The 57,671-nt window shown below is 37.9% G+C and carries 61 protein-coding genes and 3 tRNA genes (2 of these 64 running past the window's edge); 30 read left to right on the plus strand and 34 right to left on the minus strand.

The window, feature by feature from the left end; translation table 11 throughout:
- From AC1M9N_RS02335 to AC1M9N_RS02365, 7 genes are all read left to right on the plus strand, one after another.
- Positions 1–209: the final stretch of a bile acid:sodium symporter family protein gene (locus AC1M9N_RS02335; protein WP_481951686.1), read on the plus strand. 691 nt of this gene lie to the left of the window's left edge; the window shows 209 of its 900 coding nt (coding positions 692–900); its start codon lies off the left edge, out of view; its stop codon occupies positions 207–209.
- A 135-nt stretch (positions 210–344) separates the two neighbouring features.
- Positions 345–1,244 (plus strand): 50S ribosomal protein L11 methyltransferase, encoded by a 900-nt coding sequence (prmA, locus tag AC1M9N_RS02340; protein ID WP_035267660.1) that lies wholly within the window; start codon positions 345–347, stop codon positions 1,242–1,244.
- 19 nt (positions 1,245–1,263) lie between these two features.
- Positions 1,264–2,118: a DUF3426 domain-containing protein gene (locus tag AC1M9N_RS02345; RefSeq protein ID WP_481608381.1), complete on the plus strand. Its 855-nt coding sequence runs from the start codon at positions 1,264–1,266 to the stop codon at positions 2,116–2,118.
- Positions 2,119–2,493: 375 nt separating this feature from the next.
- The gene (fis, locus tag AC1M9N_RS02350) at positions 2,494–2,763 is read left to right on the plus strand and encodes a DNA-binding transcriptional regulator Fis (protein WP_001086304.1); all 270 of its coding nucleotides are present in this window, start codon (positions 2,494–2,496) and stop codon (positions 2,761–2,763) included.
- A gap of 88 nt (positions 2,764–2,851) precedes the next feature.
- Entirely contained in the window at positions 2,852–4,426 is a 1,575-nt protein-coding gene (gene purH, locus AC1M9N_RS02355; protein ID WP_481954202.1) for a bifunctional phosphoribosylaminoimidazolecarboxamide formyltransferase/IMP cyclohydrolase, read from the plus strand.
- A gap of 136 nt (positions 4,427–4,562) precedes the next feature.
- Complete coding sequence (gene purD, locus AC1M9N_RS02360; protein WP_481954203.1) at positions 4,563–5,846, plus strand: phosphoribosylamine--glycine ligase; 1,284 nt, start codon at positions 4,563–4,565, stop codon at positions 5,844–5,846.
- Positions 5,847–5,929: 83 nt separating this feature from the next.
- A complete protein-coding gene (locus AC1M9N_RS02365) occupies positions 5,930–7,267 on the plus strand; it encodes an anti-phage deoxyguanosine triphosphatase (protein ID WP_481954204.1) in 1,338 nt (445 codons plus the stop codon).
- Positions 7,268–7,525: 258 nt separating this feature from the next.
- On the opposite strand, the gene AC1M9N_RS02370 is transcribed toward AC1M9N_RS02365, so the two are convergent.
- Positions 7,526–8,941 carry a cytochrome P450 gene (locus tag AC1M9N_RS02370; protein WP_481954205.1) on the minus strand — a complete coding sequence of 472 codons (1,416 nt, stop codon included), beginning with the start codon at positions 8,939–8,941 and terminating at the stop codon, positions 7,526–7,528.
- Positions 8,942–9,160: 219 nt separating this feature from the next.
- Between AC1M9N_RS02370 and AC1M9N_RS02375 the strand changes: the two genes are divergently transcribed.
- The 4 genes from AC1M9N_RS02375 (at position 9,161) to AC1M9N_RS02390 (ending at position 13,265) form a co-directional block, all read left to right on the plus strand.
- Positions 9,161–10,243 carry an AraC family transcriptional regulator gene (locus AC1M9N_RS02375; RefSeq protein WP_481954206.1) on the plus strand — a complete coding sequence of 361 codons (1,083 nt, stop codon included), beginning with the start codon at positions 9,161–9,163 and terminating at the stop codon, positions 10,241–10,243.
- Positions 10,244–10,606: 363 nt separating this feature from the next.
- Positions 10,607–11,476 carry a MetQ/NlpA family ABC transporter substrate-binding protein gene (locus AC1M9N_RS02380; protein ID WP_481954207.1) on the plus strand — a complete coding sequence of 290 codons (870 nt, stop codon included), beginning with the start codon at positions 10,607–10,609 and terminating at the stop codon, positions 11,474–11,476.
- Positions 11,477–11,547: 71 nt separating this feature from the next.
- On the plus strand, positions 11,548–12,573 hold the full coding sequence (locus AC1M9N_RS02385; protein ID WP_481954208.1) for a methionine ABC transporter ATP-binding protein: 1,026 nt from the start codon (positions 11,548–11,550) through the stop codon (positions 12,571–12,573).
- Complete coding sequence (locus tag AC1M9N_RS02390) at positions 12,570–13,265, plus strand: methionine ABC transporter permease (RefSeq protein WP_035267644.1); 696 nt, start codon at positions 12,570–12,572, stop codon at positions 13,263–13,265. The genes AC1M9N_RS02385 and AC1M9N_RS02390 overlap by 4 nt, the downstream gene beginning before the upstream one ends.
- 39 nt (positions 13,266–13,304) lie before the next feature.
- Here AC1M9N_RS02390 and AC1M9N_RS02395 read toward each other — a convergent pair whose 3' ends face one another.
- Positions 13,305–13,691: a DUF4951 domain-containing protein gene (locus tag AC1M9N_RS02395; protein ID WP_481595486.1), complete on the minus strand. Its 387-nt coding sequence runs from the start codon at positions 13,689–13,691 to the stop codon at positions 13,305–13,307.
- Between the two features lie 225 nt (positions 13,692–13,916).
- Between AC1M9N_RS02395 and gloB the strand changes: the two genes are divergently transcribed.
- Positions 13,917–14,648 (plus strand): hydroxyacylglutathione hydrolase, encoded by a 732-nt coding sequence (gene gloB, locus AC1M9N_RS02400; RefSeq protein WP_481954209.1) that lies wholly within the window; start codon positions 13,917–13,919, stop codon positions 14,646–14,648.
- A gap of 252 nt (positions 14,649–14,900) precedes the next feature.
- The gene (locus AC1M9N_RS02405; RefSeq protein WP_035267651.1) at positions 14,901–15,104 is read left to right on the plus strand and encodes a hypothetical protein; all 204 of its coding nucleotides are present in this window, start codon (positions 14,901–14,903) and stop codon (positions 15,102–15,104) included.
- Positions 15,105–15,265: 161 nt separating this feature from the next.
- On the opposite strand, the gene AC1M9N_RS02410 is transcribed toward AC1M9N_RS02405, so the two are convergent.
- The 5 genes from AC1M9N_RS02410 to AC1M9N_RS02430 form a co-directional block, all read right to left on the minus strand.
- Positions 15,266–15,350, minus strand: a tRNA-Leu gene (locus AC1M9N_RS02410).
- A gap of 38 nt (positions 15,351–15,388) precedes the next feature.
- A tRNA-Trp gene (locus AC1M9N_RS02415) sits at positions 15,389–15,462 on the minus strand.
- Between the two features lie 38 nt (positions 15,463–15,500).
- Positions 15,501–15,585, minus strand: a tRNA-Leu gene (locus AC1M9N_RS02420).
- A 108-nt stretch (positions 15,586–15,693) separates the two neighbouring features.
- The gene (locus tag AC1M9N_RS02425) at positions 15,694–16,551 is read right to left on the minus strand and encodes a protein kinase domain-containing protein (RefSeq protein WP_481954210.1); all 858 of its coding nucleotides are present in this window, start codon (positions 16,549–16,551) and stop codon (positions 15,694–15,696) included.
- Positions 16,487–18,031: a DUF3336 domain-containing protein gene (locus AC1M9N_RS02430; protein ID WP_481954211.1), complete on the minus strand. Its 1,545-nt coding sequence runs from the start codon at positions 18,029–18,031 to the stop codon at positions 16,487–16,489. The genes AC1M9N_RS02425 and AC1M9N_RS02430 overlap by 65 nt, the downstream gene beginning before the upstream one ends.
- A gap of 205 nt (positions 18,032–18,236) precedes the next feature.
- Here AC1M9N_RS02430 and AC1M9N_RS02435 point away from each other — a divergent pair, with 205 nt between their 5' ends.
- Positions 18,237–19,109: an ATP-binding protein gene (locus tag AC1M9N_RS02435; RefSeq protein ID WP_481591202.1), complete on the plus strand. Its 873-nt coding sequence runs from the start codon at positions 18,237–18,239 to the stop codon at positions 19,107–19,109.
- Between the two features lie 388 nt (positions 19,110–19,497).
- Entirely contained in the window at positions 19,498–20,262 is a 765-nt protein-coding gene (locus AC1M9N_RS02440) for a hypothetical protein (protein WP_481954212.1), read from the plus strand.
- On the opposite strand, the gene AC1M9N_RS02445 is transcribed toward AC1M9N_RS02440, so the two are convergent.
- The gene (locus AC1M9N_RS02445; RefSeq protein WP_481954213.1) at positions 20,191–21,069 is read right to left on the minus strand and encodes a LysO family transporter; all 879 of its coding nucleotides are present in this window, start codon (positions 21,067–21,069) and stop codon (positions 20,191–20,193) included. The two genes, AC1M9N_RS02440 and AC1M9N_RS02445, sit on opposite strands and share 72 nt — an antisense overlap.
- Positions 21,070–21,397: 328 nt before the next feature.
- Here AC1M9N_RS02445 and AC1M9N_RS02450 point away from each other — a divergent pair, with 328 nt between their 5' ends.
- The 3 genes from AC1M9N_RS02450 to AC1M9N_RS02460 all read left to right on the plus strand — a co-directional run bounded on the left by AC1M9N_RS02450 (position 21,398) and on the right by AC1M9N_RS02460 (position 23,733).
- Positions 21,398–21,952, plus strand: a complete 555-nt coding sequence (locus AC1M9N_RS02450) for a DUF4385 domain-containing protein (protein ID WP_481954214.1) — start codon at positions 21,398–21,400, stop codon at positions 21,950–21,952.
- A 152-nt stretch (positions 21,953–22,104) separates the two neighbouring features.
- Entirely contained in the window at positions 22,105–22,632 is a 528-nt protein-coding gene (locus AC1M9N_RS02455; protein WP_092766154.1) for an Ail/Lom family outer membrane beta-barrel protein, read from the plus strand.
- A gap of 153 nt (positions 22,633–22,785) precedes the next feature.
- On the plus strand, positions 22,786–23,733 hold the full coding sequence (locus tag AC1M9N_RS02460; protein ID WP_481954215.1) for an aldo/keto reductase: 948 nt from the start codon (positions 22,786–22,788) through the stop codon (positions 23,731–23,733).
- Positions 23,734–23,779: 46 nt separating this feature from the next.
- On the opposite strand, the gene tsaD is transcribed toward AC1M9N_RS02460, so the two are convergent.
- The gene (gene tsaD, locus AC1M9N_RS02465; RefSeq protein WP_481607016.1) at positions 23,780–24,796 is read right to left on the minus strand and encodes a tRNA (adenosine(37)-N6)-threonylcarbamoyltransferase complex transferase subunit TsaD; all 1,017 of its coding nucleotides are present in this window, start codon (positions 24,794–24,796) and stop codon (positions 23,780–23,782) included.
- Positions 24,797–24,940: 144 nt separating this feature from the next.
- On the opposite strand from tsaD, the gene rpsU reads away from it, so the two are divergent.
- Positions 24,941–25,156 carry a 30S ribosomal protein S21 gene (rpsU, locus tag AC1M9N_RS02470; RefSeq protein ID WP_001136722.1) on the plus strand — a complete coding sequence of 72 codons (216 nt, stop codon included), beginning with the start codon at positions 24,941–24,943 and terminating at the stop codon, positions 25,154–25,156.
- Between the two features lie 33 nt (positions 25,157–25,189).
- A complete protein-coding gene (locus AC1M9N_RS02475; protein WP_035268744.1) occupies positions 25,190–25,636 on the plus strand; it encodes a GatB/YqeY domain-containing protein in 447 nt (148 codons plus the stop codon).
- Between the two features lie 113 nt (positions 25,637–25,749).
- Here the strand turns inward: AC1M9N_RS02475 and AC1M9N_RS02480 are convergent, their stop codons facing one another.
- The 5 genes from AC1M9N_RS02480 to AC1M9N_RS02500 all read right to left on the minus strand — a co-directional run bounded on the left by AC1M9N_RS02480 (position 25,750) and on the right by AC1M9N_RS02500 (position 29,810).
- Positions 25,750–26,112: a hypothetical protein gene (locus AC1M9N_RS02480; protein WP_481954216.1), complete on the minus strand. Its 363-nt coding sequence runs from the start codon at positions 26,110–26,112 to the stop codon at positions 25,750–25,752.
- Between the two features lie 63 nt (positions 26,113–26,175).
- Positions 26,176–26,547 (minus strand): GFA family protein, encoded by a 372-nt coding sequence (locus AC1M9N_RS02485; RefSeq protein WP_180027612.1) that lies wholly within the window; start codon positions 26,545–26,547, stop codon positions 26,176–26,178.
- A 9-nt stretch (positions 26,548–26,556) separates the two neighbouring features.
- Positions 26,557–27,996: a M48 family metalloprotease gene (locus tag AC1M9N_RS02490; RefSeq protein ID WP_481954217.1), complete on the minus strand. Its 1,440-nt coding sequence runs from the start codon at positions 27,994–27,996 to the stop codon at positions 26,557–26,559.
- 96 nt (positions 27,997–28,092) lie between these two features.
- A complete protein-coding gene (locus tag AC1M9N_RS02495; protein WP_481595496.1) occupies positions 28,093–29,052 on the minus strand; it encodes a 2-hydroxyacid dehydrogenase in 960 nt (319 codons plus the stop codon).
- A 29-nt stretch (positions 29,053–29,081) separates the two neighbouring features.
- Entirely contained in the window at positions 29,082–29,810 is a 729-nt protein-coding gene (locus AC1M9N_RS02500) for a hypothetical protein (protein ID WP_481954218.1), read from the minus strand.
- Between the two features lie 187 nt (positions 29,811–29,997).
- Here AC1M9N_RS02500 and AC1M9N_RS02505 point away from each other — a divergent pair, with 187 nt between their 5' ends.
- Positions 29,998–30,393: a transposase family protein gene (locus AC1M9N_RS02505; protein WP_481954219.1), complete on the plus strand. Its 396-nt coding sequence runs from the start codon at positions 29,998–30,000 to the stop codon at positions 30,391–30,393.
- Positions 30,341–30,811, plus strand: a complete 471-nt coding sequence (locus AC1M9N_RS02510) for a transposase (protein WP_481954220.1) — start codon at positions 30,341–30,343, stop codon at positions 30,809–30,811. Before AC1M9N_RS02505 ends, AC1M9N_RS02510 begins: the two co-directional genes overlap by 53 nt.
- A 24-nt stretch (positions 30,812–30,835) precedes the next feature.
- Here AC1M9N_RS02510 and AC1M9N_RS02515 read toward each other — a convergent pair whose 3' ends face one another.
- The 9 genes from AC1M9N_RS02515 to AC1M9N_RS02555 form a co-directional block, all read right to left on the minus strand.
- On the minus strand, positions 30,836–32,725 hold the full coding sequence (locus AC1M9N_RS02515; RefSeq protein WP_481954221.1) for a M48 family metalloprotease: 1,890 nt from the start codon (positions 32,723–32,725) through the stop codon (positions 30,836–30,838).
- A gap of 84 nt (positions 32,726–32,809) precedes the next feature.
- Positions 32,810–34,348: an amidophosphoribosyltransferase gene (purF, locus tag AC1M9N_RS02520; protein ID WP_481954222.1), complete on the minus strand. Its 1,539-nt coding sequence runs from the start codon at positions 34,346–34,348 to the stop codon at positions 32,810–32,812.
- A gap of 24 nt (positions 34,349–34,372) precedes the next feature.
- Positions 34,373–34,957, minus strand: a complete 585-nt coding sequence (locus AC1M9N_RS02525) for a CvpA family protein (protein ID WP_179998321.1) — start codon at positions 34,955–34,957, stop codon at positions 34,373–34,375.
- A 3-nt stretch (positions 34,958–34,960) separates the two neighbouring features.
- Entirely contained in the window at positions 34,961–35,965 is a 1,005-nt protein-coding gene (locus AC1M9N_RS02530; RefSeq protein ID WP_092766145.1) for a quinone-dependent dihydroorotate dehydrogenase, read from the minus strand.
- An 88-nt stretch (positions 35,966–36,053) separates the two neighbouring features.
- On the minus strand, positions 36,054–36,533 hold the full coding sequence (gene gspM, locus AC1M9N_RS02535; RefSeq protein ID WP_481954223.1) for a type II secretion system protein GspM: 480 nt from the start codon (positions 36,531–36,533) through the stop codon (positions 36,054–36,056).
- Positions 36,533–37,675, minus strand: a complete 1,143-nt coding sequence (gene gspL / locus AC1M9N_RS02540; protein WP_481954224.1) for a type II secretion system protein GspL — start codon at positions 37,673–37,675, stop codon at positions 36,533–36,535. The genes gspM and gspL overlap by 1 nt, the downstream gene beginning before the upstream one ends.
- A gap of 42 nt (positions 37,676–37,717) precedes the next feature.
- On the minus strand, positions 37,718–38,173 hold the full coding sequence (locus AC1M9N_RS02545) for a phosphoglycerate mutase family protein (protein ID WP_035268776.1): 456 nt from the start codon (positions 38,171–38,173) through the stop codon (positions 37,718–37,720).
- A gap of 73 nt (positions 38,174–38,246) precedes the next feature.
- A complete protein-coding gene (locus AC1M9N_RS02550) occupies positions 38,247–39,320 on the minus strand; it encodes an NAD(P)H-dependent glycerol-3-phosphate dehydrogenase (protein ID WP_092766141.1) in 1,074 nt (357 codons plus the stop codon).
- A gap of 53 nt (positions 39,321–39,373) precedes the next feature.
- Positions 39,374–39,949 (minus strand): nitroreductase family protein, encoded by a 576-nt coding sequence (locus AC1M9N_RS02555; RefSeq protein ID WP_481954225.1) that lies wholly within the window; start codon positions 39,947–39,949, stop codon positions 39,374–39,376.
- Positions 39,950–40,177: 228 nt separating this feature from the next.
- Between AC1M9N_RS02555 and AC1M9N_RS02560 the strand changes: the two genes are divergently transcribed.
- Complete coding sequence (locus AC1M9N_RS02560) at positions 40,178–40,561, plus strand: hypothetical protein (protein ID WP_481954226.1); 384 nt, start codon at positions 40,178–40,180, stop codon at positions 40,559–40,561.
- Between the two features lie 50 nt (positions 40,562–40,611).
- Here the strand turns inward: AC1M9N_RS02560 and rhlB are convergent, their stop codons facing one another.
- Positions 40,612–41,763: an ATP-dependent RNA helicase RhlB gene (gene rhlB, locus AC1M9N_RS02565; protein WP_035265921.1), complete on the minus strand. Its 1,152-nt coding sequence runs from the start codon at positions 41,761–41,763 to the stop codon at positions 40,612–40,614.
- Positions 41,764–41,869: 106 nt separating this feature from the next.
- Entirely contained in the window at positions 41,870–42,082 is a 213-nt protein-coding gene (locus AC1M9N_RS02570; protein ID WP_004824348.1) for a cold-shock protein, read from the minus strand.
- A gap of 387 nt (positions 42,083–42,469) precedes the next feature.
- Here AC1M9N_RS02570 and AC1M9N_RS02575 point away from each other — a divergent pair, with 387 nt between their 5' ends.
- From AC1M9N_RS02575 to AC1M9N_RS02595, 5 genes are all read left to right on the plus strand, one after another.
- Positions 42,470–42,691: a sulfurtransferase TusA family protein gene (locus AC1M9N_RS02575; protein ID WP_035265917.1), complete on the plus strand. Its 222-nt coding sequence runs from the start codon at positions 42,470–42,472 to the stop codon at positions 42,689–42,691.
- Between the two features lie 141 nt (positions 42,692–42,832).
- Positions 42,833–43,702 carry an RNA polymerase sigma factor RpoH gene (gene rpoH, locus AC1M9N_RS02580; RefSeq protein ID WP_035265916.1) on the plus strand — a complete coding sequence of 290 codons (870 nt, stop codon included), beginning with the start codon at positions 42,833–42,835 and terminating at the stop codon, positions 43,700–43,702.
- Between the two features lie 117 nt (positions 43,703–43,819).
- Positions 43,820–44,185 (plus strand): DUF423 domain-containing protein, encoded by a 366-nt coding sequence (locus tag AC1M9N_RS02585; RefSeq protein ID WP_035265913.1) that lies wholly within the window; start codon positions 43,820–43,822, stop codon positions 44,183–44,185.
- Between the two features lie 15 nt (positions 44,186–44,200).
- The gene (gene thiS / locus AC1M9N_RS02590; RefSeq protein ID WP_035265912.1) at positions 44,201–44,398 is read left to right on the plus strand and encodes a sulfur carrier protein ThiS; all 198 of its coding nucleotides are present in this window, start codon (positions 44,201–44,203) and stop codon (positions 44,396–44,398) included.
- A 12-nt stretch (positions 44,399–44,410) separates the two neighbouring features.
- On the plus strand, positions 44,411–45,196 hold the full coding sequence (locus tag AC1M9N_RS02595) for a thiazole synthase (protein WP_092766137.1): 786 nt from the start codon (positions 44,411–44,413) through the stop codon (positions 45,194–45,196).
- A gap of 31 nt (positions 45,197–45,227) precedes the next feature.
- On the opposite strand, the gene AC1M9N_RS02600 is transcribed toward AC1M9N_RS02595, so the two are convergent.
- Both AC1M9N_RS02600 and AC1M9N_RS02605 read right to left on the minus strand, forming a co-directional pair.
- The gene (locus AC1M9N_RS02600; protein ID WP_035265910.1) at positions 45,228–45,887 is read right to left on the minus strand and encodes a glutathione S-transferase family protein; all 660 of its coding nucleotides are present in this window, start codon (positions 45,885–45,887) and stop codon (positions 45,228–45,230) included.
- A gap of 264 nt (positions 45,888–46,151) precedes the next feature.
- On the minus strand, positions 46,152–46,763 hold the full coding sequence (locus AC1M9N_RS02605; RefSeq protein WP_481954227.1) for a glutathione binding-like protein: 612 nt from the start codon (positions 46,761–46,763) through the stop codon (positions 46,152–46,154).
- A gap of 209 nt (positions 46,764–46,972) precedes the next feature.
- Here AC1M9N_RS02605 and AC1M9N_RS02610 point away from each other — a divergent pair, with 209 nt between their 5' ends.
- Positions 46,973–48,418 (plus strand): SulP family inorganic anion transporter, encoded by a 1,446-nt coding sequence (locus AC1M9N_RS02610; protein ID WP_481954228.1) that lies wholly within the window; start codon positions 46,973–46,975, stop codon positions 48,416–48,418.
- A gap of 40 nt (positions 48,419–48,458) precedes the next feature.
- On the opposite strand, the gene AC1M9N_RS02615 is transcribed toward AC1M9N_RS02610, so the two are convergent.
- The gene (locus AC1M9N_RS02615; RefSeq protein ID WP_481954229.1) at positions 48,459–50,921 is read right to left on the minus strand and encodes an ExeM/NucH family extracellular endonuclease; all 2,463 of its coding nucleotides are present in this window, start codon (positions 50,919–50,921) and stop codon (positions 48,459–48,461) included.
- Between the two features lie 210 nt (positions 50,922–51,131).
- Here AC1M9N_RS02615 and trmB point away from each other — a divergent pair, with 210 nt between their 5' ends.
- Positions 51,132–51,848, plus strand: coding sequence for a tRNA (guanosine(46)-N7)-methyltransferase TrmB (trmB, locus tag AC1M9N_RS02620; RefSeq protein ID WP_481954230.1), 717 nt, complete (start codon positions 51,132–51,134; stop codon positions 51,846–51,848).
- A gap of 29 nt (positions 51,849–51,877) precedes the next feature.
- Here trmB and AC1M9N_RS02625 read toward each other — a convergent pair whose 3' ends face one another.
- The 6 genes from AC1M9N_RS02625 to AC1M9N_RS02650 all read right to left on the minus strand — a co-directional run.
- Entirely contained in the window at positions 51,878–52,654 is a 777-nt protein-coding gene (locus AC1M9N_RS02625) for a Rossmann-like and DUF2520 domain-containing protein (RefSeq protein ID WP_092766132.1), read from the minus strand.
- Between the two features lie 85 nt (positions 52,655–52,739).
- Positions 52,740–53,765 carry a lysozyme inhibitor LprI family protein gene (locus AC1M9N_RS02630; RefSeq protein WP_481954231.1) on the minus strand — a complete coding sequence of 342 codons (1,026 nt, stop codon included), beginning with the start codon at positions 53,763–53,765 and terminating at the stop codon, positions 52,740–52,742.
- Between the two features lie 128 nt (positions 53,766–53,893).
- Positions 53,894–54,793, minus strand: coding sequence for a lysozyme inhibitor LprI family protein (locus AC1M9N_RS02635; RefSeq protein WP_481954232.1), 900 nt, complete (start codon positions 54,791–54,793; stop codon positions 53,894–53,896).
- 191 nt (positions 54,794–54,984) lie between these two features.
- Complete coding sequence (locus AC1M9N_RS02640; protein ID WP_481586674.1) at positions 54,985–56,220, minus strand: dihydroorotase; 1,236 nt, start codon at positions 56,218–56,220, stop codon at positions 54,985–54,987.
- Positions 56,221–56,230: 10 nt separating this feature from the next.
- Positions 56,231–57,247: an aspartate carbamoyltransferase catalytic subunit gene (locus AC1M9N_RS02645; protein ID WP_092766128.1), complete on the minus strand. Its 1,017-nt coding sequence runs from the start codon at positions 57,245–57,247 to the stop codon at positions 56,231–56,233.
- A gap of 307 nt (positions 57,248–57,554) precedes the next feature.
- Positions 57,555–57,671: the 3' portion of a LysE family translocator gene (locus tag AC1M9N_RS02650; RefSeq protein WP_481612475.1), read on the minus strand. The gene runs 501 nt beyond the window's last position; only the last 117 of its 618 coding nucleotides appear in the window; the start codon falls outside the window, past its right edge; the stop codon is at positions 57,555–57,557.

The following is a 57,671-nucleotide window of genomic DNA, read 5'->3' on the forward strand; positions in this document are numbered from 1 at the left end:
CGTGTGCTTTTGAAATTGGTATCCATAACAGTACTTTGGCCATGGCGATTGCAATCACGATAATGAATAGCAGCGAAATTGCGATGCCAGCAGCTGTTTATTCAATCTTTATGTATATCTTCGCTGCTATTTTCGGCATGTTGCTGAATCGTTTTGCACCATTAGACCATCCGGCTGAGTTAACTCGAAACCACTCACAAATTAACTGATATTAATTGAGTTAACCAACTCATCTTAAAGGCACTGTAATCGTGCCTTTATTTATGCTTCAGGTTTTATCTGCATTCTTAAAGCGAATACAGTACAATGCTAACTCTCGTATTGCATATTTAGGTTTTTTTACTGTGAAGTGGTTACAAATCCATATTACTGTCGATCAAGCACAAGTTGATTTTACTGAAACATTATTATTATCTCTTGGTGCAGTCAGTGTGACGCTAGATGATGCAGAAGATCAAGCGTTATTAGAACCACTTCCAGGTGAGACTCCGCTTTGGAACAAAGTCATCGTAACGGGTATTTACGCTCAAGAAGATGATGAAGAAATCGATGTCGTCGCACTAGAAACTTTCATTAAAGACCAGATGCCTGAAGCGCCTTTACGTTATGAGTTTATCGAAGATCAAGAGTGGGAACGCACTTGGATGGATGCATATGAGCCAATTCAAATTGGTGAAAAATATTGGATCGTGCCTGAGTGGATGGAAGCACCTGAAGCGGATGCGGTCAATATTAAATTAGATCCAGGCCTAGCTTTTGGTACAGGTAATCATGCTTCAACATTCCTCTGCCTACAATGGTTAGGTAAAACCGATGTAAAAGACAAAATCGTCATCGATTACGGCTGCGGTTCTGGCATTCTAGGTGTTGCTGCCCTATTGCTGGGTGCAAAAAAAGTATATGCAACAGATATTGATCCTCAAGCTGTACTCGCTACACAACAAAATGCTGAATTAAATGGCGTTCTCGAAAATTTATATGTCGGCTTACCTGAAGAATTTAATCAAGCACTCGGTGAGCAAAAGGCAGATGTATTTGTCGCAAATATTCTTGCTGGCCCACTGATGGCACTTGCTGAGGAGTTTTCAACACTCATTCAACCTGAGGGTGAATTCGCACTAGCTGGTATTATTGAAGAGCAAGTTGATGATGTTTCTCGTGTTTATGCTGAATTTTTTGATATATTAGACAAAGAAAAGCGTGATGAAAATTGGTACCGTCTTTCTGGGAAACGCCATAAATAAGTAGAGCTTAATTTAAGATATGAGTGATAAACAAACCCGCTGCCCAAATTGCTCCACAATTTACAAGGTATCAGTCACCCAGTTAACTGTTGCCGAGGGTATGGTTTGTTGTCCTAAATGTTCTGCTGAGTTTAATGCGCTTCTACATCTATTCAATCCTCAACCGAAAGTGGTTGAGCCTTTAATCAAAGAAGTCCAAGACAGTACAGCACCATCTGAAGATGTGATCGAACCCAAACAAGAACAACACCTATTGGATATTTTCGATCGTAAAGTTGCACATTCAAATATTACCTTGCGTACGTATTTAAATAACTTAAATACGTTCAATCATGATCCGATTACCAACTACCCTTCTTTAAATCTTTCATCATCAATCCATGCCAATAGCCAATCGAAACCAAGAACTAGGATTTATATTGCGATATGGGCGATCGTAAATACAATTTTAGCGTTATTACTGGTTTTTCAATTTTTATGGTTTAACCCAAATGTACTGCAACGCTCACCTGCGCTAAATCAGGCATTTATATCAGCATGTAATTTATTTAATTGTGACACGCTCGATAAACGCTATACCCATATAAAAGTACAAGACCTCAATATTGAGTCAACATCAGCGATATCTACTGTTTTTTCAGGTCACTTGGTGAACCAATATAGCAAAGGTTTAAAACTGCCTCTGTTGAAAATAAGCATTTATCAACAAGGGAAGCTGATTTCATCTTCTATTAAAGCACCCAATGAATATTTAGTAGAAAGTTTGCATGGAATTACACGAATTCCTCAAGACAGTCCATTTGGTTTCAAATTTAGTATAAATTTTTCTCAATCTGAGTTTGACAATTATAAATTGGAAGTTATACGACCATAAGATCAAAAAAAACGATAAAAAAATTAAAAAAAATGTAGTTTTCTTGCTCACTTTTTCATAGACAATGGTATGATACGCGCCACGAAAGCTTTGTACCGCAAACTCCTCGCAATTTCTCAAAATAAATACAGTTCTGTTCATGTGCTTAATTTTTTTATTCAGCGCATCAGGGATGTTTTTTGTTTTATGTGGAACCGTAACAAATATTAAACTATTGTTACGCTTATTTTTCACTCAATTGCTCTAGTTGTGGCAAGCTAATTGTTCTTGTTTTAGAGTCGACCGTTTTAGGACCTAAAACGGAGCTCGTTTTTTTTATTTTGACCACAAAATCACTTTTACCCTAAGTGATTATTGATTCTCGGATTAACTCGCATGAATAGCAAATCTCCTATTTTTACTGCACAATCTGATGTCGCTCTTCGTATTCACGTAGATCGCGCAGTTCGCCATTATTTTGCACAATTGCAAGGCGAGCAACCATCTCAAGTTTATGACATGGTTTTAGCAGAAATGGAGAAACCTCTTTTATCTGTAGTGTTAGAATATACACGTGGCAACCAGACTCGCGCTGCTGAGATTCTAGGCCTTAACCGTGGTACTTTACGTAAAAAGTTGAAAGCTCACGGTTTAATGAGTGAATAAATGATAAAATGCTTGCGGCTTCCGCGGGCATTTTTTTTACCTGCTATTTAGCTTTTTTGTTTTAATTCTTGATAACTGTGACTAAATCATGACTATTAAACGCGCATTAATCTCTGTTTCTGATAAAACAGGCATTGTTGAATTTGCCCAAGACCTTGTTGCTCTAGGGGTAGAAATTTTATCTACTGGCGGTACTTATAAGTTGTTACGTGACAACAATATTGCTGTAGTCGAAGTTTCAGAGCACACTGGTTTCCCAGAGATGATGGACGGACGTGTAAAAACACTTCATCCGAAAATCCACGGTGGTATCTTGGCTCGTCGTGGTCTAGATGAAGCTGTGATGGCTGAACACAACATCGATGCGATCGATTTAGTTGTGGTAAACCTTTATCCATTTGCTGCAACTGTTGCAAAACCTAACTGCTCACTTGCTGATGCGATTGAAAATATCGACATCGGTGGTCCAACGATGGTTCGTGCTGCTGCGAAAAACCATGCGTCTGTAGGTATCGTTGTAAATGCATCTGACTATGCGACTGTAGTTGCTGAGCTTAAAGCTGAAGGCTCACTTTCTTATGCAACTCGTTTTGACTTAGCAGTTAAAGCATTTGAACATACTGCTCAGTACGACGGTATGATCGCATCTTACTTAGGCGCTCGCGTTGGTAAAGAAGAAGGTCAAGCTGATCAATTTGCACGTACATTCAATACGCAATTAAATAAAGCTCAAGATTTACGTTACGGTGAAAACCCACATCAATCTGCTGCATTCTATGTTGACCCTGCTGCAACTGAAGCTTCTGTTTCTACTGCTAAACAGTTGCAAGGTAAAGAATTATCTTATAACAACATTGCCGATACTGATGCAGCACTTGAATGTGTTAAATCATTTGCAAAACCTGCATGTGTAATCGTAAAACACGCAAACCCATGTGGCGTTGCAGTCTCTTTAGACGGCATTAAAGCTGCATATGATTTAGCTTATGCAACTGACCCAGAATCTGCATTCGGTGGCATCATTGCATTCAACCGTGAATTAGACGTTGCAACTGCACAAGCTATTGTTGATCGTCAATTTGTTGAAGTGATCATTGCACCAAGCGTTGCTGAAGGCGTATTAGAAGTGACTGGTGCGAAGAAAAACGTACGTGTACTTGTATGTGGCGAATTACCAGCAATTGACGAACGTGCTCCACAAATGGACTACAAACGTGTAAACGGTGGTTTACTTGTTCAAGATCAAGACTTAGGTATGATTACTAAAGATGATCTTAAAGTTGTGACGAAACGTGCCCCAACTGAACAAGAAATTGATGACATGATCTTTGCTTGGAAAGTTGCGAAATACGTTAAATCAAACGCGATTGTGTATGCTAAAAACCGTCAAACGATTGGTGTGGGTGCAGGTCAAATGAGCCGCGTAAACTCTGCTCGTATTGCTGCGATCAAAGCTGAACATGCAGGCTTAGTCGTTGAAGGTGCAGTAATGGCATCTGACGCATTCTTCCCATTCCGTGATGGTATTGATAACGCCGCTAAAGCAGGTATCAAATGTATCATCCAACCGGGTGGTTCAATGCGTGATGAAGAAACGATTGCTGCTGCTGACGAAGTAGGTATTGCAATGGTGTTCACTGGCATGCGTCATTTCCGTCATTAATTAATGGTTCGTGTCATGATGACTTCTCATAAGTCACCTATAACACTGATAAGAGATTTTTAATCTTGCCTAAAGTCCTCTTCTATTCATTTAGTTGAGGACTTTATGTCATTTTCGATTCATGGAGTATGAACCGATGAATATTTTAGTTTTGGGTAATGGCGGTCGTGAACATGCGTTAGCATGGAAAATCGCTCAAGATGAAAAAGTAGCTAAAGTTTTTGTTGCACCGGGTAATGCGGGCACAGCAACTGAACCAAAATGTGAAAATGTAGCACTTAACATTTTAGATAACCCTGCCATTATCGACTTTGCAAAAAATAATGCCGTGGACCTGATTGTTGTCGGTCCTGAAGCACCGCTTGTAAATGGTGTAGTCGATGCTTGTCGCGCTGCAGGTGTGAAAATTTGGGGTCCTACCCAATTTGCAGCGCAATTAGAAGGCTCTAAAGCATTTGCGAAGCACTTCCTGAAACGTCACAACATCCCAACGGCTTTCTATGACGTGTTCACAGAAGTCGGTGCTGCTAAGGCATTTGTTGAGAAAAATGGTGCGCCGATCGTAATCAAGGCTGATGGTCTTGCTGCTGGTAAAGGCGTGATCGTTGCGATGACCAATCAAGAAGCATTCGATGCAATTGATGACATGCTTGCAGGCAACAAATTTGGTGATGCAGGTTCACGCGTTGTCATCGAAGAGTTCTTGGCAGGTGAAGAAGCATCTTTCATTTGTATGATTGATGGCGACAACATTTTACCTATGGCTACGTCACAAGATCATAAACGTATCTTTGAAGGTGACCAAGGTCCTAACACGGGCGGTATGGGTGCTTACTCTCCTGCTCCTGTGGTAACGGCTGAAGTTTTTGAAAAAACCATGAATGAAGTGATGCGTCCTACCGTTGAAGGTATGAAAAAAGACGGGCACGTTTATACAGGTTTCTTATACGCAGGTTTGATGATTGATGAACAAGGTCAGCCTAAAGTAATCGAGTTCAACTGTCGTTTTGGTGACCCTGAAACTCAACCGATCATGATGCGTTTAAAATCATCTTTAGTTGATTTAGTTGAAGCAGGTATTGAAGGTAAACTTCCTGCAGAAGCTGAATGGGATGAGCGTAAAACGGTTGGTATCGTACTTGCGTCACGTGGATACCCTGAAACGTCTAGCAATGGCGACGTGATTTCTGGTTTAGATACTGAAATGGCAGATGCGAAAGTGTTCCATGCAGGTACGAAAGCCAATGAGAATGGTGACATCGTAACTGCTGGTGGTCGTGTACTTTGCGTGACTGCGCTTGGTAATACGATTGGTGAAGCACAAGCAAAAGCGTTAGAGCTTTGCCAAAAAGTAACTTTTGATGGCGTGCAGTATCGTAAAGATATTGGTTACCGCGCGATTGCCCGTGAAAATGCTTAATATTAATTTAGATTAATAAAAACCCCGCTAAGTGCGGGGTTTTTTGTGTAAAATAAAAACATAAAAATTAAAAGGTTATAGATATGGAACAAAAACATTGGGAAGAAAGAATTCTTAAACAGGATAGTAAATCAAATGATTCACGTTATGAATATGAGCGTGATTTTTCACGTTTAATTCATTCATCAGCTTTTCGTAGACTTCAGGCTAAAACACAAGTTTTGGGTCTTGGAGAGAGTGATTTTTACCGCACACGTTTAACGCATTCAATGGAAGTTGCACAAATAGGTGTAGGCATTAAACGTCATTTGAAAAAAGGAGAGTATGCTGAAAAACCTAATCCAGAAACTTTGGAAAAAATACTTCCAAGTTCTGCATTAATGAATGCAATATGCTTAGCACATGATTTAGGTCATCCCCCTTTTGGTCATGGGGGTGAAGTTGCTTTAAATATATGTATGCGCGAATCTGGTGGTTTTGAAGGGAATGGTCAAACACTCAGAATTCTTACTAAATTAGAAAAATATACTGAACAAAATGGAATGAACCCTACTCGCAGATTACTGTTAGGGGTCTTAAAATATCCAATTTCCTATAGTGCAGCATGCAATAGCGACTTCTACGGAACGCTGCCAGAAAAAATTTGGTTGGCAAAAGCAGATGATCAAAAACCACCTAAATGCTATTTAGATTCTGAAAAAGATATAGTTGAAAAATTTATTTTAGATAAATTAAGTAAAAAAGATAAAGACCATTTTGTTGAACTCGAATTCAATAATAAAAAACATCATAAACCTAAGTTTCACAGTTTAGATGCAAGTATTATGGAACTCGCTGACGATATTTCATATAGTTTGCATGATTTTGAAGATGCATTATCACTTAAATTAATTACATTTGATGATTGGGAAGAACATAATAAGAAGAAAGAATATCTCTTTGCAAATTGCGAGCTTAGTTCAGATAATGTCGGTAAACAGCTTTTTTCAAAAGACAGCTACCAACGAAAACAACAAATTGGCAATTTAGTGCATAAATTCATTACTAATATTTATCTTCAAGAAAATGAAATATTTGAAGAACCATTATTGCGTTGGAATGCACACATGGCTCAACCTTGGGATGAACTCAAAGATCATATTTTTGATTTAGTTAAATCAAAAGTGATCAAAAGTACAAATGTTCAGCTATTGGAATTCAAAGGACAGAAGATTGTTATAGAACTGTTTGAGGCATTAAGTTCTGATCCAAAAAGATTACTTCCAAAATCCACATATGATAAATATGCTCAAGGAAAAGATAACAATGAAAAAATGCGTGTAATTTGTGATTACGTATCAGGAATGACAGATGAATACGCAACACGACTATATGAAAAAATTTATGCTCCACATAAAGGATCTATATTCGATCATCTATAATTCACTTTAACAAGTTAGAACTTTAAAAAAACTCTGAGTAATCGAATAAGATATTTATACTATTCGATTACTCCCCTCTTAAATCTAACAATGTTATCTATAGTCATTCCTCGCCTCATCCTCTGCCAATAGCAAGATTACGACATTTCCCCATTTACCCAAATGTGTGTAGATGCTTGAGTTATAATTTATGATCAAATCCAACCTCTTTTTCACGATACATAAAAACATCCCTCATCTAGTATGAGGGATTTTGGACTATTTAGATTCTGACTTTGGATGCAGTCTCACCATCATCTTAGAATATCCACGAACAAAATTAGACTGAACAATCTCAGGTTCTTCCAAGACTTCAATTCTGTTATAACGTTTGAGAATCTCCTCCCAAAGAATAGTCAATTGCATCTCAGCCAAACGACTCCCCATACAACGATGAATTCCATAACCAAATGATAGATGTTTTTTCACATTTTCACGATCAATACGAAATTCATCCGCATTTTCAAACACAGTTTCATCACGGTTAGCAGACGCATACCACATAACAACTTTGTCACCTTTACGGATATACTGACCTTTATAAATTAGATCTTGAGTCGCTACACGGCGCATATACGCCAATGGTGTCTGCCAACGAATAATCTCACTAACCATATTAGGCAACAGATCAGGATTATTCTTCAGCTTGTCTAATTCCTGAGGGAACAAATGCATTGCATAAACCCCGCCCGACATCGAGTTACGAGTCGTATCATTCCCGCCTACGATTAGTAATGCCAAATTCCCCAGAAACTCTAATGGTCGCTGAATCAGATCCTTTGTCTCATCACTCCGAATAAGCATACTCATCAAGTCAAAGCTTGAAGCCTCACCTGCTTCTATACGTGCAGCCTTATCATGCCAAAGTTGTGACAAATCTCTCACCATCTCTTTTAGACCATCAAAAGTATTTTCAATGGTCATCGTACCGCCTGTGGTACCTGGCGATGAGGATGCAATTTCAGACCAATAGACCAATTTACGTCGTTCTTCGTAAGGAAAATCTAACAATGTCGCCAACATTCTTGAAGTCAATTCAATTGATACTCGATCTACAAAGTCGAAAGCTTCATTTAAAGGCAAGTGATCAAGTACGTCTTGGGTCCGTGTCCGAATCAAACTTTCCATGTCTTTCAAGTTTTTTGGTACGAAAACCCCCTGCACAGCTTTACGCTGAATATCATGTTTCGGTGGATCCATCGCAATAAACATTTCAAGCTCTAAACCTTGCGGTTGCTCACCCAACATAATGATCGGTTCTGAAGAGAAGAGCTGATGATTTTTATCAACGTACATGACATCTTCGTACTGTGTCATCGACCAAAAAGGACCAAATAAACTGTTTGATTGATAATGTATCGGCGCATCTTTCCGTAATCGCTTAAAAGTATCCTTCCATACACCTTGCTTGTATAAAAAAGGGCTACTGACATCAAGCTCTTGTAAGGGGCAAACATTTGGATCTGGAAGTTGAATTTCTTCAATTTGATCAAAATCAGGATTCTTAAATAGGCTACTTTTTAATTTATGGTATACATGGGCAGCTTTGATGTGATTTTCTAAGGGAATATAGCGAGCGCTAAAATTCACCAAATCTACTCGAACAGCATTCATTTTTTTGACTAAATTATTCATGACAATGTGTCCTATGTGATCTCATCTTTAAATTTATATTCAGCCTTTATTCCATTAAGCTGATGATCTGTGTTTGAGCATAGAATTTAAAAAATACAGAATCAGGTCATTTTTTGACATTAATAAGTCATTTTTTGACATTCTTTTAATTCAAATTAGCAGCTCTAATGAGGCTAGATTTAAGAAAGATCAATATCACGCTATCTGGACTTGAGTATGATGTCTAAAGGAATAGAACATAGCAATCAGGACAATAATGCAATTCGGGCATTGATTCCCTGCGCCTATGTCAGAATTATTGCGCAACAATTGGGAGGTAGGCTGCGTGTATTCCCAACTTTATTGAATGGCACATCACTGACTGCTGAATTTATTCAACAAGAAGATTCTCGGATTTCAGCATCTGATTTTATTCGTATATTTGAAAATGCATTGAACATGACAGATGTTCCCGATTTCGGTTTAGAACTTGGGCATCGCCTTAAACCCACGACTCATGGCGCAATGGGCTTTTTGATGCACAGTTGCCCGAACCTTTATGCTGCACTTGATGCGATTCAACATTATCTACCTACTCGAATAGGATTTGCAGAGGTCATTCTCGAAAAACGTGATCAGCAGATGAATTGTAAAATTCACTTTAATATCGATTGCTCCACCCTTGTATATCAAAGCATGATCGAGTCTTGCATGGTGGTATTTAAAGAGTGTGCTGAATTTATTTTAGGTAAGCCATTAACTGAGGCGAAGTTGCTTTTTAGCTATCCTAAACCTGCTTACCATGCTGCTTATACAGAAATTTTTCAATGTGATTTCGCATTTTCACAATCTTTTGATGGCATTCAGATACCTTTATCTGTGTGTAAAATCCCGAATGCTTCAGCAAGTCAGGAGAACTATCTGATTGCAAAAAAACAATGTGAAAATGTACTTAAGGATCTTCTTACACCCCAAAATACTTATCAATTTCGTGTCAAAAAAATACTGATTGAGCATTTATCAGATCCCAAAAATGAATCCGAGATTGCCGCTTCATTATTCATGAGCAAACGAACCTTAGCTCGTCATTTAGAAAAAGAAGGTTTAACCTTTAAAGAGGTCAAAGATCAGGTACTTGCACAACAAAGTGCTTATTTTCTTGAGCATACGCAACTCACGATTGAAACAATTGGTATGCTTCTTAATTATCACGATGCCTCAAATTTCAGACGAGCATTCAAGCGTTGGTTTGGTATGACCCCTAGCCAATATCGGCAGAAATACAATAATGATCTTACCAAGCAAATTTCTAAATTAAATTAAATCCATATTTTTCATATTGATATATTAAATCATTATAAGGTGTTCGACTGGTAACAGATCTTGCTAATTTTAAACACTCAAATTATAAGTATGATATTTAAAGTTTATTTATACATTCTCATAAATTGTATATGACGCTTTATGCTAAGCTAGTTCATTAACATCACTATATTGAATAAAAAAAAATTGTTATCATCAACCAACTTTTTTGTTATCAATGCTTAAATAATTGATAGCTAAATACCGAATTATCTCTAACAGATGAATAGGTTGAAATGCTCTTTAAACAAGGACAGTTCATTTCACTATTCACCTCACTGCATATGTAAGTTGAAGATTGTTTCAACATACTCAGGAAATATCATGAAGAAAACTCTTGGTTTAGTTTTGGGCCTATCAGTGGGTATCGCTGGATGCTCAAAACAAGATGCTCCAGAAACCGCTGCAAACAACACGAATAAAGATTCAGTTCAAACCATTACAATCGCTTCTACAGGTTCAGATGCAGATATCTGGAAGTTCATTGCAAAATTGCCAGAAACTGAAGCTGCAGGTTTAAAGTTAGATGTTAAAAACTTTACTGATTATGTTTCAATGAACACTGCGGTAGCCAATAAAGAGATTGATATCAATGCCTTCCAATCATATGCATATATGGTTGCATACAATGATGCTAATACTCAAAAAATTGCGCCATTATCTACGACTTATCTTGAGCCAATGGGGATTTACTCAAGCAAAGTTAAAAATCTAAATGATTTCAAAACAGGTTCGACCATTGCAATTCCAAACGATGGTGCTAATGAATCACGTGCCCTTTTATTATTGCAATCTGCTGGTTTAGTAAAGTTAAAACCTCAATTTGACAATGTCAAAGGCACAACTTCTGATGTAACTGAGAATCCTAAACAGATCACCATCAAACCGATTCAAATGGCAACTGCGGTACGTGTGAAAGATGAAGTGGATGCCATTGTATTAGGCAACACCTTAGCAATGGAAGGTGGTTTGAACGTATTAAAAGATGCGATCTACTACGAGCCAATCGATCAAAGTACAAAAATGAATGTGAATGTACTGGCTGTAGCTGAAGGCCGTCAGAATGATCCTGTATTGCAAAAGGTAGGTCAGCTATATCATACAGATGCGGTTAAGCAATATGTGAAAGAGAACTTTGGTGGCACTAAAGTTAATGTTGATAAACCAACGACATATCTCACAGAAGCTCAATAATTCTAGACTTCTGTATTTTTAACAGGCAAATTTAATTTGCCTGTTTTTCATTTTTAATAGTTCTTGACGTTATGATTGAATTTAAAAATATTAGTAAACATTATCAGCTTAAAGGCCAAACTATTCACGCCTTAGACAATATTAATCTGACGATTCCAGATGGAAGTATCTTCGGAATTATAGGCTATAGTGGTGCAGGTAAAAGTACACTGATCCGTTTGATCAATTTACTAGAAAGACCCAATCAAGGTCAAATGATCATCCACGGTCAAGATTTCACTGCTTTGAGCGCTTCAAAATTACGTCAAGAACGCGCCAATATTGGTATGATTTTCCAGCATTTCAATTTACTACAAACCAAAACCGTTGCAGCCAATATTGAAATGCCAATGAAACTCCTTGGCTGGAGTAAAGCTGAGCGTCTAAAACGCTTAGATGAGCTACTTGAGTTTATCGATTTAAAACATAAACGCGATGCTTTTCCAGATGAGCTTTCTGGTGGTCAAAAACAGCGTGTAGGTATCGCTCGGGCACTTGCCAATCATCCAAAAATTCTACTCTGTGACGAAGCAACATCAGCGCTTGATCCTCAAACGACAAAGTCTGTACTTGCCCTTTTGAAAAAAATTAATCAAGAGCAAGGAATCACCATTGTTATGGTTACGCATGAAATGGATGTTATTGAGTCGATTTGCGACTTTGTTGCAGTTATGGAGCAAGGCAAAGTGATTGAACACGGCAGTACTCTCGATATCTTTAGTCAACCTCACCACCCGACGACCAAAACATTTATTCAAACTGTTTTACAGCAGCAATTACCTATCAATATTTTAAATAACTTAGAAAATCAAAATCACCACAGTATTTATAGCTTGCAGTTCTTAGGTACTTCGGCCCAAGAAACGGTTGTGCAAGCTGCCATTAAACGATTTGATATTAGTCTCAATATTTTATTTGCCAACATGACCGAAATTAATGGCGCTGTGATTGGGCAAATGTTTGTGCAATTACTGGGTGATCCAGACATTATTCAAGAAACCATCAGCTTTTTCCAACAACATGGCGTTAAAGTTGAGCAATCAGGAGTACGTGCATGAGAGATATGATTGTTCAATGGCTAACAGAAATTACTGAACCTTTTTGGAAAAGCTCGCTTTCAATTGATCAATTTGTGACAGCCCTACAAGAAACCTTTCATATGGTTTTTTTTGCAATGCTATTCGGTACGATTTGGGGTTTAATTCAAGGGATAACTCTACTTGTTACACGACCAAACGGGATTTTAGCCAATCGTGTGATTTACTATGGATTAAACCCTATTGTGAATGCATTACGTTCCCTCCCGTTTATTATCCTCCTGATCGCGGTTATTCCACTGACAAAAATGATTGTGGGTACTTCTATTGGGACATGGGCAGCTATTGTTCCTTTAACCATTTATGTAGGACCTTATATTGGTCGTCTGGTTGAAACTTCACTCCTTGAAGTCAACGAAGGTATCGTGGAGTCAGCGCAAGCTATGGGCGCAACACCCCTGCAAATTATTTTCAAGTTTATTCTGCCTGAGGCGCGTAGCTCCCTCATTCTCAATTTAACTACAGCTGCAATCAGCTTAATTGGTGCAACAGCCATGGCTGGTGCGGTCGGTGCAGGCGGCATTGGTGATCTTGCGATCTCCTATGGTTATCAACGCTTTGATACCAGTGTCGTTATACTCACCGTCATTGTGCTTTTAGTATTAGTTCAATTGGTGCAAATGACAGGTGAAAAACTCGCCAAAATGCGATAGTAAATTTAAAAAAGATCTCAAATGAGATCTTTTTTAATATCAATCCATCCAAAGTGAAGCGATTTTTTCCATTAATTGCGCACGTAACGGCGCAGTCCGATTGCATGGATTACGCTTTGCTTCATGCGTATAAAACGCTTGCCATTCGCGTATCATTTCCAAACTAACACCTTGTGCTTTAAACTGATGGATGTCTTGCTTAGATACACTTTCTAAACGTGCTTGAGCACCTTCTGGACCTGTTGCCCAACCGATAACCCCTTGCCCAAAACTCGGAAGGCTCATTTGGTTGGGTGTTTGAGGAACCGCTTTACGTTCGATTGTCTCATTGACCTTACAGCTGCTTGGACGCTCGTATAATTGAGACTTTTGCAGTTGACCAACTTGAGAGTTTTGCATACAACCAACAAGAACAATCGAACTCATCACTGCGCTGATGCAAGCACTCAATCTCACTTTTATCATCATTTACTTTTTACTCGAAATTAGTTCATCAGATCAGATAATCTTAAGCTAACAACAATGCACCTCATCAAATTCGAAATCAATATTTACAATACATCGCTGTTTAAAATTTGGGTGAATTTTACAATTTGATAAGCTTGATCTAGGATGAGATCAAATAAGTCACATGCTTTAGGATCGTTTAGGATGCGTTATCAAGTTCGCGTAATTGATGTTAACAATGCGCTACAAAACTATATATGGATTATTGAAGATACTGAAACCCAAGAAATTGCAGTGGTAGACCCTACAGAAGCCAATTTGGTGGTCAACTATTGTGACTCGAATGGTTTAACACTTAAGCAAATATGGCTTACCCACTGGCATAAAGACCATATTGGTGGTGTGCCAGAGTTAATCGCGGAAAAAAATATTGAAGTTTATGGTCCACGTGAAGAATTATCTAAAATTCCATTTATCAGTTGTCCACTCAATCATGATGATGAATTTTATTTTAATGACTTAAAACTTGACGTCATCGCTGTTCCTGGCCACACCTTAGGTCATATCGCAATATTTGCAGATGAAATTGACAGTTTATTCTGTGGAGATACCTTATTTGCAATGGGATGCGGACGCCTTTTTGAAGGAACGGCTGAACAAATGTATCAATCACTTAACCAACTGTCAGCGCTCCCTCCAAGAACTCAAGTCTACTGTACCCATGAATACACGCTCTCAAATGCACAATTCGCTTTGCAAGTAGAACCTGAGAATAAGGCACTGCAAGAACGATTTGAGCAAGTTCAGAAACTTCGAGATCAAAATCAAATAACCTTACCTTCCACCATTGAAATTGAACTTGAGACCAATCCTTTCTTGCGCGTCAACAGTGCTGAAGAATTTAAACGTATTCGGGAAATGAAAGATAATTTCTAAATTTAGCATTATCTGTTCAAATTACAGGTGTTCATTACTGAGCGATATTCGCTCAGTTTTTAAACCCTTCAGACAATACATTCTCTTCTTTATCTTAAAGCTTTAACAACATGATCAAATTCTTTCTTTTAATTGCATGAAATATATACATTTTTATAGAATTAAAATATATTTACATTAATTTAGGTTAAAGCCCTTTAAAAACAACATCATTAACCTTATTAATATTTCATTAGTCAAAGGAGTTGTCTCATGAAGAAAGTGGTCAAAGCAAAAAATTTAATTGCATTCAGAATTTGGTTAGAAAAATTAGGTTATTCCGTTCGAAATTTAAAGGATAACCAAGGCTTCACTTTCAGTTTTAAAAAAGAATATGGTTTAGTGACATGTGACTTATCTGGAAATACTCTGGCAATGCAATTAGGTGAAGAATTCGAGGATCACTTAAAAGCTTAATCTCACCTTAATTCAACGGAATGAATACTAAATAGATCATCTAAATATTAACATCGCCTCTTTGTAGGCGATTTTTTATATTTATATATTTCAGTTTTCAGTCTGTTTTTATATAAAAATATAGGCAATAAAAAAGCAAGGTATCAAACCTTGCCTTAATATGGTGGGGACGGAGAGACTCGAACTCTCACACCTTGCGGCGCTGGAACCTAAATCCAGTGCGTCTACCAATTTCGCCACGTCCCCTTTGAATACTCAATCATATTACTGAGCTTCATAAAACTTGGCAGAGGATCAAGGATTCGAACCTTGACGAACGGTTTTGGAGACCGTCATGCTACCATTACACCAATCCTCTATTTCACCTACTTCGGTCGTTCCACCTAGTAAATTACTTGGTGGGGACGGAGAGACTCGAACTCTCACACCTTGCGGCGCTGGAACCTAAATCCAGTGCGTCTACCAATTTCGCCACGTCCCCGATGGCTGTGTATATTATAGAGATCATTATCTCATGACAAGCCCTTTTTTTGAAAAACCTTATTGTTTGACTAAATATAAAACAATTATCCATTTTACTGGTTTTTCTTTAGACAAATTCGCTTAATATCTGTTTTAATTGATAAATATTGTCCAATCTTTGTGATTTATTTTTCATCAACATCTGCTGGAGTACTGGTGTTAAGTCAGAAAAAGGCCTAATAATTTCAACTTTTAATTGCTGACAATGCCATTTTGCCCAATCTATATAGCTTTTTTTACGGATTGAGTACTGATTTAACCATTCTAACCAAATAATACCGAGTGCATATATATCTGATGCTTGTGATTTTGACTCACCATGAAACAACTCAGGCGCCATATACCTTGGTGTTCCATGTGTAGAAACTTGAGGATGGCACTCAAAGTGAAACATCTGTTCAAAATCAATTAATTTGGGTTGACCATTGAATATTCTAAAATGTTCTCTTTTAAGATCTGCATGAACCCATCCTTGCTCATGAATTGATAGTAATGCATCTAGACTATGTAATAATAAATTGACCACATTTGAAAACTCATTGTGTGGGAAGGTCTGCATTTGAGTATAGACAGAATTTTCTACTTCAAATAGCGGCGCCGCATTTTCAATCAGAATCAATGATGAAGAATCATGTTTTGATGTAGGTGTATTGAATCTACTGTTTTCGTCATACACGATCTCAAACGGCACTAAGATCTTTGAAGAGCGAGTACTGAGTGATTGGTAGTGTTTTATCTCATTGTCGAACCACTGCTCATGCTGTGAACTGATACCCTGCTGTTGTCGCTTAACCCAATACGTTTGGTCGTCTATTTCGATACAATAAATTAGACGACCATACTGCTGACTTTGTTCAGAATTAACTGGTTGCCTGAGCAGAGGCTGAATGGTTTGCCACTGTAGATTGTTTTTTAAGAGATTCATTTTGCTGTTTCAGTTGCGTCAGCATATCCAAACAATGTTCAATGGTTTTTCCTATACGCGCATGTGTTTCAATACTGGACAGTTTTGACCAAGTTGCCCGTTCCCCTTCTCTTTGAAGGACTTTAAACAAATGAGGTCGCGGATTTTGTAACATATAATGATAATGTCGCAGACTATAATTACCTACAATATTTAAATCACCATAATAACGCTGATCAACAATACCATAACCATGATCCAATAGTCGTCTAATCGTCGGCACACTGCCCATTCGGTCACGAGTGAAATTCATGACATCCATCGCAATCGTTTTACCATGTTTACGCACTAAACGTTGCGGCCAGCTGAGTAGATCTGTTCTAAAACGCTCCGCATCACTTTGCATGAATGGCACAATATGTGGATTCACCTGACTGGCAATGGTGTAATTAATATTGTAAAGACGAGCCATTTTCTCTTGTGGAAAATCACTTCTCACACTGCCATCCACCCAACGAATACTTGCCAAGTATGGTGTATGCACCCCATCATAACGCTTACTGGTCAGTCGAACTGGAGGAAATAAGATAGGAACCGCACATGATGCCAATACTGCACTCCACACCAGTAAATCTGGCGCAGTATATTTGTTCATGATACGAGCATCTTCCTGAGCGACATCATAAGGTGCGACACTGATATTAATATCAAGTCCAGACTTTTCATACGCTTCTTGAAACGTTAAGTCTCCTAAATTTTCCACTAAAAATTTCTTAAGATATCGCACATCAGCAATACCACCATTTCCTCTAAGCAACTCTTTGAAACTTCTGAAATGGAATGCTTCACTATAAAAGCTCTCTCCTGTCAGCAGCTGATCAATATCTTTTTGATCAGAAACGCCTAACATCGCCGTCATCAACGCACCAGCACTCGAACCTGATAAAACTTTCGGCATCAAATCTTGTTCCATCAGCGCCTTACACACGCCTGTATGAAACAAACCTAATGAGGCCCCACCAGAAAACATCATTGCTGGTTGACCATAGGTCAGTTGACAATTTTTAAAAAAATCAAATTTTTCTTGATGTGTCAAACCTGAACATTCATCTGAAGCGATATAAATTAAACTCTGTGAAACCTCTTCAATATAGTCCTCAATGAGTTTTTTTGTGCCAATATATGTTTGTGTGAACAGCATAGGATGACCAATATTGGCGACATCATGACTCAGGCCTTCTCGCAATATATAGATCAGATCAATTACACGATGATTCAGCTTGTAACGGCGTAAAAGATTTAAACGATGCGATATAATTTCAGCATCAAAATAGGGTGAAGTATTATCAAACTTCCATTCCTGAGCGCCCGTCTCCTCATCCAGCTTTAAGGCAATGTCTTTCCACTCTTCATAGCTCTCCGCACGTTCAAGCTCATGTTGCATTTTTTTAATTCGATACGCTTGATGCGGATTAATTTGACTACGAGTGCCTAAAATCATTGAGCTAGTCCTTTGATTTTTATTAGTTCAATTAGTTTTGTTCAGTTTTTAAACTATGCAAAAAAAGCAGAAAATAATCAACTTAATAAAATTTATTTCTTGTATCGACCAGTCATCATAGATTTATCCCTTAGATCAGTTCACATCGCTATCGTCATCATGTAGATTAAACTTGATTTTATTGAATTGTATTTCACGAATACCTATGGCGACTCTAGAACTACCAGATCAACTGTTAACAAAAATTTCTCAACTTATTGACCAACTTAATCACACATTATCTGAACCGAGTCAGGAAATTGATTTCTCAGCACTAGGATACAAATGGCAAAATAAACGGCTGATCCCCATTCAAAAACCTAAAATAATTCATCTTGATGATTTAAAAGGTATCGAAAAACAAAAAGAAAAAATACTGCAAAACACTGAACAATTTTTACAAGGTTTACCTGCAAACGATATTTTATTGACTGGATCTCGTGGAACCGGAAAATCATCTATTGTAAGATCTTTACTGTCAAAATATGCTGACCGTGGTTTACGCATCATTGAAATTGAGCGTGATAATCTGTCAGACCTACCAGAAATACAAAAAATTATTGAAGGTCGTCCCGAAAAATTTATCGTGTATTGTGATGACTTAGCCTTTAATGCTGAAGACGAAAATTATCGTAGTTTAAAAAGTGTGTTAGATGGTTCACTAGAGTCAGGTTCTGGCAACTTTATTATTTATGCGACCAGTAACCGCCGCCACCTACTCCCGGAATTTATGCATGAAAACACCCCGATCACTAAAGTGGACGTGCCTCAATATACTGAATTACATCCGCAAGAAGCGATCGAAGAAAAAATCTCATTGTCTGATCGTTTTGGTCTTTGGCTTTCATTCTACCCGATGGATCAAAATCTTTATTTAGAGATTGTAGAGCACTATTTAAAAAAATCTGGTATTGAAATGACACCTGAAGTACGTGCTGAAGCGCTACGTTGGTGCCAAGCCAGAGGTCAACGCTCAGGTCGTTCTGCATTCCAATTTTCAAAACATTGGATCGGCTCTACTCAATTAAAGCGTGATTAAGCATTTACATCAGCTTCTTCAATAAGAAACTAAGATGGAATAACGTCTTAGTTTCTCAACTTTCACTCTTTAATCTAAGTTATTAGCTTTTATTACGATAAAAGTTAATAAATTATTCATGAATAATTATAAAGATAAAATTAACAATTTAACTTATTGCTCTCTATCGATATCAAAAAATTTTAAATCAAAAAATCGCGAATATTACTTTAAGTTATTAATTTAAATAAAATTTATTATATAAATAAAAATTAAAAAAATAATTTAAATTTAAAACAATATAACATAACAACCATTTTTTGTTTTTCGAAAAAATTAATGTAACCCAAACTTAACAATTCAAAAATAGTATGAGGGACGCAAATAATTATAGAAAAAGGCTGCATCCATGCTCCAAATTAAAAAATATAGTAACCAACATACACAATCCCCAGATGTTCAAAATATATTAAAAACGCTTCATCAAGCGATCTTCATGACACCAGAGGGTTGTGATTTGAATGATATTGCTCAAGCCTATGCCCCCGATGATGCTGCAAGCAAACGGGTTTTGATCTATTTTGATGAAGAAAAACCTGTTGGATTTTTAAGTATGCAACGTTATGAAGTCAAAAAGAATGACCAGACAATGAATGTTTTTCGTGGTCAAGCAGGTCTTCTTAGCGCCTATCGAAAATCAAATCTGTTAAAATTCCAATACATTTATTTCATTATTTCTCAAATGCTCCGCCACCCAGCACCATCGTATTTTTTTGCTGTGTGTTTACATCCCTCAAGTTATCGTGCAATTACACGATATGCTTTCAAAAAAAATACATGGCCTACTCGCTTAAACCTCGATAACAATACAGAAATGCAAGACCTTTGCACCCTATTCTCTCAGCAATTCAATTATCAACTTTCAAAATCTGGCCATGTTTTTATTTATAACGATGGCCTTGGAGGAACACGCGGTTGTAAGCATGAACACGATAACATGAATGAGGATGCTGCATTTTTTTTGAATCACAATGCCGGATATATTAATGGTGATGGTATGCTAGTGATTGCCAAAATCACTGTCTTTGAGGTGTTTTACCGTTTAACGTGTCACACTTTGGGTAAAATGAATCGCAATAAATATATTCAATGGACAAAACAGCGACAACAATAGTCCCGCTTTAAACGCATCTAGCACATATTGCTCACCACAATGTTGCTTAATCATCGGTAAGAATGCATCACAGGACAGTACACCTGTGGTGCTAATTGCTGCTTGTGGTTGATGTCTTCCAAAAAGCTGTAGAAAAATGATGGAAAACATCCCTCGAATCATATCCACAATTAAAGCTTGAACTGCCAATAAGGGATTTAGTTTTTGTGAAATCATAGCAGCAGACAGACTTGCCCAACCGAATCCAGAAAGCAATACAGCACTTTCCTTCCAAATTATCAGCATAAAGCAGGCAAATATTGTATTTGCCAATACCATTATGATTGGGAGTTTAAAATCATGCCATTGCAATGTTTTGATTTTAAATGCTGATATAAAGACTCCGATCAAAAATAGAATAATGTAGATCAGAACGTTTTGAATACTTAAAGCTATTTGCTCATCTATTAAATCCATTCGATAAGTGAAGATCCCTCCCACAAACACCAAAATAAGCAAAAGATATACTGTCAATATTTTAATGATATCCTTAATTTGGATTGTTTTACGTTTGCTGTTTTCCTGCTGTTTCTTCTTATAAAATAGTGAACTAAACCAATAAGTAAATGCGCATACCCCGAGTGCGAGAATAGCTAGCTTGCTCAAAACAGCTCTAGGATTTTCTAATGCGAGTAGGTTTGGCGCTGCGTAAACAGTGCAAAAAAATATAAATAAAATCAGGGCTAAAAAAAATACTTGTTCAATGTACTTGTTGGGATGAAATTTACGACCATATAGATAGCCAAAAATGATGATGATAAGATCCAATCAGACTTCCAAAATTATTTTTATACGTATCGCTTAGATTAATTCATAGATATAAAACTTATATGACAAAATGTTTCTTATAGAGCATCGTCATGTCTAATCATTTGTGTCTGCTAGATTTTAAGTTTAAAACTTAATTTCGCCCCGCTATCGTCCATAGTCTAATTCGTTGTTTTGATTTCTAATACAGTTCAATTTCAATCTTTCACGTGTTTAGCACATCTCTTTAAAACAACTAATCACATTTTTAAAATATCACTCACAATTCTATAATCGTTTTTCATTTGAGATCACCTAATATATTTTTAAAAGTACAAAAGAGAACGTGATGACTCTCAATCATAACGACCTTGATACCATCCCACATAGAAGCACTCGTGTTTATTCTCAAAGTTTTGATTACTCATTGGACTTTGCAAAAATTAACTTCAGAGAAAGGCCAGAACTCTATCGAATTGGTCGTGGTGAACAGGGTGTATTACTCGTCGAACCCTACAAATCTGAAATTCTGCCCTTTTGGAAATTTGCAGATGAAGATAAAGCTAGAGAGAGTTCTAATAAGATTTATCAACTCTTTCTTGAATATTTAGCAGTCGATGATTTTGTCGGTGCAGATATGGCTCGTAAATTTTTACAAATGGGTTATACCCGAGCGAGACGTTATGCAAACCATAAAGGTGGAAAAAAATATAAAGGTCCTGTACCTAATGACAAAAAAGGTTTAAGTGGTGATCACGGGCGTGAAGAACTACCACGCCAACAAGAAGACCCTATTAAGGCTGCAGCAGCACGAATTTTTAAAGTGAAATGGGATGAAGCTAAACAGCATTCCCACTATATTGCATTAAAAGAACGATTTAAAAACTCAATTGCGAGTCAATAAATACATTCTCACACCATTTATAATACAAACAAAACTATTTCTTTAATTTTTATTTACAATAGAAAAATAGAAAGTACAATAGCATTTACCAAAAAATGATCACCATTTTTTGCATTTAAAGATAAACAAATCACAAATAATGAGCATGCGCCATGATAACTAAATTTTTAAAATTGGGTTTAATCCTCTCGATGACCACTTTAACAACGACAACTTTTGCCCAACAACACACCGTTTCATTGGGTTATGCTCAGTCTGAAATTGAAAATGCGTTTGATATTCGCGGTGTTCACGCTCAATATCGCTATGAACTCGAGACTCCTTTAAGCGTTATGGCAACAATGTCGTATCAAACTGGTGATGAAACTTGGATTGAACCAGGTGAACGCCAAGATACAGATGTAAAACATTTTTCTTTGCTAGCAGGCCCTGCATATCGTCTTAATGAGAATTTCAGTGTTTATGGTGTTGTCGGGATCGCGCATTCAAAAGTTGAAAGTTCATATCGCGCCTTGAACATATACGAAAACATGGATCTAAGTGAAACAGCGTTTGCATATGGTGTTGGTATTAATATTAATCCTGCTCCGCAATATGCGATCAATATCGGTTATGAAGGTACTAAAGTTGATGGGGCTAAATTTGATGGGTTCAACATCAGCGCAGGTTATCGTTTCTGATTCTGCTTGAATACATAGAGAATTAAAAAAGAGGCTTTTTGCCTCTTTTTTTGTCAAAATCATTGGATAATGTTTATACATTATTTGGATAGCGAGAAATAGACGAATCCTATATAGCTAGAATAAGTCGTATTATTCTACCTAGGATATTTCATGCAAAAAAGAAAACTTGGACAAACTGATTTATTCATCGCACCCATCGTATTCGGAGGAAATGTATTCGGTTGGACGGTTGATGAAAAACAAAGTTTCAAAATTTTAGATGCACTGTATGAGCGTGGATTTAACACCATTGATACAGCAGACTTCTATTCCATTTGGGCACCAGGCAATCATGGTGGCGAGTCAGAAACAATCATTGGTAATTGGTTAAAACAAAATCCAAGTAAACGTGAAGACATCGTGCTATTTACTAAAGTCGGTTTAGATATGGGGATTCCCGGCCATCAAGGTTTATCTGAACGATGGATTATGCAAGCAGTTGAAGACTCTCTAAGCCGTTTGAAAACAGATTATCTTGATCTTTATTTTGCACACTGGCCTGATGAAAACACACCTCATGAGGAAACATTATCAGCATTTTCAAAGCTCAAAGATCAAGGAAAAATTCGTGCCTATGGCACTTCTAATTTTTCAGCTGATCAATTAGACGCTTCTATTCAAGCTGCACAAAAGATTGGTGTGCAACATTATCAGGTTCTTCAACCTGAATATAATCTTTACGATCGCGATATATTCGAACAAACACTGCAACCCATTTGTGAACGCCATCAAATTGGTGTCGTAAGTTTTTATAGTCTGGCTAGTGGATTTCTATCTGGGAAATATTCGTCATTAGACAATATTCAAGGGCGTCAACGTGCAGATACGCTTGTAAAATATTTTGATGAGCGAGGCTTAAACCTTTTAGATAAGCTCAGAGAAGTGGCATCGCGCCACAATGCGGCACCTGCTGAGGTAGCTTTGGCTTGGTTACTTGCGCAAAAGCATATTTCAGCACCAATCGCCAGTGCAACAAACCTTGAACAAATTACCCAATTTTCAAATGCAGTGAATCTTCAACTCTCACCAGAAGACATGCAAATTCTTTCAATAATGTAAATATAAAAAAGAGGCTATAAGCCTCTTTTTTCTCGGGACCAAACATTTATGCTTCAGTAGGTTTTTTGAGTTCCGTCATCGGCCAACGTGGCGTCGTTGTCACGGCTAAGCCATCATGCTGTCCTGCTTTTAAGCGTTGATATCCAGCAAAAGCAATCATGGCGCCATTATCCGTACATAAAGCTGGTTCAGCATAATATACTTGAGCTTTTATTTTAGCTAAATCTGCTTCAAGACGTTCACGAAGACGCTTATTGGCACTCACACCACCAGCAATGACCAAACGCTTAAGACCAGTTTGTTTTAATGCTTTAACTGATTTTTTGACCAATGTATCAACAATAGCCTCTTGAAAACTCGCAGCAATATCAGCGTCTCGGTTTTCTTCACCTAATTTTTTCATTTGGACAGAAACTGCTGTTTTTAAGCCGCTAAATGAAAATTCCAAACCTTGATGCAACATAGGGCGTGGAAATTCAAAAGCAGTGGCATCACCTTGCTCAGCAAGTTTAGAGATATTTGGACCGCCTGGATAAGGCAACCCCATCATCTTAGCAACCTTATCGAATGCTTCACCCGCTGCATCATCGATCGACTCACCTAAGATTTCATAATGACCAATATCATATGCCGCCATTAATTGTGTATGCCCACCCGAGACCAACAAAGCGACAAACGGAAATTCCGGTGGAGTAGCTGATAAAAGAGGCGCCAACATATGCCCTTCCATATGATGCACACCAATCGCTGGTTTATTTAACGCAAATGCAAGCGTACGACCAAATAATGCTCCAGTCATGAGTGCACCCATTAGGCCTGGACCACGTGTATAAGCCACCGCATCAATCTCAGATTTTTTGATTTGACTTTCTTCAAGCAATTGATTGATTAAAGGAATTAATTTACGAACATGATCGCGGGATGCCAATTCAGGTACCACTCCACCATATTCAGCATGCAATTTAATCTGACTATATAACACCTGTCCTCTTAAGCCGACTTCGCTGTCATAGAGTGCGAGACCAGTTTCATCACACGACGTTTCTAAGCCTAAAACGATCATTAAATTGCCTTTAACCCATTTCAAAATATTGCTAAAGCTATTATAGACTTGTGATATGAGATGTAAATGAGTAAAATACTGACCTTCACTTGTGACTCAGCGCAATTCGGCGCTTAGTCTTATCCATAAACTAGAGGATTCTTCATGCCACAAGTTAAATTGAAAGAAGGCGAACCAGTAGACGTAGCTATCCGTCGTTTCAAACGTTCATGCGAAAAAGCGGGTGTTTTAGCTGACGTTCGTAAACGTGAATTCTACGAGAAACCAACTCAAGAACGTAAGCGCAAAAAAGCTGCTGCTGTTAAACGCTACCAAAAGAAATTGGCGCGTGAATCAGTACGTACTACTCGCCTTTACTAAGATTAATTTGTGATTGACTGCTCGGATATATAAATGACTACTTTAAAAAACCAAATTACTGACGTTTTGAAAGCAACAATGCGTGCTAAAGAAATGGATAAGTTAACGGTGATTCGTAGTCTCCAAGCAGCAATTAAGCAAATCGAAGTCGATGAACGCGTAGAACTAGATGATAGTCGAGTTCTCGCGGTCATTGAAAAACAAATCAAGCAACGTAAAGAATCGATTAAAGCTTTTGAAAGCGCTAATCGACAAGACTTAGCTAGTAAGGAACAAGCCGAGGTTGAGGTTTTATCTCAATTTCTACCAGCAGCTATGACTGAGGAAGAACTTGATTCAATTATTGCGCAAACGATTGCTGCGCAACAAGCTACTAGCATGAAAGATATGGGTAAGGTGATGAATTCTCTACGTCCGATCATAGCCGGACGTGCCGATCCTGCACAAGTTTCGAGTAAAATTAAAGCTCAACTTTCTTAAGTTTTCGTATTATGTTTGATTTGGTCTATTTAATAATGTCATTAAATAGTCCAGTCTAAATCACGTATCCCCGATATTATTACAACAATACTTTTTAGTTTTTCACTTTCTGATTATTTAAGCTCACATTGAATATTATATCTTTGTAAAATCTGCATTTCTTTCGATTGCTTCACTTTCACAACAACATCCTGCTTACTCATTCTAGAGTAGGAAAATGGTAAATCCTTTCGATATTTATCCACCACCTGATAAAAGCCATCGACATAAGTTCCAACAATGACACAATATCTTTGAGTCTGATCAACACTAAACTGTGTTGTATTTGGCGCTAGTGTTTTTAGAAAATGCCTCATATCGGCATTATATATTTGCGATATAACTTCAATCTCTTGTGTAAATTTAACAGGAAGTGTTTCCGCATGAGTGAACACACCCACCCCAAACAACATCATAAAAAATAGTGGCAATTTCATTATTAGATTCAATCACATAATTTAAAATATTTATTCATTCATCATTCTAAAACAATCTAACCATTAAGAATGAATAGTTTCAATAAAGTTAGGTTTGTATTCCTGGAAAAACTCTTCATAAGGTGGCGGTATTTTCCCTTCAACCACAGAACCGAGCCTTAAACGTATAACGCCTGGTAAATCAAGCCGATGTGAATATAAAGGACTTCCACATTCACCGCAAAATACTCTTGCCTTTAACTCGGTATGAAAATAAGACTTAAGCACATCTTCACCAGAAATTAACTCGAAGTTTTCAAGCGGGATCGGGCTATTCCATGCAGTAAAACCGCCTTGAGCCAACTGACAGTGCTTGCAATAGCACAAGATACTTTTCTCAAGATCACCATGATAAATATATTGCACCTTTCCACATAAGCATTGACCTTTTATCATTTAAACCTCTTATAATTTTTGTTGACGCTCATCCTGCATCATCCGCAGCCTTTGATTGATGACTGCACTCATAGAGTTATTTTCCTTAGCTAAACGCTGAGCATGAATGAGTGAGCGTATCGCATTCTCTTCCGCCCCCTTCCAATATTCAACTTCAGCCCGATATCGCAATACATTTACAGTACGTAAAGGATTTTTAATATCTAAATTTGCCGCTTGTTGTCGGATGAACCATGCTTGTGCATCACGATTATTGATTTGGATAAATTTATTCGCCAACCTTTCAGCAGCAACAAAATTTCCCTGTCGAATATAAATTTCAGCTAATTTATAACTTAAAGCACGATTTTCAGGCGTTATTCGTTGACGCACCAATATCGTTTCCTGCGCAGAATCAAATTGATTGGTCGCCAAGTAGATATCTGCTTGAATAAGCGCGATAAGTTGATGATTTGGCTGGATTTTCTTAGCAAGTTCAATTTCTTTTTGTGCTAGATCAAAATCACCACGCTTTAAATAAAAAGCAGACAGTGCAATTCTTCCAGCCAATGCATTTGCTCTCACCACTCCCTTTAACTGTTCCTCATTGGTTTGATTGGTCACAACTGCGGTATACCACTTGATCTGATCAAACTCAGAGAGTGTGTTGCTATACGGAACTTTAGGAAGTTGATCTGCTCGTAAACGTGCCTCACTCATGCGCTGAGTAGTCAAAGGATGTGTTAACCAAAAATCAGGAAGATAACTAATTTTTGGAGTCGCACGATTCATGGTTTCAAAAAACTCAGACATACTGTACGGGTTATATCCGGCACGATACATCAATTGCATTCCAATACGGTCTGCTTCACGCTCTTGATTACGACTATAACTTAACTGTCGATCCACCAATGCAGCCTGCGTTCCCATCATCAGTGCAGCACCTGCATTACCATCAGCTTGTGATGCAATTGCAGCACCCACAATGATACCAGCGAGTGCAAGCAATCCCTGCCCTTTAAAAGCCTCTTGAGAACGGCTGTAGTGTCTTTGCGAGACGTGTGCCACCTCATGAGCAACCACACCCGCAACTTCATCCATATTCTTTGCCGACGTAATTAACCCACTATTCAATGCAAATAAACCACCAGGTACAGCAAAGGCATTAATTTGTGGATCATTTACAATCACCAAAGCAATTGGTTGACCCAACTGTGTTTGCGCAATAATTTTTCGGAATACAGCCATAAATTGATCTTCCAACCAAACATTGTTTAACACTGGAAGTTGTTGCTGTACTTGACGATAGACTTTTTCACCGATCATTTTTTCTTTTTGTTGATCGATAAATCCAACACCACTATTAATATCAGGCACTTCAAATTGAATTTTATTGGCACTGTAGAGTTCATCAGCCACCGCTGAAAAACTCGAACTCGCTATCAATAAAGCCAAAATGATCTTCTTCAAACCTGTATTCCTAAACGTGTACTCCATCGACTATAACACTGAATGATGTGAAGATTAATGATGAACTGTTACGTTTATTATTACGCTCAAAAGACTTTACTTATTCACAATATATAGAGGCTCATCCCCATCTAAGGCTTTTACCAGATTATCATAAGCAAGATTTGCCATTTTCATTCTGGTTTCTGCTGTCGCCGAACCTACGTGCGGCAATGTCACTACATTTTCCAATCGAAACAATGGTGATTCTTGGAGCGGCTCTTTCTGATAAACATCTAAACCAGCAGCAAAAATTTTGTGATTTTCAAGCGCCTCAATCAAGGCCGACTCATCCACAACTGATCCTCTGGCAATATTCACAAACACAGCATGTTTTTGCATTTTCTCAAATTGAGCTTGACCGATCAGCGCTTTCGATTGCTCATTTAAATCGACTGCAATGACGATAAAATCAGACGTTGAAAGTAAAGTATCAAGATCACAATATTTCGCCTTTAAAGGCTCAGCTCGCTCTATACATGGTTTTCGATTATGGTATTGAATATTCATATTAAATCCATAAAAACCACGTCGAGCTATCGCAGCACCGATATGACCCAAGCCAATGATACCTAGCGTTTTCCCATAAACATCTTGACCAAATTGTGCAACACCAGCGGTACGCGTCCAATGTCCATGCTTTGTCCAAGAATCTAAATGTGTCACTTTACGAGCCGCACTCATCAATAAGGTAAAAGCCAAATCAGCGGTCGTCTCTGTCAACACATGAGGCGTATTGGTCAACCAAATACCCTGTTGTTTTAGATATTCAACGTCGTAATTATCGTAACCCACACTGACCGACGAAATAATTTTAAGTTTTTTTGCAGTCTTCAAGTTGTCTTGATTTAAACGACGCCCAGCGCCTATCATCCCATCTGCATCCGCAACTTCTCTTAAAAGTTGCTCATTAATGTCACCCTGTTTCGGATTAAGTTGAACGACCTGATATTTCGATTCTAATTGATTTAATATTTTCGGATCTATCTGACTAAATACCACAACCTTTTTTTTCATAAAACTCCCTCTTTAGATCCAGTATCGATTTAATTTTTAATTAAGTTCCACAAGCGACGTTTTAACAATGGCTGCTCAATCATGTCTTGTAAACTTGCAATCTGCATATGCTGCGTCGTCGATATATGCGGCAAATACCCTAAGCTCAATATTTTTTTATCAACAGATAATGCATCGATAAAACCCTGTATAAATACTTCAGCACCTCTTCCATCTTGGAATTGTGCGAAATTAAATGGCCATTTTAAATCGTAAAACTGTGAACTCACACTAAGCTGGATATTCACCCATAAGTTTTCTTGTTCTGTGGTGAGCGCTGTAGCATCTAGCAGAATAGTATGTGTTTTAGTGATCATCGCTTGAATTTCAAAAGCATCGATTGCTAGCGGTTGACGCTCAACAACCTCATCTTGAGACTGTTTGTCATTTTCCACAGACTCTCGAGGAAGCTGCACACCGTCTGGATTACTTTTTAATTGAAGCGAAGAATCATCTTTATTTAGCTGTTCAGCTTGTGAAGCTGGTTTTGTGATGAACTGTTCTGATTGAGCTTGCGTAAATTCAGGAAAAGATACATCTGTTGGATGATTTTCTTCAACTTGATCGCGATATAAGGAAGGTTTGTAATGACGTGTTTGTGCCGTATTTTGTGGAATCCATATATCGATTCCCATCACAGCTAAGAGGCTTCTTTGATGCTCTAACATATTCACATTCATTACAGATGGACTGGCATGAGGGCTGGGTATTCTACCCACTTTTTAAATCTTTTACTGAACTTTTAATCCGCAAACAATCATAACTTAATTTCATTTCTGACGCATTAATATCCTTGCAGCTTTTAAATTCAGAATGCATTAGACCTCTTTCATAAATCAAAAACTGATCTATCTTTAGTTGATTCTTTGAACCGAAGAATTCTAAATCTTCATGCATAATCTGCGGATGAAATACATTGATTCAAAGAAGCTTTCTGAAACACAGTTTAAGCGATACACAGGCATTTCATGGTCAACCTTTGATTCAATGGTTGAACAACTAAAAATGTATGTCCCTACTAAAGGTAGACCAACTAAATTGAGCACAGAAGATCAAATCCTTCTGTGTTTAAGTTATTGGCGCGAATACAGAACCTTATTCCATGTTACAACAAGTTTTGGTGTGTCAGAGCCCACTGCTTCAAGAGTCGTACGTCATGTAGAAGACTGCCTGATCAAGTCCAATCTATTTAATTTACCGAAGAATTTGCCTGAAGGTGAAGGCATCGACTGGAATGTGGTGATTGTTGATGCCACAGAAATACCAATACAAAGACCTAAAAAAACAGAAGAAAAGCTATAGTGGCAAAAAGAAAGCGCATACCTTTAAAGTACAGGCCATTATTCATTATAGAACTCAGCAAATTCTGAGTTTATGTACAAGTCATGGAACGGTACATGATTTCGAGCTCTTAAAACAGAACTTAAATCAAATTCCTGCAAATACCTTTATTCTTGCAGATAAAGGCTATCAAGGGATCTATGCATTGTATCCAAATAGTCTATTGCCATTAAAAGCAAAAAAGCGCTGTAAACTACATCCTGAGCTAAAACTTTATAACCAAGAAATCAATAAAAGAAGAATTGGGATTGAGCATGTATTTGGAACTTTGAAGACCTTCAAAATCCTTGCCGAGCGATATCGTAATCGAGGAAAAAGACTGGGTTTAAGATTCAATTTAATTGCTGGAATATACAATATGGAACTGAGTAAAAAATGAATTATGAAAGAGGTCTATTGATAGCTAAACAATAATGACGCTGTTTTTCTTATGCATTTGATCCACAATTTCATCACTTTCAAATCCAAGTCGCCAATATAATAATTCAAGTACATCCAACTCATCTTGTGTAATGATTCGATCATTCCATAAACATAATTCAGCAACACCCAAAATACTCAACCGATCTCTCAACAACAATCCAGCAATATCATTAAGAATTTCACCTAAGTCGATAGGTTCATCTGAAATTTCTTCATAAAACTCAATTTCATCACGAGTTAAAATTCGTTCTAAGATTTGGGTTCTAACTTCAAGCTGATTAGCAGTATTTAACTGCTGAACATGTAATAACGCATCTATTAACCTAACAATTTGCGGCTTAGCATCCTCAATTGAGGTTGGACGATGTATTGGCAATAAATCCAGTTGAGACTTCACCTTTTCAATCAGTAAAGCATCCAAAAGCCCAATTTCACCATCTTCTTGAATAATTTTAGCCAATTTAGTAATGAACTGACGTGCACTTGTAGCAGGCATATTTCCCAATTGCCTACATGCCTCATGAAAAATTTGAATATGCACTCGTCCATCTATATTTAACAGTGAGTCGACAATTGCACGACTCACAGGTGCATCAGAAGGAATAAATTCACGGTATTGCCGAATCATTAAAATCGCAACCATCACTTCACGCGCACCAGTCGAAGTTTGCAAAGCCCTTTGAATGAGTTCTGGACGTTTCATCTGCTGTCTAACTTCACTATTTAAGGGTTTGATGGCATCCTTAATTGCAAAGCTGATCGGTGATAATCTTAATAATGGAAGTGGCTGTGGTGACATCCATGGATTATATTCTTCAGCAATAGACTCCTCTAAAGAACGCATTAAACTAAATAGTGGTTGATTTCGTAATTTTTGTAAATTTTCTAATTGAATATCTTCAAGTAAATTCGGATTTAATTCATATATACGATCTTGAATACAAGGTTGGATATTCAACCAACTTTGAGGACTAAGTGAGTTAGCAAAGCACATATGAGAAATAGCTTCAGAATATTCACTATGAATCTGTGATCCTGCGTGATGAACATAGATTCTTAATAAGGTTTGAATATTTGCATTACTACTCAATAATTGTCTTGTCATTGCATCGTTATACAATGTTCGACTACCCAAAGTAATATATTTCATCAGACGCGTAATAAAGACGCCTAAACTACCAATTAACCATATGACTCCACCGATCGCCACAAAAGTTGTTTCCAAACTATCCCTCAATTGATCCCGATTACGTCGAAATCCCTGCTTCGCGATTTTACTGCCCCATTGGCTAAAGGTAATTAACCCACTGTATAAAATTTTAAGACGAGTATTTTCTCGAGTTTCACCCGATAAAATTTTATGGAATTCATGACCCAACAATCCATAAAGCTCTAACTCATCAAGATTTTGTAGCGCCCCCCAAGTCAGAATAATCACAGTATCTTTGGGATGAAAACCCGCAGTCAGTGCATTAACCCCTATTTCATCGGGTAAGACATAGAGTGTAGGTGTATCAATTGAGAAACGATGTGCTAATTTTTCAGCAAGTCTAAGCGCTGTACTTTCTTCTGGAGTACTTTCAATAAAAGTGAGTTGTCGTGCTTTCAATTGTTTTGCGAGCGTATGACCACCAGAGCGGAAGACATAAAACTCATAAACGACAGAACCACCAATAATGCTAATCAATAGCACCATCATATATGGACTGAGAAAATGCCACCAAATGGACTCAGAAGGATCAATATAATGAACCAACAATCCGAGCGTCGTGTTTAAAATGATAATTGCGAGCACAATAACAATTAAACATACGCTTAATGACCACAGCATATTTTTGTTTTTAATTAAGTAACCACTCACATCTTTCAATGTAAAATTTCCTCATTACATTGTCTTGTGATCATAAATTAAAAAAGCGGGAAATACCCGCTTTTTCAAATAGAAAACTATAAATTAATTTTCTTTAAGGCCACTCAGATCAACTGAGGCTGCATCAATATTTAGATCGATATAACCATCTTTGATTTTCTTGGCAGAGTCATTACGCTTGCGCTCTAAACCATCGAGATACGACTCATCAATGTTACCCGCAACGTAAATACCGTCAAATACTGAGCAGTCAAAGTCAGTTAACTCAGGTACTTTTTTCGTACGAACAGCTTGCTTTAAATCTTCCAAATCTTGGAAAATCAAACGATCAGCACCAATCATTTCACGAATTTCTTCAACATCACGATTTGAAGCAATTAATTCGTTTTTAACTGGCATATCAATACCGTAGACATTCGGGTATTTCACCATTGGTGCAGCCGATGCAAAGAAAACTTTTTTAGCACCGGCGTCACGCGCCATTTGAATAATCTCATTACACGTTGTGCCACGCACAATTGAGTCATCTACAAGCAATACGTTCTTATCTTTAAACTCTAATTCAACTGGATTGAGCTTTTGACGTACAGACTTTTTACGCAACTGCTGACCCGGCATAATGAAGGTACGACCGATATAACGGTTTTTCATGAAACCTTCACGGAACTTCACACCGAGTGTATTTGCAAGTTCTAAAGCAGATGTACGCGAAGTATCTGGAATAGGAATGACAACATCAATGTCATGCTCCTCGCTCCATTCACGCAGGATTTTCTGCGCCAACTTCTCACCCATTTTCAAACGTGCTTTGTATACCGAAATTCCATCAATGATGGCATCTGGACGAGCAAAATAAACATACTCAAAAATACATGGGCTATGGTGTGGGTTAGCCGCACATTGCTTCGTGAATAGATTACCCGCATCATCAATAAAAATTGCTTCACCTGGCATCACATCACGTTCAACTTTAAAACCAAGCGCTGTTAAAGCAACTGATTCGGAAGCAAGAATATATTCAACACCATCATCAGTATCACGCGATCCTAAAATTAAAGGTCGAATACCATTTGGATCACGAAAACCAACTAAACCATGACCAGTGATCATCGCAACAACAGCATAACCACCTTTACAACGCTCATGCACACGAGTGACTACATGGAAAATATCATCCGCAGTCGGTGTAAGTTTGCCGCGTTTTTGTAATTCATGTGCAAAAACGTTTAATAACACTTCTGAATCTGAATCAGTATTCATGTGACGTAAATCTGTTTTAAACAGATCATCATGAATCTCGTCAGCATTGGTTAAATTACCATTGTGCGCTAAAGTAATACCATAAGGAGAGTTTACGTAAAATGGTTGTGCTTCAGCGCTACTCGATGAGCCAGCTGTTGGATATCGCACATGACCAATTCCGTAATTACCTAACAATGCACGCATATGACGTGTATGAAATACATCACGCACCATGCCATTGTCTTTTCTCAAAAAGAGACGACCATTATGGCATGTCACAATCCCTGCAGCATCTTGTCCACGATGTTGTAACATCGTTAATGCATCAAACAACATTTGGTTAACAGGTGATTTACCAGCTATACCAACAACTCCACACATAGCAACCTCGCAGACAAGCTAGGATTAATAAAAAGGATTATTCGTTGAATGAGATGACGAATCATCTTGTTCAGAAGATGATTGACGAGAAGAATCTGATGATTGATTCGACTCTTCTGATTTCATATGACTTAAAGCTTTTGACGCTGTCTCTTTGGTGTACTCAGTCGCTAAAGGCGCGTAAGGCAATAAAGTTTGAATAAACTTAGATTGTTTCCAATGTGGAGAGCTCTCTACAAATGAACCAATCCCTTGCATAGTAATGAGGACGATTAAGAGACCTTTCAAGGTGCCAAATGCACCACCTGCCAATCGATTTAATGGACCAAGCTTTAAGCTTTTCAGCAACCGATTTAATATTGCAGTGACGATCCAAGTCAAAACAACAATAATCAGAACAATAAAAGCAAATGCCGCTATTTTTTGAACCACAGGATCTTGACTGAGTGCGGACATTGAAGGCGCAATTTGACCCGCAAATTTTGCACCCATAATGAGTGCAAAAATCCATCCTACCAAGTTCGCAAAGGCTTTAACGAATCCTTGACGCAAACCGTTAAGCCCTCCAATGAGCAGAATAATCAGTATAAAGATATCGATGGTATTCATAGATTAGGTCATAGCTTGTACGCAATCTTTAATCAGTTTTGGCCCTGTATAAATTAGACCACTATAAATTTGAACCAATTGCGCACCCGATTGCTGTTTAGTCGCAGCTTGATCACCACTAAGAATACCACCAACACCAATCAATGGGATTTGACCTTGAAGTAATTTTGAAAATGCAGATAGACATTGTGTACTTTTTTCAAATACAGGCGCACCAGATAAACCACCTGCTTCATCACCATGCGCTAAATTTTCTACACCCTCACGTGACAAAGTCGTATTGGTCACAATCAGACCATCAATTTTAAATTGAATTAATTGAGATGCAATAAATTCAATATCTGACTCAGTTAAATCTGGGGCAACCTTTAATACCAGTGGAACATAGTGTTGATATTGTTCAGCAAGTTCAAGTTGACGATTTTTTAAAGTTTCAAGAAGTTCTGTTAATGCGTGTCCACTTTGTAAACTACGTAAGTTCTTGGTATTCGGAGATGAAATATTAACAGTAATATAAGATGCATAATTATAAACTTTTTCTAAACAAATGAGATAATCAGTTACAGCATCTTCAACTGCTGTATCGGCGTTCTTACCGATATTGATGCCTAATACACCTTTATAATTTGCTGCTTTAACATTCTCAATCAGCTGATCTACACCATCATTATTAAAACCCATACGATTAATAATCGCTTGAGCCTCTGGAAGGCGGAATAAACGCGGTTGAGGATTACCAGACTGAGGTCGAGGGGTAATGGTTCCAATTTCGATAAAACCAAAACCTAAACTCGCAAGTGCATCAATATATGCACCATTTTTATCTAAACCTGCAGCCAAACCAACTGGGTTTGGAAATTGAATACCCATACAAGTCACTGGCTTTGGGTCTATTTTTTGACGCATTATGCCAAACTTATATGTCGATTTAAGCATTGATAATGTCAAATCATGTGCACGCTCAGGCGCCAATGAAAATAGAAATGGACGAGCAAGCGAATATAACATATCTCAAAAACTGCGGTTTTTTAAGTTGCCACATTATAGGCTGAGTATGCCCAAAACGCTATGCCTGTCATAGGTTTATTTTCACCACTTACTGTACTAATGCTGTTAATTTAATCGCAGCTCCAGACTTAATAAGTTCCAATTTTTCAACACTTAAACCCATTTGAACCAATTGGGTAAGAAAATTTGCGAGGATCGCGTAGTTTTCATGCTCAGCACTGATCATTAATTTATTATCGCTTGGTTGTGTGACCACAGATAATCCTGCTTGTTGTGCCACACGCTGAATTTTATCCGAAGGTGTTAGGCTCAAATCTGTTGAAGATTTCATTGTCACCACATTGGATTGCATCCACACCAATGTGTCTTTCAGTTCATTCAATCTTTTTTGCTGATTATCTGCTGCTTCGTGCATTTTCCACAAAGCAGATCCAATTGATGCGACGACAACGATAATCGTTGCAGCGATGACAAGTAAACGCTCACGCACACTCAATGACGATAAATAGTCATCAATCTTTTCAAATAATTGATCAAATTGATTTTGAAATTTTTCTAAAGTTTTCATTATTGTACTTTCACCAAACCAACGACCATTTTATCCTGAGTTTGCACATTCCCAAGTTCAGCTTTGAAGCCTTGCTGATTCATTTGCTGAATTAGATTTTGTAATTTTTCGGATGAGTCCGCCACCAAATCCATACTTAAACCAGATGCTTCATAAGAAACACGATTTGCGATAATTTGATGTTGCATTAAAATCGGACCTACACGGCTGATTAACTGTAAGACCTCAGTATTTGCAGGTTTACTCATCCGCAAATTACTTTCAAATTGGCTTCGCAAATTTTGCTCATTGAGACGACTATTGGGTCCAAACCAAGATTGATATTGCTCTACCGCAACCAAAGCCGTTTGATCAGATACTTTTTTTAACTTTACCCAACGCACTAAATCATAACTGAATTGCACTACAAGCAAGCCCACAAGCAGTGCTGCACATGCTTTCCAATAGCCTGAGATTCCACCCTCTGTGTTTTTTGCTTTAGGCAAAACATTGAATGGATGATTCTTTAATTTTTTTTCAGCTTTAAATACATAATTAAAGCTTTCCCGCTCATTTTGTTCCGTTGCATGAATCAAACTCATCATCTGATCATCATTTAACCGATCATGCAAAATATGTATAGGCTTTGGCAATAGATCCAAAAACAATGGTAAATCATCAATCGCAAAACCTTGATTTGATCCTGTTCTCGCCAATAAATGCCCATGAATATTAGCTAAAATAGTTTCCCCCTGTTCTGGCACTGGTAAGACCAAAAAATCGGGTAATAGCGCAACCACTTTCACCGGAATCAAGTTCAGAGCATGTTGCATTGTTTGGACTTGGTATTGACTGATCCCCAATACTGACAATTGGTCTGGTGCCTCAAATTGAGTAAGCACTTTCATCTGATCAATGGAGTGAATGGTATATTCTTCAAGTAAATATTTAGCGCCTTCGCTTCCAATTTGCTTGAATTGAGCTTTGGGCATATTTTGTTGAATAATTTGTACATCATGGCTTGAAAAGAATACAACAGCTTCTTGTCCATGATACGGTTGAGTATCTTGAATCAACTCTTCTAGCGTTGTTGATGAATTCCAATTTTCACCATTTGACCAGAGCCAAACCCCATTCGACACTGGCATCCATAAATACAACATTAATTTTATTCTGCCGTTTTATTCATTAAACACTTATGGTTATTAAGCTGACGGTACAAAATGTTTTAATTTTGTGGAAAGTCCCGCAGCAATGACTGTCTGATCATAAATCCGCGCTTCAGCAAGCGAAAAAGGATTAAAAAATTCAGACGTAATAATTTCTTCAATATATGCCACAACATTCATATGACATACAACCACAATATTCTCAAAAGGTAGTTGAGATAACCACTCAACTGCAACTTTAGCATCATCGTCAGGTTTAATTTTATCACATACTAAAACTTCAACATTTGGAAAGAGTTGCTGTATATGTTTTAAAGTTTCCTGCGCCCTGAGCAAAGTACTCACTACAAATATATCAGGTGCTACTACGTCTTTTAAAAAGTGCGCAGTTTGTTCAGCTTGAATATGACCCCGCTCAGTCAGTGGTCGTTTCGAGTCATTACCATTAATTGGTGGAGCGGCTTCACCATGACGAACTAAAGTGAGTTGCATTTGTTTTCCCTAAACCATGTGTCATCCATCATATCTAAACATTATGACAATGATGATAAACCATTCATTAATCTTAAACTTTATGATGCGGCAATACGAATTCAACATCACTTCGATGACCATTCTTCATCAAAGATAATGCAATATGTAATGGTGGTGCACCTTCATAAATCACTTCATAAAGTGCTGTGGTGATTGGCATATAGACATCAAGCTCTTTGGCTCTTGCATTCACTTGCACAATGGTATTAATCCCTTCAGCCGTTTGCCCCAGTTCCGTCGTTGCCTGCTCTAAGGTTTTACCTGAACCTAAAGCAAATCCAACTTGATAATTTCGACTTAAAGGACTATTACACGTTGCGAATAAATCGCCAACACCAGACAAACCTAAGAATGTCAGTGGATTTGCGCCTAGCTGTACAGCAAAGCGACTCATTTCCGCCAACGCACGTGTCAAAATCATACTTTTGGTATTTTCGCCAACGTTGTAGGCTGCAGCCATCCCCATTGCGACAGCATAGATATTTTTAAGTGCGCCTCCAAGCTCCACGCCATGTACATCATCGCTTCCAAATACACGAAATAGTGCACTGTGTAATGCTTGCTGCACTGCATATCTCACCAATTCAGAATGGCTGGCAATCACTGTTCCAGCAGGCATTCCTGACATAATTTCTTTCGCTAAATTTGGGCCCGAAAGGACGCCATAAGGTACTTCTGGAAGCTCTTCACGAATAATATCACTCATGAAACTAAAGGTTTTAGCTTCGATCCCTTTTGTGAGTGATACAACCGCCTGAGCAGTGATAAAGGGCTTGATCTGTTTGAGTACATCTCGGAATGAATGGCTCGGAATAGCGACCAAAATAATGTCTCGATCTCGAACAGCCTTTTCAAGATTGGATTCTGCTTTTAATGCTGGCTCAAGGTTGTAATCCGGCAAATATCTTGAATTAACATGTGTTCGATTGATTTCATTCGCAATTTCCTCATCACGAATCCAAATCATGGTGTCACAACCATTTCGCACTGCCGTATTCGCCATGGCTGTACCAAAACTACCACCACCGAGAATCGTAACACGCAAGGCTGTTTTATGATCAATTGCAACTGGCTCGACCAAATCTGAAAACTTTAATTCCGACATTCTTTTAAATCCTAAACATTCTTTTTCTAATCGTTAAATTTGCAATGTTGCAATTACGGCTGCCAAAAACTGACGAATGCATCTGTTTCAATCTCAACGCGTGGTGCAATCGCCTTAAAAGCAGTCCCTACATAAATGATACCTGAAATTAAATCATGCGTTTGTAGCCCTAACTTTCTTTTAAATAGATCCGACTCCACAACAGCACCACTGCGCCACATGGTATTGAAACCCTGAGCTTGTAAACTGAGCAAAAGATTTTGTATTGCAGCACCTGAACTTAAAGTTTGTTCAAAATATGGAACTTTCGCATGATCATGAAATCGTGTTACAGCGATAATCAGCATAGGTGCACGCATAGGATGCTGACGTGCGCGTTCAATTTGAATTGAATCAGTTTCACCAAGGTCTGCTACTGCTTCACTGAGTAAAGCTCCAAATGCTTCTCGTTGCTCTCCTTTCACAACAATAAATTGTGTCGGTTTCAGACGATGATGATCAGGCGCGGTTAAAGCTGCTTGAAAAGCTAATTCTAATTGTTCTGCGTTAGGATGAGGTTCTACCAAATGACCAACGGATTGACGCTGATGAATATTGTCATGCACTACTTGAGAAAATTGATCTGACATTTGAAGACTAATCTTTAAACTAACACTATGTACTTAAGCTTAGCATAAACATTGAAAACTACTCTACAGTTATACTTATACACAATGCATCCAGCATGATTACAATCAAACAGAAATCAGGTATTTCACTTCAAAATCGATACAAAACATGCTTAATTCTTTGGAATTTAAGCCCTAGCATACATGACTGAGCTCCAAACTTAATATTGCAACGCTAGAGGAAAAAAAATGAAAAAATTAATGACATTGGCTTCTGTAGCTACTGCAACAATTCTCGTAAGTGCTTGTGCATCAACACCTACTGAAACACTTGCTATTCAAAAACCAAACAATCAATATGAAGTGTCAGGATTAGGCAAAACCCAAGTTCTTGCAAAAAATAATGCAATTTCTGCCGCGAACAAAACTTGTGGTAAGAATTCTGCGCCTGTCTTAATTGACGAAAAAACTGAATATAACGGCGCACTAAAAGGTGTTGTGGATGAACAGACTGGTAAACTCATTACTGCAGCTTCATCAGTTCTTGGCTCTGTGATCGGCACTAAAAATACAATCGAAAAAGACACTGACTACCAAACTACAATCACCTTCAGCTGTAATTCAACCCGCTAAAATTTCCTATAAAAAAAGTCCCTTTGATGGGACTTTTTTTTATTGAGCAATTAGCAATAACCATCTAAACGTGTCAATGGAATCTTTTGACCAATCGCTTTTTCTATCTCAGGTAAATAAAAAGCATCATCTTCTGACAAGAAACTGATACTCACCCCTCTTGTTCCTGCTCGACCTGTACGACCTATACGGTGTACATAATCATCAGACTGCTCAGGCAGAGTAAAATTAATCACGTGTGACACACCATCCACATGAATACCTCGACCAGCCACATCAGTTGCGATCATAATGTTGTGTTTGCCATTTTTAAACTGATCCAACATCTTTAAACGTTTATCTTGCGCGATTTCACCAGATAACATCACTACTTTGTAACCATCATGCTTAAGATGATCATACAGCTTACGGACCTGATCACGGCGATTTGCAAATATCATGACTTTTTCAATGGGCTCATCACGCAATATTTCTTGTAGCAATTTGTATTTATCCGATTTCCCAACCACATAAACACGTTGCTCTACGTCAGCATTGGTTTTTTTCTCAGGCTCAATTTCGACAGTAACAGGTTCAAATAACCATTGTTGAGCAAGATTGAGTACATCATAACTAAACGTAGCAGAGAACATTAACGTTTGACGTTGTTCTTTGCGTGGAGAGAATCGCACAATGCGTTTAACAGAAGGAATAAACCCCATATCCAGTAAACGATCTGCCTCATCAATAACTAAAAATTCAATTTGATCCAACCAAATTTCTTTTTGTTCAGTGAAATCAATCAAACGACCTGGTGTCGCGACAAGAATATCAACGAAATTTTCATCCAGTTGTTTTTTTTGCTTATCAAAATCTACGCCACCCACCAAAGTCACAACATTTAAGTCGGTAAATTTAGTCAGATCACGTGCATCGTTTTCAATTTGAATCGCAAGCTCTCGCGTTGGCGCCATAATTAGAGCACGGGGTTCACCACGATATCGCTGTGTTTGTATCGGATTGTTCAATAAATCATTAATAACACTAATTAAGAATGCTGCGGTTTTTCCTGTGCCTGTTTGTGCACGTCCAATTGCATCATGCCCTGCCAACGTATATTTCAATACTTTCTGTTGAATGGGGGTCATTTCATTAAACCCTAAAGCATCAATCGCTTGCTTAAGTTGCGGATGTAAATTAAGGGTTTCGAAACCTGATGACATATAAGGGGCTCTACAATCAATATTTGATAATGGTCTATAGTATAAACAAAAAACGCCCCAATTTATCAAAATTGGAGCGCAACCTAATTTTCAGTGAAAAGTAGGATTAGTCTAAAGGCTGAACTTCTTCAGCTTGAAAACCTTTTTGACCTTGCACAACGCTGAATTCTACGCGTTGACCGTCACGAAGTGAACGGTGGCCTTCACCTTGAATAGCACGGAAATGAACGAATACGTCATCACCGCCTGCGCGTTGAATAAAGCCAAAACCTTTAGTATCGTTAAACCACTTAACAACGCCTTGTTCGCGAGCTGTCATAAGTTAATCCTCAGTTGGTAAGAAAAGGGACCACCCGGTGTTGCAAACAGCAGAGCAAACAAATTTTAAAACATTTTTTATTTCAAAGCTTGTAATCATTCTGTAAAACTATTAACAAAATCCCGGTTATATCCATTATAAATAAGGCTTAGAGAACAAATTTCTCTACGCAATCCTTAAGTACGCATTGAGCTTAACATGGGTACAACACAATTAATAGAAAAATTTTAGCTAATTATCTAACTAAAACTTGTATATTAATCACACAAATTTAGTGCAAAAATTGCACTTTATTTGAACAGTTCATCTAAATCATTTAATTTTATTCTTAAGTCACACTTTTGCTAGAATAATGACCAACTTTATTATTCAATCTCGTGTTTTACTATGTCTCAAGTGTTAATCGATGCGATGGGTAAACCTTGCCCTTTACCTTTACTGCTACTTAAGAAATCGATGAAACAAAATAGTGCACCTCAGCAATTTTTATTAAAAGCTTCAGATCCGAACAGTCAAATCGATATTCAACGTTATTGTCAGCTACATAAATTGACATGCGCATTTAAACAAGTTTCGGATTCTGAATTTCATTACGTGATTGAATCTTAGGTGTTTTCATCTAAATTAATCATGGATAAATATTGTATTTAAATTTACATTTCACTACCCAAATTCGCTTAATTCTGTATGCTATAAGGATTAAGATGAATGTAATTGGTTTTTTAAACTATTTTCCTATAAGGAGTACTCATGACTGACAGCAGCAATCAATTGATGCCCCTGTCATTGTCTGCGCCCGGGGTCAATTTAGGTGCTTACATTAGTACTGTAAATCAGATCCCTATTTTGACAGCTGAACAAGAAAAAGAGTTAGCTGAACGTTATTTTTATGACCAAGATCTAGACGCAGCTAAAATGCTGGTGATGTCCCACCTTCGTTTTGTTGTGCATATTGCCCGCAGTTACGCAGGTTACGGCTTACCTCAAGGCGATTTAATCCAAGAAGGTAATTTAGGCTTGATGAAAGCCGTAAAACGCTTCGATCCCAATATGGGAGTACGCTTAGTTTCTTTTGCAGTACATTGGATTAAAGCTGAAATCCACGAATATGTGATTCGTAACTGGCGTATTGTTAAAATTGCGACAACTAAAGCTCAACGTAAACTGTTCTTCAACTTAAGAAGCTTAAAAAAATCGAGCAAGAAATTAACGCTCGAGGAAGCGCAATCTATTGCGGCTGATTTAAATGTAACAGCTGAACAAGTTCTTGAAATGGAAGGTCGTTTAACAGCTTATGACGCAGCCTTCGAAGCTCAATCCGATGAAGATGATGAAAGCTCAGTTCATGTCGCTCCTGCGCTTTACTTAGAGGATAATCGTTATGACCCTGCTCGTTTAGCAGAGGAAGAAGATTATGAATCTCAGAGCACCTCTGCTTTACATGAAGCAATGGATCAGCTGGATGATCGTTCACGCAATATTTTACAGCGCCGCTGGTTAGATGATGATAAGTCTACGTTGCATGAACTAGCAGCCGAATATAATGTTTCCGCTGAACGTATTCGCCAGCTTGAAAAAAATGCCATGGACAAGATCAAGATCGCCATGTCATCAAATTAATACGATTACAAAAAAAGAGCTATAAGCTCTTTTTTTGTATTTACGCTATGCAAGTTTAAAAAAATCGTACGTCATGTATGCTATCGTATGACGCAATTTTCGATTGGGAATAACCTGATGTGGATCTCAATATCAGCCATTAATTTAGCGCTTGCCGTAATGCTAGGTGCTTTCGGCGCTCATGGCCTTAAAGCTCGTGCAACCGAAGCCCAACTGACATGGTGGCAGACTGCAACTGATTATTTCTTTTATCATGCAATTGGATTATTAATACTCGCACTCATACCAAAAATAATTCCAAACTTTTCAACTCAATTCAGCTTTATCTTCATCCAGTTCGGTATCATTTTATTTTGTGGATCTCTATATCTCATGGCTTTAGGGCTCCCGCGCGGGTTAGGGGCAATTACACCTCTTGGTGGAGCATTGATGATTATTGGCTGGCTACTTTTAGCATGGCAAGCATTCAAAATTCAACATTAATTTGAAGGTCATCTGATGAATATTTTTTTAAATGGCGAGTCGATTCAAACGCAATGCCAAAACTTATTAGAACTGGTTCAAGAATTATCGCTAGAAGGTAAACGATTTGCTGTTGAAAAAAATGAAATGATCATTTCAAAAAGTAAACTGGCAGATACCCCTATTTCAGATGCTGACCGTATAGAAATAATTCATGCTGTTGGCGGTGGTTAACTCGGAGTAAATATGGAAGATAGTCCGTTGATCATAGGATCACGTTCATTTAGTTCACGACTATTAGTGGGCACTGGAAAATATAAGGATATGCAGGAAACTGACTTAGCAATCCAAGCCAGTGGTGCTGAGATCGTTACTGTTGCAATCCGTCGCGTAAACATTGGTCAAAATCCAGATCAACCTAACCTACTCTCAGTGATTCCACCGGAAAAATACACCATTCTTCCCAATACAGCTGGTTGCTTTGATGCCAATAGTGCCATTCGCACTTGTATGCTCGCACGTGAACTTTTAGATGGTCACAATTTAGTCAAGCTTGAAGTATTAGGTGATGAAAAAACGCTTTATCCTAATATTACTGAAACCTTAAAAGCTGCAAGAACATTGATCGATGATGGTTTTGAAATCATGGTTTATACCTCTGATGATCCTATCGTCGCGCAAGAACTTGAGAGTATGGGCTGTGTCGCTATTATGCCTTTGGGGAGTTTAATTGGTTCTGGTTTAGGTATTCTTAATCCACATACCATTTCTATCATCAAAGAAAATGCCAAAGTCCCTGTCTTGGTGGATGCTGGGGTTGGTACAGCTAGTGATGCTGCTATTGCGATGGAATTAGGTTGTGATGGCGTACTCATGAACACTGCAATTGCTGCTGCACAGAATCCGATTCTAATGGCTTCTGCTATGAAAAAAGCCGTTGAAGCTGGACGCGAGGCTTATCTTGCTGGTCGTATGCCACGCAAACGTATGGCAAATGCAAGCTCTCCAGAAACTGGATACTTTTTTAAATAAAAAAAACCCACTTTTTAAAGTGGGTTTTTTCTTAACTCACTCGACGATACAAAGGATCATCCAATCCATCAATTTTGATAAAGTTAGGTAAATCTTTTATTCTTTCAATCCAAGCGCGTACGTTTGGATAAGGCTCTAGAGAAATATCACCCATAGGTGCTAACGCGACATAGACAAACACTGCGATATCCGCAATAGTTGGTCTATTATTCGCTAACCATTCACGGTCTTTGAGCACACCATCTAAAATAGCCAAAGATTTGTGACCACGTATTTTCGCCTCTTTAAATGTTTGCTCAGTACTTTCTAATCCCAAACCATTGTATGGACCTTTGAAAGACAATATCGCGCGTGCCGTGAAAACCCCGAATTGCACCCAACTGGCAGCAAAGGCAAGCCAATCTACAATTTTAGCTTGTTCTACTAAATCTTCAGACCACCATGTGTTTTTATCTGAATATTTACCTGCTAAATACACCAAAATTGCGGCAGAATCAGTTAAAACAATATCGCCATCTACTAATGCTGGCACTTCGCCTTTAGGATTAATTTTTAAAAATTTCTCACTATGCTGTTCATCACTGAAATAATCTAGTTCTACAATTTCAAGATCCACTTTCAATAATGCTGCTAAAAGACGTACTTTATAACTGTTACCTGATTCGTTGTAAGAATATAATTTCAAACTCATTTTTTAGTCCAACGATTTAAATACAAAATACAAGTATCATATTTAAATCAGCAACTTAAATAATGTTTAGTTCAAAAAATATCATGAATAACGATATCTTATTTAATGAATTACCACTGAATCTGAAACGAATTATGATGAAAAATTTGTCTTTTTAATGCTCTCTATTTCTGAAAAATATTTGTGAAATTTCTTTGAAAATTTTAGAGTAAAAAAAGAGCCTTTCGGCTCTTTCTCGAAACAAACGGAACGAAACCTTACCTGTTAAGGAATCAATCCTTCATCTCGCATCGCAATCTGTACAGACTGACGCTCTGCAACTTTATTGCGTATATGAATAATATTTTTATAAGGACTCAAGTCATGTTCAATATGATTAGACCAATTGGTGAGTACAAATAAGTACGCATCTGCAGGTCCAAAATTATCATCTACCAAATAATCATTATTAGATTCACCAATGGTTTTATCAATGAAAGTCAGTAAACGATCAACTTCGGCATAAGCTTTTTGTTTAGCATCTTCCGTGAGTGGTGCACCGAAAAACACTGCATAAGCATCGTGTAATTCAGAATTTAGATAACCAAGCCACTCCAGTACTTTTGCTCGACCTAATCCAGAAGGTGGAATTAAATCTTGAGCAGGATCATGCTGTGCCAAAAATGGTAAAATTGCGACATTTTCCGTTAAAATTAAGCCAGGATTAATTTCTAGCGCCGGCACATAGCCTTTAGGATTAATTGCGAAGTAATCTTCGCCTTTTTCAGTGGTATGAGTTTTAAGATCAACACGAACCAAATCAAAATCAACATTAATTTCATTTAAAATAATATGCGCTGCGAGTGAACATGCACCTGGCGAATAATACAACTTCATACTTTTTCCTTGTTATCTAACTACTATCATTTTTAAATTGCTTCACGCTTTTTTTCAATAAGAACTGTTTTTTAAATTGCAAGCAAGCGTAAACATCGATGATCTCCTTATGAATATTGTGCAGATTGAATTAATTTTCAAGCTTTATTCAGCTTTTATTTGTGTGATGTTTTACCATAGCGCTGCTACATCTTTGTGAAAGGCAAATTGTGATTTATTTAAAGAAAGATCAGTGGTTTTCTAACATTCGAACTGACGTACTTGCAGGCTTAGTCGTAGGCTTAGCTTTGATTCCAGAGTCAATCGCATTTTCGGCGATAGCTGGCGTTGATCCTCAGTTAGGTCTGTATGCCTCATTTTGTATAGCTGTTACGATCGCCTTCTTTGGTGGTAGGACTGCTATGATTTCGGCTGCTACAGGTGCGATGGCGCTGCTGATGATCACTCTTGTTAAAGAACATGGATTACAATATTTATTGGCAGCTACGATTCTGACAGGTGTAATTCAAATTATCGCTGGATATCTCAAAGTCGCAAAACTCATGCGTTTTGTTTCCCAGTCAGTGGTCTATGGTTTCTTAAATGCTTTAGCGATTCTCATTTTTATCGCTCAATTTCCAGAAATTGCTCAAATGAATAGCTTAGGCTATATATTTTTAGCGATTGGTTTATTGGTCATTTACGCATTTCCCTATTTACCCAAAATCGGAAAAATCATACCATCGCCATTAGTGTGTATTATTGTACTCAGTGTATTGGCACTTCTACTTGGCGCTGACATGAGAACAGTTAGTGATTTAGGTGCATTCCCAGATACCTTGCCTGTATTTTTAGTTCCTGAAATTCCATTCAATCTCGACACTTTACTTATTATTTTACCGTACTCTCTCACGCTCGCCACAGTTGGTTTGCTTGAGACCATGATGACTACGACTGTGATTGATGAAATGACTGAGTCTGAAGGAGATCGTCATCAAGAATGTCGCGGTCAAGGGATCGCGAACATGGTAAGTGGCTTTATGGGGGGGATGGCTGGATGTGCAATGATCGGGCAATCCATCATCAATGTCAGCTCAGGTGCAAGAACAAGATTATCGACATTAGTGGCTGGTGTTTTTTTGCTATGTCTCGTGGTCTTCTTTAAAGATTGGTTGGCTTATATTCCTATGGCTGCTTTAGTCGCCATTATGATCATGGTCGCGTTCACGACATTTAATTGGGATTCAGTAAAAAATTTCCGCAAACATCCCGTGCAAAGTAATGTTGTCATGCTTACTGTCGTGGTGATTGTTCTTGCAACACATAACCTTGCTCTAGGCGTATTGATTGGTGTAGTTCTGTCAGCCTTATTTCTCATTAATAAACTCGAGAGTGAAGTAAAAGTTCAATCTGAATTAGAAAATCACGTACGCTACTATACGGTGAAAGGTCAAATATTTTTCAGTAGCGCAGAAATTTTTTATGCATTTTTTGATTTCAAAGAAGATATCAAGCAAGTAGAAATAGATCTCAGCTATGCTCATATTTGGGACATCACTTCTGTCAATATGTTAGCGAATGTCGTGGCTAAATTTGAAGCCGAAGGGACTCAGGTACGTGTGATTGGTTTAAACCAAGCGAGCATAACATTGATAGAACGTATCTCAAATACTTAAAAAAAAGAGCCAAATGGCTCTTTTTTTTTACTGCTAAGTTTTAGGAATGATTTCTGCGTCTCCAACCAACCAAGGCTAACAGGCTTAATCCTAAAATGGATAGCAAGTTCAACGAACCACCACCTGACTTAGTGTCACGCTGTGGCTGCTCAGCATTTGTTGAGCTGTTAAGCTCTAAGTCGACAATCACTGGATCATGATCAGATGATCTAAATGCATGATCAGCATAAAAGAGCGACTTCTGCTCTGTAGTCTTAAATTCTTCGTTATAATCTAGGTTCGTTGGCTCATCAGCGTTAATGTGCCATACAAATGCACGCTTAACCGCAGGAAATAACGAAGCATCAGCTAAAGCATGATCCAAATTACCTGCTCCACCAAAACCAGCTTTGTTACTGTCGACACCAAATACATAGGTATACGCCTGTTCGCCGAGCCCTACAACTTTGTCCGCCAGTACATTCGTATAATTAGCACGCTCTAAAGCCAAAATTGGATCTTCTTTTGCATAACTATTTAAATCACCAATCAAGAGCGTATTCGGATGACCTGTAATTTGCGTTGGATTCTTTGCAATCCACTGCATGAGTTGTTGTACCGCTTTAACTCGTGTCGCATTCCAACACCCCTGACCATCACCTTGATCCGCATCAGCAGATTGATCATTTGAAGGACAACTACCTTTAGACTTCAAATGATTCGGAATAACCGTAAAGATTTTACCGCCATTCAATGATTGAAAACTCTGAGCAAGCGTCACTCGATTTCTTTGTGACTGGTCATCAAACACTGCAGCAGCGTTAACAGGTTTTACACGCTTACTGTTGTAAATAATCGCAACAGCAATCGCATCATCACCTAATCGATTTGAATTTGGCGGAGTGATATATTTCCACTCCGATCCAAGTGCTCGTGTTAAATATGCAATGGCACTATTTTCACCATATCCATTATTCGCAATTTCCATTAAACCAAATACATCAGCATCGATTTCTTTCATTGCACTGACAATTTTGGCATGTTGCTTCTCAAACTCAGCTTTGCTGCTAGCACCTCGCTCAGTTGGAAAACCATTTAAACCATTATCATAGTTCAAAACATTGAAAGCCACGACACGGGTTTGGTTTGAATTTTTCTGAATCATTGGTGGCCGCGGGTTATTCGCTTTAATTTGGATTTGAGTACGACCTTGTACAGGTTGAATACGCCAAGAATTGAATCGATATTCTAGAATACCCTCAACAGCATTTAACTGATCACCTGCACGTAAAGTATTTAAAGCACTAAACTGACTTGGCAGTGTAGGCGTTAAATTTTGTGCATTATATCCGTCATCAAGTTCAATTTTGGACAAAAGATTTTTTTGCGCCAATGCCGTTGCTTCTGCTGATTTAGCTGGATAAATATTGGTCGGCATAAACAAACGTCCTAGACTTAATGACAGTTGTCCGTAGCGACCATAATTGTAATTTTCACTTACCGTTAATGTTTGAGGGATTTTAACCAACATACCTTGATAACGCTTTGGCGCATGCCCTGACGCGTTAGTTAAACTCTCAAATGGTAACTCGATTGATAATGGCGTTATCCAAGCGCTTGCCGCTTGATTACAAGTTAAAATATTTTCGGATAAATTATCAATCTGTAACTGATTTTGATATTCAGTTAATCGACCTTTAAGAACGACTTCTTCTCCGACTTTTCCTCCTTTTATAGGACTTGAAGCAGGAGCATATACAAAAATCGCGTTAGTTAGATCGGGTTTTGCTTTGGCATCAGGGGTTTGGATATAGAAACCTGAGAATCCATTCGCATAACGATAATCCGCAGTAATCACCCCCTTAACAGTATAGTTTTGATTCTTAGCTGCTTGTGAGAGTTCAGCGATAGGTGTATTCACAGAGTTACAACTTAGAGTCGTCGGAGATGGCTCTATTGGTTTATTTGTACTAATCGCTAAATACTGGTTAAAATCATTGCGATCCGACCATTTAGCCCACTCTTTTTGAATTTCAAAGGGTGCAGATGGATCTATCGAAACGACATCATGTGTTTTATTTGTACGTTCAAAGCTTAAACCGGTTGCCCAGTTTTGCTGTATTCCAATCGCACCAAAACGGTCGACAGCCACATTGTTTTTATAGAGAACAATTGCATCATCGCCATTGAATGATAGGTTAGCAGTTTGCTGAACTGCTTCACCCAATTCAGTTTTTAAATTTGAATGTCCAATTAAAAAGTGCTGCTGAGCTGTTAAAGTTCCTTGCAGCTTGACCGTCAAATTCGCGGTGGTTAGACCATTCGGAAATATTTTTAATTGATACGCGGATAAATCAACAACACCTCCATCTGGATTGTATAGTTCAATACCTTTCTTGTTGTTATTACCATCCACATACTGGCTGATCATGAGTTCAGCATACGGCGTTGAACTAAATCCGATCAAACAGAAAGATAATGTGAGTTTATTGAACACCCATTTATTTAGCGTTATTTTATTCATTTTAAGTCTTATTCATTGTTCATATTATTTTCCAAGCCTAGTGTACAGGCATGACAAGTAGATGAACAATTCATGACATTTTGAAAAAGTTCATGAATAGATCGACAAATCATTGATAGCTACGTAGCGCTTTCAGGTAGAAAAAGGTTTGACTTAGGAGTCTCAGGTCTTAAAATACCGCATTCGAATTTTTTCTCATTTGCCAAAGTTATGTCGAACGATCAATTAGACCCGCAAGTTGTAGAATTAGACAACTTGAACGAGCATCGCGAAATTGTCACATTTATGCGCCGTTCATCTCCGTTGAATACTTCTCAACGAACTGCGCTTGAACAATATGGTCACTTAATTTTGGAATATCCTGTTGGTGATTTACGTCAGCAATTTGAGCATCCTGAACGTCCATTGACGGTTGAAATCGGTTTCGGTATGGGGCGCTCTCTTGTACTTATGGCAAAAGCCAATCCTGAACGCAATTATGTCGGCATTGAAGTACATGTTCCTGGCATTGCACAATGTGTATATGAAGCGGGTATGGCTGGTTTGACAAACTTACGTTTACTTGATGCGAATGCAATTCAAGTTTTGCGTGAAATGCCAGATAACAGTATCAATGCAATTCAACTTTATTTCCCCGATCCTTGGCAGAAAAAACGTCACCATAAACGTCGCTTTGTCTCACACGATCGTATGCCTTTAGTTGAAGAAAAACTTGAAATGGGTGGAACATTCCATGCTGCAACCGATTGGGAACCCTATGCAGAATGGATGTTAGATGTATTAGATAACCGCCCTCGTTTAGAAAATATGGCGGGTAAAGGTAACAGTTATCCTCGTCCTGACTGGCGTCCTCAAACTAAGTTTGAACGTCGTGGAATTGAAGAAGGCCATAAAATTAACGACTTCTTATTTAAAAAGATTCAATAATAAAAAAACAGGACTTAAGTCCTGTTTTTTTATTCTGATTGTCTTTTATAAATTTGATCACTCACCACACTATACACTTGGCTTAAATCCGTACGTCCAGCCTGCGCCAGCATCTCTTGATGCATATGGATAATGTTTTGATCACCACGCATCGCTGGACCAGTTTGCACCTGTTTTGGGGGATTTAAAGTCGCTTTTTTCGCAGTTTCCAAAATCAATGGGTACAATAAATTAAAATCGACTTTTTGTGCATCTACAAGCTGCTTAGCGACGTCATAGCAGTAGTTGGTAAAGTTACACGCGAAGACAGCTGCTAAATGCAAACTCAAGCGCTGTGTTGAGTCATATTGATAAACCTTTTGACTCAACTCTTTTGCCATTTGAGTCAAGGATGCTAAATCCTGGTCGCTCATCGCTTCAACAAATATTGGCGTACTCAACCAATCAATTTGACTTTCAAAGCTAAAGGTTTGTAGTGGATAGAACACACCTGCACGCTCATGATATTGCGTGATTTTAGAGATATGGGTACTGCCAGACGTATGTACAATTAAAGCCTGAGGAAGCTGTTTTGCAACTTTTTCAGCAACTTCTTCAATTGCCTTATCACTCACCACCAATAATGCAATATCAACAGTGTCTTCGAGATCTTCAATTGCATTGCATGGTCTAGCTCTTACTAAAGCCGCCAACAAATTGGCTTTAGATTGCTCTCGACTAAACACTTGGACAATCTCATGATGCTGACTCAATACCTGAGCCAAATGATGAGCTACGCGCCCTGCTCCAATCACACTAATACGCATATCGCTTCCACATATATTCTGTATACCTAAGCATGCCGATAAAAAAAGAGCGAATCAATTCGCCCTTTTGCTATATTGTAATGAATTAATTAAACACATTGTTTAGGTACACAATTCTCTCATTGGTCTTTTGAATGAAACATTTAGAATATTGCATCTCAACATTTATTTGATTCATTTCATTGTCCCAATATTGATAATGTTGCTGATAAGTTTCGCGTTCTTTTTCTGGGATACTTTCAATTGACTTTTGAGAGACCACTTTACAATCCACGTCACGACGTTCGAACCATTCAGTTTGATCGCTCTTTAGCTGTTCTTTTTGTTCGCCGCTCAAATTATCCCAAGTTAAATTAAGTCGCTCGACAGCTCGTGCTTGCTCTTTATCTAAATCAGATTTTCTCAATTGCATGGCTTTGAGTGCCAAGGCCTTTTGTTTTTGTTGTACTGCCTCATATTCTTCGTAAGCTTTTGATTCATTCTGATTTGCTTTACGAAATGCTTCAAATTGAACAGCATATCTCGTCATACTTGCAGCAATATCTAACAATGCATTATCAGGTTGCACACTTAGCATTAAACCTTCTTTATCTGTCTTGGTAATCTCATAATTCAAAGTGCCTATGAGCTTATCTTGCCCATAACTGATATTGCCATGAACATCATTAATCCAATGTTGGAGCGTATAACTACCTTCGTCATGTTCACATTCATATTCGCAAGGTTTTTCAAGGTATGCATTTTCAGCACGACGTTGAAGCCCCTTCGGCAGGTGGATAACTAACTGGCTTGAACACGTCAATTTGTTTGTTGCATTTGAAGGATCATTCGTTGTTGTAATCGACTTTAGTTCAAATCTAAGCGATGAGTTGATTTGGGAAAGTAATTTTAAATCTGACTCATACTGATGTGTTGCTTTTAAACGACGATCTAAAATGTTGTTATATTCCTGTTGCGCAAAGCGTTCAATTTCTTTGACATTCGTAGGAGAAGTACAACTCCAATCAGCAATTTCTACATTCTGTGAGGTGTCTTTGCTTTTCTTATTCAGATCACAACCTGCAACGAAGATGGTAGAGATAATCAAAGCCAATTTAATCTTATACGTCATTTTTTATACCGCATATTTATAATTTTGACATATTTAATCAAATAAAAAACAACAACTCCATCACATTTTTATTTTTTTAAAATTTGATGCGTAAAAGCTAACGCTCAACAACCCTGTTTAATCAATGCCTAACTTAGAGTGAAAATTTTTTGCTGTAATTCAGATGTTCGACTAATCGCCATATTTGTTTCGCAATTCAATCGAAAAACTTCAGGATTATCGGCGCCTTCACTATTTAATTTACATTCTAAATTACGCTTTTTTGCCCACAGTTCTTGCTCGTATTGTATTTTTTGGCGTGCTTGAAGTGAAGCTCTACTCCATACAGAATTTAGATCTTCATTGGCTTGATCTAATTTAAGTTGTGCTTCAGCAATAAGAATGGATTGATAATCATCTGATGTTTTATTTTGCTGATTTAAAAGTGCTTGTTTCTTTTGACGATCTAACACTAAAGCCGTCAAACGTGATGGTTTTAAATGGGCATCTATTAGAACTTTTTGCATAAAACTGGTGAAATGTAGTGCATTCACCAATTGTACAGTTACTTCATGCTCTGAAATTCGTACACTATAATTTAACTCAGTAGAAATCTGATTGTTCTCAAAGTTTAATTGAGAAAGTGCAGCTGATTCTAAAACATTTGACTCTCGATTTAATGCGCGCGATACATCAGCATCCGTCAGATAATTTGATGGTAGTTCAGCAGTGACTCTTGCTGTACACATCGTCTGATCAGAGGATCTCATTTTCTTTATTTTATCAATGTTTTCAATTTTAAATTGAACTGGTTTCAAACTACGCTGTAAGAGTTGACCATCTATAATAACTTGCTCATTTTCTATAATACTTTTGAGTTGAGTCGCTGAGATATTCGCGATGTCTTTATGGATGACTTGTTCGAGTTTTAATTGCACTTCAGGTTGATCACAACGATTAAAAGCATACATGATTGAATACACTTGTTGGCATCCTGACAATGCACCAACCATGCACAATGTGGTCAATGTTTTCATCCGAAGTTTCATGCTACTCCCCCAATCAAACTCAAGCTCTTGATACCAAACCTCATTGGTTTTGTTTTGATTCTTATTAAAGCTCTCAGTTAAATTTTATTAAAAAATACAGATCTTCATAAAATATACTGAATCATGAATTATTCAATCATCCAAAATAAAAAAGGCCGATATTAATCGACCTTTAAATGATTGAATTCACATTATTTTATGAAAGTACGAATTACCTTACCTTTGACTTTTTGATTAATCAACGGTGTATTTTTACCTTGAGAAATAATAGAAGATTTATCAAGTGTCCATTCCAAATCTGGATCAACCAGCACCCATCCAGCCTGTGCTTTCCATGTCTCAGTCATTTGTGCAACAGCAGCTGGCGCACTCGTTACTTTTTCAACCCACTCTAATGGACTAAATAAACCTTCTTCAATCAATTTGATTCCAAAAGGAACATATGAATCAAAAGCAGTAAAACCTGGCAAAGTCTCTGCAAAAGGTGCCATTTTTGCAGAACTACTGAGTGGTTCATGATGCGTACAAATCGCGTCAATTACTCCAGATTTCACTCCCTGACGAAGTAACTCTTTATCAGATTCTGAACGCAAAGGTGGACGTACATGTGCCAAGGAATTGAATCCATCAATTAAAGATTCCGTAAGATGTAACTGATGCATTGCAACATCACACGTGACTGGCAATCCTTTTTCCTTCGCGATACGTATTAACTCAACCGAAGCACCACAAGACAGTAATCCGAAGTGTGCGCGGACTTTTGTCGCCTCTATCATTAATAGATATTTTGCGATCGCGACCGTTTCTGCCAAAGCAGGAATCATTGGTAAACCTTGGCGTGAAGCAATAAAGCCTTCATGCACACAGCCATCTTTCGCAATTTGAGGCTCTTCAGCATAGAATACGACAGTTAAATTCAAACCTGCAGCATATTCAAGCGTACGAAGCACCACATCGTCATTCGCAAAAGGTGCATTTGCATTTGATACAGCAGTACAACCACCCTTTTTTAAACCTGCCATGTTGGCTGGTTGATTTCCTTGAAGCCCTTGTGTTTGTGCACCTATCACTTCAAGGTAAATCCCGCCATCTAACATTGCCTTTTCAACAAGACCATGAATTAAAGCACCATTGTCCTGAACGATAGGTTTTGAATCTGGTGGGGTAAATACATGTAAAATGCCATTTTCACGTGCTGCTTTACCTTCAGATTTCAACGTTCCATGTTGTTGTTGACCTGGCTCTCGTAAACGTGCACACAAATCAACCATCGTTGGCATCAACCATTTGCCTTGCCCATCGATGCTTTCATGCACATCTGAAGTCGCTTCGATGCGTTTTCCATCTTGAATAAAAATAGTTTGTATTTGATCAGTTTGAGCAATTGGATCTAGGACGCGTACATTTTCGACTTTAACAATAGACATGACTGATTCCTTATACCGCAACTGCTTCAATTAAACCTTGTTCTTGTAACTGACCCTGCATCGCCAGCGCGAGAACTGCCATACGCACCGCAATACCATTGGTCACCTGATTCAAAATCACTGATTGAGGACCATCTGCAATACTTGAATCAATCTCAACACCACGATTCATCGGCCCTGGATGCATCACGATACAATCAGGTTTGGCCAAAGCCAAACGCTCTTTGTTCAAACCATACATTTTGTAAAATTCAGCTTGTGAAGATAATGCAGGTGAATCGATACGTTCATTTTGAATACGTAAAGTAATGATGACATCACAATCCTTAATCCCAGCTTCCATATTGTTAAATAGGCGAACACCTTCACCATATTCATCGAAGCCATAAGGAAGTAACGTATTCGGCGCAATCACACGAATATCTTTACAACCTAATGTTTGCAATGCAGCCACATCAGAACGTGCAACTCGTGAATGTTTAATATCCCCAATGATTGCAATGGAAATATCTTCAAATTTTTTATTGGTTTCACGGCGAATCGTAAGCATATCCAGCATTGCTTGTGTTGGATGCGCATGACGTCCATCACCCGCGTTGATAATCGCAACAGTTGGACAAACATCCTTCGCAATAAAATGTGCAGCACCCGATGAAGAATGTCGAACCACAAAGATATCAGCCGCCATTGCTTCTAAATTCCACAGTGTATCTCTCAGTGTTTCGCCTTTAGAAGTACTTGAGCGAGCAATATCAATATTGAGCACGTTGGCAGAAAGACGTTTTGCCGCTGCTTCAAATGTCGTTCGTGTACGTGTCGAATTTTCGAAAAACAGGTTCATTACCGTTTTGCCTTCAAGCATATTATTGGTAATGAGCTGATTTTGGTCATTAAAAAAGGACTGTGCAGTGTCCAATATTTTTGTAAGAGTTTCTTTTGAAAGGCCTTCGATGGTGAGGAAGTGTTTGAGATTCCCATCTTGGTTGAGTTGAATCTGGCTCGGTGTATGCAATGCAGCGAAGTGCATGAGAGATTCCTTATACGTTAAGTCAACGTATTATACAGATTCTAAAATGATTTGGCAGTGACCCACACTGCAGCTGATCAATATCTAACTTAATCACGACTTATGATGTTTCATAAAATTTTTCAAAAACTTAATTTAACCAAAAGCATCCCATTGAAATCTTCTAATTCCCTCAAAATTAGGCTCCAAACTCTTACATAAAATTTTGTTTATCTTTATTTTGATACATCTGTTCAATCAAATTTCCCTGAAATAGTGAGTTAGATTATAAAAATAGAAATTTTTAATAAATGATCCACTCATAGTTTTATGGATATGTTAAAAAATGAGTGAGACACATCTGTATAGCAATCACGATTAAAAGACTTCCCATCACCCTATTCAAAATTCTTGCTCGATTTCCCACATTAAGAAACTGAGCCAA

This window comes from Acinetobacter sp. ANC_7655, assembly GCF_056784015.1.

Coding starts and splice junctions, on each gene's coding strand:
- AC1M9N_RS02600 (WP_035265910.1), bottom strand. CDS start 45,887: ATGAGTTTGAAATTATATTCTTACAACGAATCAGGTAACAGTTATAAA.
- AC1M9N_RS02640 (WP_481586674.1), bottom strand. CDS start 56,220: ATGTCTATTGTTAAAGTCGAAAATGTACGCGTCCTAGATCCAATTGCT.
- AC1M9N_RS02530 (WP_092766145.1), bottom strand. CDS start 35,965: ATGTTATATTCGCTTGCTCGTCCATTTCTATTTTCATTGGCGCCTGAG.
- AC1M9N_RS02440 (WP_481954212.1), top strand. CDS start 19,498: ATGCTCCAAATTAAAAAATATAGTAACCAACATACACAATCCCCAGAT.
- rpsU (WP_001136722.1), top strand. CDS start 24,941: ATGCCACAAGTTAAATTGAAAGAAGGCGAACCAGTAGACGTAGCTATC.
- AC1M9N_RS02405 (WP_035267651.1), top strand. CDS start 14,901: ATGAAGAAAGTGGTCAAAGCAAAAAATTTAATTGCATTCAGAATTTGG.
- AC1M9N_RS02460 (WP_481954215.1), top strand. CDS start 22,786: ATGCAAAAAAGAAAACTTGGACAAACTGATTTATTCATCGCACCCATC.
- AC1M9N_RS02605 (WP_481954227.1), bottom strand. CDS start 46,763: ATGAAGTTGTATTATTCGCCAGGTGCATGTTCACTCGCAGCGCATATT.
- AC1M9N_RS02550 (WP_092766141.1), bottom strand. CDS start 39,320: ATGTCGGAATTAAAGTTTTCAGATTTGGTCGAGCCAGTTGCAATTGAT.
- AC1M9N_RS02625 (WP_092766132.1), bottom strand. CDS start 52,654: ATGCGTATTAGTGTGATTGGAGCAGGGCGCGTAGCTCATCATTTGGCT.
- thiS (WP_035265912.1), top strand. CDS start 44,201: ATGAATATTTTTTTAAATGGCGAGTCGATTCAAACGCAATGCCAAAAC.
- AC1M9N_RS02395 (WP_481595486.1), bottom strand. CDS start 13,691: ATGAGTTCGATTGTTCTTGTTGGTTGTATGCAAAACTCTCAAGTTGGT.
- gloB (WP_481954209.1), top strand. CDS start 13,917: ATGCGTTATCAAGTTCGCGTAATTGATGTTAACAATGCGCTACAAAAC.
- AC1M9N_RS02430 (WP_481954211.1), bottom strand. CDS start 18,031: ATGATTTTAGGCACTCGTAGTCAAATTAATCCGCATCAAGCGTATCGA.
- AC1M9N_RS02595 (WP_092766137.1), top strand. CDS start 44,411: ATGGAAGATAGTCCGTTGATCATAGGATCACGTTCATTTAGTTCACGA.
- AC1M9N_RS02615 (WP_481954229.1), bottom strand. CDS start 50,921: ATGAATAAAATAACGCTAAATAAATGGGTGTTCAATAAACTCACATTA.
- AC1M9N_RS02475 (WP_035268744.1), top strand. CDS start 25,190: ATGACTACTTTAAAAAACCAAATTACTGACGTTTTGAAAGCAACAATG.
- AC1M9N_RS02435 (WP_481591202.1), top strand. CDS start 18,237: ATGGCGACTCTAGAACTACCAGATCAACTGTTAACAAAAATTTCTCAA.
- AC1M9N_RS02510 (WP_481954220.1), top strand. CDS start 30,341: ATGCCACAGAAATACCAATACAAAGACCTAAAAAAACAGAAGAAAAGC.
- rpoH (WP_035265916.1), top strand. CDS start 42,833: ATGACTGACAGCAGCAATCAATTGATGCCCCTGTCATTGTCTGCGCCC.
- AC1M9N_RS02480 (WP_481954216.1), bottom strand. CDS start 26,112: ATGAAATTGCCACTATTTTTTATGATGTTGTTTGGGGTGGGTGTGTTC.
- AC1M9N_RS02635 (WP_481954232.1), bottom strand. CDS start 54,793: ATGAAACTTCGGATGAAAACATTGACCACATTGTGCATGGTTGGTGCA.
- AC1M9N_RS02570 (WP_004824348.1), bottom strand. CDS start 42,082: ATGACAGCTCGCGAACAAGGCGTTGTTAAGTGGTTTAACGATACTAAA.
- AC1M9N_RS02585 (WP_035265913.1), top strand. CDS start 43,820: ATGTGGATCTCAATATCAGCCATTAATTTAGCGCTTGCCGTAATGCTA.
- AC1M9N_RS02365 (WP_481954204.1), top strand. CDS start 5,930: ATGGAACAAAAACATTGGGAAGAAAGAATTCTTAAACAGGATAGTAAA.
- AC1M9N_RS02575 (WP_035265917.1), top strand. CDS start 42,470: ATGTCTCAAGTGTTAATCGATGCGATGGGTAAACCTTGCCCTTTACCT.
- AC1M9N_RS02390 (WP_035267644.1), top strand. CDS start 12,570: ATGAGAGATATGATTGTTCAATGGCTAACAGAAATTACTGAACCTTTT.
- AC1M9N_RS02345 (WP_481608381.1), top strand. CDS start 1,264: ATGAGTGATAAACAAACCCGCTGCCCAAATTGCTCCACAATTTACAAG.
- AC1M9N_RS02375 (WP_481954206.1), top strand. CDS start 9,161: ATGTCTAAAGGAATAGAACATAGCAATCAGGACAATAATGCAATTCGG.
- AC1M9N_RS02450 (WP_481954214.1), top strand. CDS start 21,398: ATGACTCTCAATCATAACGACCTTGATACCATCCCACATAGAAGCACT.
- AC1M9N_RS02380 (WP_481954207.1), top strand. CDS start 10,607: ATGAAGAAAACTCTTGGTTTAGTTTTGGGCCTATCAGTGGGTATCGCT.
- rhlB (WP_035265921.1), bottom strand. CDS start 41,763: ATGTCATCAGGTTTCGAAACCCTTAATTTACATCCGCAACTTAAGCAA.
- trmB (WP_481954230.1), top strand. CDS start 51,132: ATGTCGAACGATCAATTAGACCCGCAAGTTGTAGAATTAGACAACTTG.
- AC1M9N_RS02455 (WP_092766154.1), top strand. CDS start 22,105: ATGATAACTAAATTTTTAAAATTGGGTTTAATCCTCTCGATGACCACT.
- AC1M9N_RS02545 (WP_035268776.1), bottom strand. CDS start 38,173: ATGCAACTCACTTTAGTTCGTCATGGTGAAGCCGCTCCACCAATTAAT.
- AC1M9N_RS02495 (WP_481595496.1), bottom strand. CDS start 29,052: ATGAAAAAAAAGGTTGTGGTATTTAGTCAGATAGATCCGAAAATATTA.
- purF (WP_481954222.1), bottom strand. CDS start 34,348: ATGTGTGGAGTTGTTGGTATAGCTGGTAAATCACCTGTTAACCAAATG.
- AC1M9N_RS02370 (WP_481954205.1), bottom strand. CDS start 8,941: ATGAATAATTTAGTCAAAAAAATGAATGCTGTTCGAGTAGATTTGGTG.
- fis (WP_001086304.1), top strand. CDS start 2,494: ATGAATAGCAAATCTCCTATTTTTACTGCACAATCTGATGTCGCTCTT.
- AC1M9N_RS02505 (WP_481954219.1), top strand. CDS start 29,998: ATGAAATACATTGATTCAAAGAAGCTTTCTGAAACACAGTTTAAGCGA.
- AC1M9N_RS02645 (WP_092766128.1), bottom strand. CDS start 57,247: ATGCACTTCGCTGCATTGCATACACCGAGCCAGATTCAACTCAACCAA.
- AC1M9N_RS02385 (WP_481954208.1), top strand. CDS start 11,548: ATGATTGAATTTAAAAATATTAGTAAACATTATCAGCTTAAAGGCCAA.
- AC1M9N_RS02630 (WP_481954231.1), bottom strand. CDS start 53,765: ATGACGTATAAGATTAAATTGGCTTTGATTATCTCTACCATCTTCGTT.
- AC1M9N_RS02555 (WP_481954225.1), bottom strand. CDS start 39,949: ATGTCAGATCAATTTTCTCAAGTAGTGCATGACAATATTCATCAGCGT.
- gspM (WP_481954223.1), bottom strand. CDS start 36,533: ATGAAAACTTTAGAAAAATTTCAAAATCAATTTGATCAATTATTTGAA.
- purD (WP_481954203.1), top strand. CDS start 4,563: ATGAATATTTTAGTTTTGGGTAATGGCGGTCGTGAACATGCGTTAGCA.
- AC1M9N_RS02525 (WP_179998321.1), bottom strand. CDS start 34,957: ATGAATACCATCGATATCTTTATACTGATTATTCTGCTCATTGGAGGG.
- AC1M9N_RS02485 (WP_180027612.1), bottom strand. CDS start 26,547: ATGATAAAAGGTCAATGCTTATGTGGAAAGGTGCAATATATTTATCAT.
- AC1M9N_RS02560 (WP_481954226.1), top strand. CDS start 40,178: ATGAAAAAATTAATGACATTGGCTTCTGTAGCTACTGCAACAATTCTC.
- AC1M9N_RS02425 (WP_481954210.1), bottom strand. CDS start 16,551: ATGAATCTCTTAAAAAACAATCTACAGTGGCAAACCATTCAGCCTCTG.
- purH (WP_481954202.1), top strand. CDS start 2,852: ATGACTATTAAACGCGCATTAATCTCTGTTTCTGATAAAACAGGCATT.
- gspL (WP_481954224.1), bottom strand. CDS start 37,675: ATGTTGTATTTATGGATGCCAGTGTCGAATGGGGTTTGGCTCTGGTCA.
- tsaD (WP_481607016.1), bottom strand. CDS start 24,796: ATGATCGTTTTAGGCTTAGAAACGTCGTGTGATGAAACTGGTCTCGCA.